Raw genomic sequence first — 57,671 nt, forward strand, 5'->3', positions numbered from 1 at the left:
ATCCGACCGTTACGTGGGAAGTTTCATCAGTTTGAATCTTCTCCCGTCCCAGTACCCAGCTGCATAACCCGGGCAGAAACAACCAGCGCCTGGCGCATGGCAAAATGCCGCAAAGCTACTGATCGAGGTCAAGACAACGGCAACCGCACCAGGCAAACCGCTCAAAACAGGCATACAGTTAAAGCACTCCGTCACTAAAGAACGGAGGTATGCCCTGATGAGCGAGGAACCAAGCGATGCCGTGGAAAAACTCCGATACACGCTACAGCACCCTGTCGATTGCGTTGCACTGGTTGATGGTGGTGCTGCTGGCGGTGGTCTACGCCTGCATTGAGTTACGCGGCCAGTTCCCCAAAGGCAGCGGTGCACGCACGCTGATCGTCGAAATGCACTTCATGTTCGGCCTCACCGTGTTCGTGCTGGTGTGGCTGCGCCTGTTTGCGCGCAGCCTGGGTGTGGCGCCGAAGATCGTGCCGGCACCGCCGCAATGGCAGAGCCTGCTGGCGACCCTGATGCACGTCGCGTTGTATGCGTTGATGATCGGCATGCCGATTGCCGGTTGGCTGATCGTCAGTGCCGAAGGGCATTCGGTGATGTTCTATGGGATGGAGTTGCCGCCGCTGATCGCGGAAAACAAGGCTCTGGCCAAGGAGATTGAGGGTTGGCATGTGTGGTTTGGCAAGGTCGGTTATTGGTTGATCGGGCTGCATGCGCTGGCGGGGCTGCTCCATCACTATGTGCTACGCGACAATACCGCGTTGCGAATGATGCCGGGCGGTAGCGGGCTTGCTCGCAAAGGCGGCGGGTCAGCGAACAACTCTGCTCAATGACACACCGCATTCGCGAGCAAGCCCGCTCCCACAGGGGGGACTGCGCTAAGCGTTAAAACCTCGGCGGCCTTGCAAGCCGCCGGTATGGAGGAAGATCAGGCGAGTGCCGGCGGCAAAGCGTCCGGCCTCGATCTGTTGCTTCAATGCCAGCAGCGCCTTGCCGGTGTAGAGCGGCTCCAGTGGCATACCGCAGGCTTGTTCGGTGCGCTCGATAAAATCGAGCAACACTGGATCGACCTTGGCAAAGCCACTTCGGCTGGCCTCCAGCAGTTCATAACCGCCCTGAACCAGGTCACTCACATTCTGCGCCACCCCATGATCATCCGGCACCGCCATGGCGCCATACACCGGGTGCGCGCCCGCCTCCGCCAACACCAACCCGGCCAAGGTGGTGCCGGTACCCGCCGCCAGCCACCAGGCGTCGTAATCCGCCCAACCGAGGTTGCCCAACTGCGCCCGCGCCTGCTCGACCAACACCCCGCAGCCCAGCGCACCGGCCAGCCCGCCGCCGCCTTCAGGCACCGGATAGAGGTGGGGATATTGCTCGTGCCAAGGCAACCAGAAACCCGGCTCATGCCGTGCGCGATAGCCGCCATAACCAAGCCAGTGCAGTTGCATGCCGAAGGCTTTGAGGTCGAGGACTGTGGGGGTGTCTTGGGCATGGCCGCGCAACAGGCCGACAGTGGGGAAGTCAAAACGCTTGCCCGCCGCCGCCAGTGCGTGCAAATGGTTGGAGTAAGCCCCACCGAGGCTGATAATCCCTGACGCTCCGGCGTCGCGAGCCTGGGCCAGGTGTTCGGTGAGCTTGAACCACTTGTTGCCGCTGATCAGCGGGTCGATACGGTCCAGGCGCAGCACCGCCAGCTCGACTCCGTTCAGCCAGTCAAGCTGCAAGGGTTCAAGGGGCGCGCGGGGCAGCCAGTCGAAAGGACCCATGTGGGCGCATCTGCATGAAAAAAGGGGCGGTAGTCTAACACCGCCCCTGTTGTCGCCTTACAACTCGGCAGCCAGGCGCGAGCCCTGGTTGATCGCGCGCTTGGCATCCAGCTCGGCCGCCACGTCGGCACCGCCGATCAGGTGCACGTTCTGGCCGGCGGCAACCAGGCCGTCGTGCAATTCGCGCAGCGGGTCCTGGCCGGCGCAGATGACGATATTGTCCACCGCCAGCACCTTTGGCTCGCCCTCGGCGCCGATACGGATATGCAAGCCTTCATCATCGATCTTCAAGTACTCGACACTGTTGAGCATCTGCACCTGCTTGTTCTTCAAGCCGGTACGGTGGATCCAACCGGTGGTCTTGCCCAGGCCGTCGCCGACCTTTGAAGTCTTGCGCTGCAGCAGGAACACTTCACGGGCCGGGGCGTGGCGCTCGGGCTTGATCCCGGCCACACCGCCACGAGCTTCCAACTGGGTGTCGATGCCCCATTCTTTCCAGAACGCCTCGCGATCCAGGCTGGTGGACACGCCTTGGTGTACGAGAAATTCCGACACGTCAAAACCAATGCCACCAGCGCCGATCACCGCCACACGCTTGCCCACCGGTTTGCGCTCGAGGATCACGTCCAGGTAACTCAACACCTTGGCGTTCTCGACGCCCGGGATCGCCGGAGTACGTGGCGCGATACCGGTGGCCAGGATCACTTCGTCATAACCGCCCGCCACCAGTTGCTCCACATCAACGCGAGTGTTGAGGCACAACTCGACGTGGGTGGTCTGCAACTTGCGCTTGAAATAACGCAGGGTTTCGAAGAACTCTTCCTTGCCCGGCACGCGCTTGGCGATATTGAACTGGCCACCGATTTCGCTGGCGGAATCGAACAAGGTCACGTGGTGGCCACGCTCGGCCGCCACGGTGGCAGCGGCCAGGCCCGCAGGACCGGCGCCGACTACTGCGATCTGCTTGATCTGCTTGACAGGCAAGTAATTGAGCTCGGTTTCATAGCACGCCCGCGGGTTGACCAGGCAGGTCGTCAGCTTGCCGCTAAAGGTGTGGTCCAGGCACGCCTGGTTGCAGCCGATGCAGGTGTTGATTTCATCGGCCCGCCCGGCCGCCGCCTTGTTGACGAACTCCGGGTCGGCAAGAAACGGTCGCGCCATCGAGACCATGTCGGCGTCGCCTTCGGCCAGGATCTGCTCGGCGATTTCCGGGGTGTTGATGCGGTTGGTGGTAATCAGTGGTATTTGCACCGCACCGCGCAATTTGGCCGTGACCTTGCTGAACGCACCACGGGGCACCTTGGTGGCGATGGTCGGGATACGTGCTTCGTGCCAGCCGATGCCGGTGTTAATGATCGTCGCGCCGGCCTGCTCGATGGCCTTGGCCAACTGCACGACTTCTTCCCAGACGCTGCCGCCTTCCACCAGGTCGAGCATCGACAGGCGAAAGATAATGATGAAGTTCGGGCCTACTGCTTCGCGCACACGGCGCACGATTTCCACCGCCAGGCGCATGCGGTTTTCAAAGCTGCCACCCCAGCGGTCGGTGCGATGGTTGGTGTGGGCAGCGAGGAACTGGTTAATGAAGTAGCCTTCCGAACCCATGATTTCCACGCCGTCGTATTCGGCGACCTGGGCCAGCAACGAGCAGGTGACGAAATCCTGGATCTGCTTCTCGATGCCCTCTTCATCCAGTTCCTTGGGCTTGAACGGGTTGATCGGCGCCTGGATCGCGCTCGGGGCTACCTGCTTGGGGCTGTAGGCGTAACGCCCGGCGTGGAGGATCTGCATGCAGATCTTGCCGCCCGCCTCGTGCACAGCCTGGGTGACGATCTTGTGCTTGCGCGCCTCTTCGTCAGTGGTCAGCTTGGCTGCACCGGCGTACACACCGCCCTCGTCATTCGGGCCAATGCCGCCGGTAACCATCAGGCCCACGCCACCACGGGCGCGCTCGGCAAAGTAGGCGGCCATGCGCTCGAAACCGCCGGGTTTCTCTTCCAGGCCGGTATGCATCGAGCCCATCAGGGTGCGGTTGCGCAAGGTGGTAAAACCCAGGTCCAACGGGGCCAGCAGGTGCGGATAGGCAGCAGCGGTCATGGTACAGCTCCACAACGGATCATCACGGGACGTGGCGCACTCGAACGGCGTGCCATCGGTTTATGTCCCACAGACTAAGAGGCAGTGGACCACGGCTCAATGACTGAAACTGACAAGTTATTGATCCAAATGCACAGCGCCCCTTGGCAAGCCGGGCCATGAGCCCTACCCTAGTCGCGAACCCTGCCCCCGGTCTGTTGTCTGTTGCCCCATGCGTAAACTTCTAGCGTTCACCGTCACCATGGCCCTGGTTGCCGCCCTCGCCGCGTATCTGGTCTGGACCCAGGAGCGCCCCGTGGCGCATTACCTGTCGGACCTGCGCATCACCCTCGCCGTCAATGAAGGCCAACCGGCCGACCGTGGCAACCTGCTGGGCATCCAGCCGGAGCTGTTCCCCGCCGACTACCAGAGCCTGGAACGCCTGCACCTGAAGCTGGCGGCCTACCTGCGAAACGCACAGGACCAAGGCCTGATCAACCCCAAGACCATCGTGGTGCTGCCGGAACATATCGGCACCTGGCTGATGCTCAGTGGCGAAAAAAACGAGCTGTACCAAGCCGCGCATCTCAAGGATGCGATGAACTGGCTGTCGATCAGCAACCCGTTGCTGTTCATGCGCGCCTGGATCAGCGCCACCGGCGACAACCGCATGGACGATGCGTACTTGCGCATGAAAGCGCCTGCGATGGCGCGTGACTACCAAGTGCTGTTTGGTGGCCTGGCCAAGGAATTCGGCGTGACCCTGGTAGCCGGCTCCGTCACCCTGCCCAACCCCACTGTCAGCCAAGGGCTACTGCAGGTCGGGCACGGCGCGCTGTACAACACCAGCGTAGTATTTGCTGCCGATGGCCTGCCACTGGGCCAGCCGCAGCGCCAGCTTTACCCGATCTACGATGAACGCGGGTTTATCGCACCAGGCGATGAAAACACCCTCAACGTGGTCGACACCCCGGCCGGACGCCTGGGCATCCTGGTGGGCAGCGACAGCTGGTACCCGGACAATTACCGCAAGCTCAACGAGCAAGGTGCGCAACTGGTCGCAGTGCCGGCCTTTGTCACCGGTCGCGACACCTGGGAGCGTCCATGGCGCGGCTTCAAGAGCGTGTCGACGCCTTCTGAAGTCAGCCTCAAGCCCGAAGAAACCAGCGAGGGCGCTGCCTGGCGCCGCCTGACCCTGATCAGCCAGCAACCCGTCAGCCAAGCCACGGCAGGCATGAGCGTGTTTTTGCGCGGGCAGTTCTGGGACCTGGGCAGCGCCGGCCAGAGCTTCCTCAGCAGCAACGGGCAAGTGTTCGCCGACAGCGACGCCCGTGGTGCGCGCTTGCTGAATATCTGGCTGTAGCCCTTGAAGCCGGTGCGCCTGGGGGATCTGTCGGTGGGCTTCGTGCACACCCTGGCCGACGCCATCCACAGCCACGGCCTGGACCCGCAACCGCTGCTGCTGCAATACGGCCTCGATCCGGCGCGCCTGGCTGAAGCCGGGGCACGCTTGTCGATCCCGCGCTATATGCGCCTGGGCCACGCGGCCATCCAACTGACCGGCGACCCGAGCCTGGGCCTGCGCATGGGCCAGCTCAGCCGCTTGAGCCAGGCAGGGCTTGCCGGCGTCACCGCCGCCCAGGCGCCCAACGTGCGTGAAGCGGCGCGCACGCTGACACGCTTTGAAGCGCTATACGGCTCCAACTATCGCGGGCAATCGAGCTTTCATGAAGATGCCGAGGGTGCTTGGCTGCGGTTCTATTCCATCAGTCCCTACAACGCCTATAACCGCTTCGTAGTGGATTCGATCATTGCCGGCTGGCTGCAACAACTGTCCGGCCTGGCGCAGCAGCCGGTGCAGGCACAGCGAATTGAAATCGAATTTGAAGCGCCGGACTACCACGAACACTACAGCGTGCTGGGGGAAGGCCTGGTCCACTTCGGCGCCGACGCCAATCAATTGCGCCTCAGCCAACCGACGTTGGCCCTGCGCAACCCACAGCACTGCCCCAGCACCTGGCACCTGTTGCTGCAGTTATGTGAAAGGGAATTGGAGCAGTTAACCCGCACCCGCAGCCTGCGCGAGCGCATTACCCGGTTGCTCGGGCCGATGCTCAATGGTGGCCGGGAACCCGACCTGGAAGAAGTGGCGGCGCGCTTGAAGCTGCCGACCTGGACACTGCGGCGCAAACTGGCCGAAGAAGGCACGCAGTTTCGCGCGATTCTCAACGACACCCGTCGCGACCTGGCCATGACCTACATTCGCGATACGGAGCTGGCCTTCGGCGAGATTGCCTACTTGCTTGGTTTTGCTTCGGCCCAAGCCTTCCAGCGGGCGTTCAGGCGCTGGAACAACCAGACCCCAGGGGAATTTCGCCGCAGTCAGCGGCATTCCGCCTGAAGTCGGTTTTACAGCTCGGTGGCATCGTCGGCGGGATCCAGCGGATCCAGCTCGAATGCCTGGTACTCCAGCAGTTCTTCCTGATATTCGTCCATGGTGGACTCCTTCTTGAGTTCAAAGCGGTTGCAGATAAATGACCTGCGAACCCAGCCTAAAGTGCCGTCATGACGAAAAAATGTCGACGTGATGACATTCCTGTACCTCAAGATCAAACGCGCCAGGATCAGGATGATTTAGCTGCGGCGCTATCCAGGTGCAATTGCAATCATTGCAAATGCAACCACATTTCCATTAGGGTACAAGCATCCGTTGAAAGGAGCTTCGACCCATGCCTGCTTCTACCGCGCACTCTGCGCAGCGCTGCATCGACGCACTCAACACCGCCACCAGCCCGGGCAGCTCGCCGTTGTGTACGGTCATGGCCATGGCCAACACCCTGGAATCCAGCCAACAAGCCTGGGTGATCCGTGGCCAGTCACGCAGCCGCCGCGCGGGCAACTGGCCCACCTGGTTCGCACGCAATCGTGGCGAAAAACCCCTGCTCTACCTGCATAGCGCGACGTCGTCGGCACAGTTACATGCACTGTCGGAACACACCGCCCAGCGCGGCATCTTGTGCAATGACATCGAAAACCGGCCATCCCCATGGCCCAGGGGCGCAGACCCGTCGCTGCCGTTATGGCTGGCGACCCATCCGCGCTGCACGCCCTACGATCCCGCCTCGGGAGACGAAGCCCGGGCAATTGTGCTGGCGGGGCTGCGCACGCTATACGTCGACGGCCAGCCGGGCTTTTATTACCTGGCGCTGCATGATCAAGATGGCAACACCCCACTGGATAGCCGGGACCGCGCAGACGCCCATAAAGGCATGTACCCGATCCAACGTGGGCAAGTAGGAGATGTGCGCCTGCTCGGTGCTGGCCGGGCGCTTGAAGAAGTCATGCACGCCGCTCGGTTGCTGGCGCAGGACTGGAATATCACGACGCAGGTATGGAGTTGCCCCAGCTACACACGGCTGGCTCGTGAGGCGGCGGCGGCTGAGCGCTGGAACCGCTTGCACCCCATGGGCCCCAGGCGCAGCTGCCATTTGCGCGATTGCCTGGCGGGAAATGCAGCGCCGGTGATTGCGGTGACCGGCTATCCGCAGGCGATTGTCGATCAGTTGAGGGCGCACGTGGCTACGCGCTTCATGGCGTTGGGCGCGGGGTCGGTGCAGGCGGCGGCACCAAGTCGGTACTGGGTGGTGATATCGGCACTCAGGGCATTGGCGGAGGAAGGACGGATCGATGCCTTAGACGTGGAGAAAGCAACAGCCCGCTACCCACTTGGATGAGCTGGATTGTGGGAGCGGGCTTGCATTGGCTTCCATTGTTTCTCAGCGCTTGCCTCGGCTGCGGGTCGGCACGCCCGCGTCCATCGCCAGCCCAGCGGTGCGCTCCAGGGCATCGGCAAACGCCCGGCGCTGCCCGGGTTCGATCTGCGACAGGAACAGCTCGTCCACGGTGCTTTCGTAGATCTTCCACATTTTTTTGCGCAACACCCGGCCAGCGTCCGTGATCGAGGCAAACGCCGCACGCCCGTCGCCGTCGGAACGCGAGCGCACCACCAGGCCGTCCTTTTCCAGGCGGTCCACCAGGCGCGTGAGGTTGTAGCGTTCGATGGCCAGCACATCGGCCAATTCGTGCATGCGACGGGTACCGTCGGGCCCGCTTTCCAGGCCCCACAACGCGTCGTACCAGGCATACGGCGGAAGATCCGCAGCGGCCAGCCGCCGCTCGATTTCACGGATGACCGTCCTGTGAGCCCTGACAAAACGGAACCAGACATCCGGTTCTTTCGACGACATGCAACACCATCCGGGGGGATTTCAAGAAGGTTGCAATAGTAGCTCATCCCGCGCTAGATTCCGCCATGTAGTTGCAATTGCAACTACATTTGCGTCACTCTCACAAGGAGCTCGCCGCTTGAATCCGCCTACCCTGGAGCCTCACATGACCCCGAATAACGCAGCAAGACTCGACGACGATCCACAGGAAACCCGCGAATGGCTGGAGTCCATCGAATCGGTGCTGTCCACCGAAGGCCGCCCCCGCGCCCATTACCTGATCGATCAGTTGCTGGATTTCGACGTAGCGCGGCATGGCGACTTCTACGGGCGGGTGACCACTCCCTACGTCAACACCCTCCCGGTCGAGCGCCAACTGCCCTACCCCGGCAACCTGGACATCGAGCGTCGCACCAATGCGTTTATCCGCTGGAACGCCATGGCGATGGTCTTGCGCGCAGGCAAACACTCAGGTGTGGGTGGGCATATCGCCACCTACGCATCAGCTGCGGTGCTGTATGACGTAGGCTTCGATCATTTTTTCCGTGGCCGAACCGACACCTTCGACGGCGACCTGGTGTACATCCAGGGCCACTCCTCCCCGGGCATCTATGGCCGCGCCTACCTGGAAGGCCGTATCAGCGAAGCTCAGCTCGACAACTTCCGCCGCGAGGTCGGTGGCGAAGGGCTGTCTTCCTACCCGCATCCACGATTGATGCCAGACTTCTGGCAATTTCCCACCGTGTCCATGGGCCTTGGGCCGATCACTGCCGCCTACCAGGCACGGTTCATGCGTTACCTGGAGTTTCGCGCCCTCAAGCAACATCAGGGCCGCAAGGTGTGGGCATTCCTCGGCGATGGCGAAATGGACCAGCCGGAGTCCCTGGCCGCCATCTCCCTGGCGGGCCGCGAAAAACTCGACAACCTGATCTTCGTGGTCAACTGCAACCTGCAACGCCTGGATGGCCCAGTGCGCGGCAATGCCAAGGTGATCCAGGAGTTCGAAAGCCTGTATCGCGCCGCCGGCTGGAATGTGATCAAGGTGATCTGGGGCGGCGGCTGGGACGCGCTGCTGGAGAAGGACCAGAGCGGCCTGCTGCGCCAACGCATGATGGAATGCGTGGACGGCGACTACCAGAACTACAAATCCCAGAATGGCGCCTATGTACGCGAACACTTCTTTGGCAAATACCCAGAGTTGCTGGCGCTGGTTGCGGACATGTCCGACGACGATATCTGGAAACTCTCACGGGGTGGGCATGACCCGGACAAGGTCTACAACGCCTACGCTGCCGCCGTGCGCCACAAGGGCCAGCCCACGGTGATCCTGGCCAAGACCGTCAAGGGTTTTGGCATGGGTGAAGCCGGCGAAGGCCAGAACATCAACCACCAATTGAAGAAGATGGGGGCCGACGCGGTAAAAGCCTTTCGCGACCGCTTCGGCCTGGAAGTCGCCGATGACCGGCTCGATGAAATCCCTTACCTCAAACCCGCCGCCGACAGCGAAGAAGCCCGCTACTTCGCCGCAAGGCGCCAAGCCCTGGGCGGCTATGTACCGGCGCGCCACACGGCCGCCGCGCCGTTGCAGATCCCCGAACTGAGCGCGTTCGCCACCCAGCTCAAAGACACCGGCGAGCGCGCCATCTCCACCACCATGGCCTTTGTGCGCATCCTCGGTACCCTGCTCAAAGACCCGCAACTGGGCAAGCTGATCGTCCCCATCGTGCCGGATGAATCGCGCACGTTCGGCATGGAAAGCCTGTTCCGCCAGATCGGCATCCACTCCGCCGTCGGGCAGCTCTACACCCCACAGGACGCCGGGCAATTGAGTTACTACAAGGAGAGCAAGGACGGCCAGATCATGCAGGAAGGGCTGAACGAATCCGGCGCCATTTCTTCGTGGATAGCGGCAAGTACGTCCTACAGCAACCATGGCCTGATGACCGTGCCGTTCTATATTTTCTATTCGATGTTCGGCTTCCAGCGCGTCGGCGACCTGGCGTGGGCGGCGGGTGATGCACGCGCGCGCGGCTTCCTGCTGGGCGCCACGGCCGGGCGCACCACGCTGATGGGCGAAGGTTTGCAGCACGACGACGGGCACAGCCATATCCTGGCGTCGGTGATTCCGTGCTGCATCGCCTATGACCCGACTTTTGCCTACGAGCTGGCGGTGATTATTCGCGAGGGCATGCGGCGCATGTATGTCGAGCAGGAGGACATCTATTACTACATCACCCTGCTCAACGAAAACTACCCGCACCCGGCGATGCCCGAAGGCGTTGAAGAAGGGATTCTCAAGGGCATGTATCCGCTGAGCACTCACCCGCAAGCGCAGGTGCAACTGATGGGCAGCGGCTCGATCTTGCGCGAAGTGATCGCCGCAGCCGAGCTGCTGGCCAGGGATTTCGCCGTGCATAGCGATGTCTGGAGCGTCACCAGCCTGACCGAGCTGCGCCGTGACGGGCACGCCGCCGAACGTTGGAACCTGCTGCACCCGCAAAGCGAGCCGCGCCAGAGCTACGTCGAAGCCTGCCTCGCCGGGAAAACCGGAGCGGTGGTGGTGGCCACGGACTACATGAAGTTATTCGCCGACCAGATTCGCCCCTTCGTGCACGGTCGCCGTTTCGTCGCACTCGGCACCGATGGCTTCGGGCAATCGGATACCCGGGAGTCATTGCGCGAGTTCTTCGAGGTCGATCGTCACTTCATCGTTCTGGCGGCCTTGAAGGCGTTAGCAGATGACGGCGTCATAGGCCGTGACAAAATCGTAGAGGCCATCAGCCGCTACGGGATCAACGTCGACAAGGCAGATCCCGTAGCCGTCTGAGTTACTGCGCAGGCGTTGGCAGGAGCGGAATCGCCTCTGTCGGTGCCGGCAGGCTGGGATTGGTCGGCGCTGGCGCTGGCTCGGTTGCAGGCGCCGGCGTCGGTGCAGGCTCTGGGTTCGGCGCGATCGGCGCGGCCTCAGGTGGCGGTGCAAGCGGTTGCGCAGCGGCAGGCACCACTGGTGCGTCCTGCGGCGCCTCGACCTTCTCGGCTACCGGAGCGGCCTTGGGCTCAGGCACGCCCAGATCAGCCTTGGGCTTCTCGGGAATATGCTCGGCCTGCTTCACTTCCTGGGGCAGGAATACATCCACTAATGCAAAGTAACGTTCGTAGAACTTCGGCGCCGAAACGGTCTCGCTCGCCACTTTCACCATCGAGTCATCGGTGGAGCCAATCGGCATCGACACCGAGCCCAGCACACCCACACCAAGGCTGGCGGAGTTGTTGACCTTCTTCAGCGCATAGCGGTCCTGCAGGGCATTGGCGAACATCGTCGAGTGATTGCTGCCCTTGCCATCAGCGGCACACACCACATTGAAACTGATCTGCAGGTGGGTTTCGCCGGTCTGCTGGAAACTCTTGTTGCCGGCCACCAGCTTCGGATCGCTGCTGGTGATGATGTAACCCTGGCTCAGCAAGGCACGGCGTGCGGCTTCGCACGCCGCCACATCGCTGACCGGGTAATCGCGGGAAAACGTACCGGAGTCGTCGAAATTCTCATGTTCATAGATAGCGGTCTTGGGTGACGAGCAGCCTGCGGCGCTCGCCAGCACCAGCGCCAACCCGAGGCTACGCAAGTGAAATGATGTCGACATTGAAAATCCTGAGGAAAACGGTCCGGACGGTATTGTGCAACAGAACGGGGCCTTGAAGCGCGCATTCCTGTCGGTGAAACGTCACAGGCTTAGGGAGCCACGCCGGTAGGAAAAAGCCCGGCATACATATGGTCGACAAATACCCGCAGTTTGGCCGAGGCATGGCGACTGGCCGGCCAAAGCAACCAGAAACTGCCACGGTGCTCGAGGTGGTCGTCCAGCACCCTGCGCAACCGCCCTTGCTTCACCGCCTCATTGACCATGTAGTCCGGCAGGCACGCAATACCGAGCCCTTCGTGCACCACATGATTAAGGGACTCGATGGTGGTACTGACCAATGGCGCGCGCAAGTTCGGCTCTGCTGCGCCCGGTACGTGGCGCAGGGGCCAGGGCTCCAGCTTGCCGGTGGCGCAGAACTTATGCCGCAGGCAGGCGTGATGATTCAAGTCCTGCGGCTGGCGTGGAGTGCCGTATTGATCGAAATAGCCGGGCGTGCCGACGAGGACCAATTGATAATGCCCCAAATGGCGCGCCATCAAGCGCGAATCTTCCGGCTTGCCTGTGCGAATCACCGCGTCGAAGCCTTCCTCGATCACGTCTACCATACGGTCGGAAAAATCCACATCCAACTCGATATCCGGGTAGGCGCGCATAAAATCGCTGATCACCGGCATCAACAACGCACGTACCTGGGGCACACTGATACGCAACTTGCCGCGAGGGGTGGCACTGGCCTCGGTCAGCTCCTGCTCGGCCGCTTCCACTTCCGCCAGGATGCGCCGCGAGCGCTCCAGGAACAGCGCGCCCTCGCTGGTCAGCGTGATACTGCGGGTGCTGCGATGAAACAGCCTGACACCCAAGCGCGCTTCCATCCGCGCAATGCTTTTGCCTACCGCTGAAGATGAAACGCCCAATACCCGGCCCGCTGCCGTGAAGCTACGGGTTTCCGCGACCTGCACGAATACCGAGAGGCTGCCCAGACTGTCCATGGTGATGCCTCTGCCAATTGCGGACATAAACGTCCGATAAGTTCGGAACCTTAGCCTGTTTTTCCGCGCGTCGCAGCCCCCTACCCTGCCTCCTTGCCCTTCAAGGAGAACCCTTATGAACGACAGCTGCTTATTGGCCGATACAGCCCCTCAGGATGAGCCCTTGCCCCTGGCAGGTTTGCTGGCCCTGGCGTCGGCAGGCTTTATCACCATCCTCACCGAAGCAATGCCCGCCGGGCTGCTACCGCAAATGGGCGTAGGGCTGGGCGTGTCCCAGGCCCTCGTCGGGCAGTTGGTGACGCTCTACGCCCTCGGCTCATTGCTCGCCGCCATCCCGCTGACCTTACTGACCCGTGGCTGGCGTCGACGACCCCTGCTGTTGATCGCCATCGGTGGCTTTGCGTTGGTTAACAGTGTTACTGCGTTTTCCAGCCACTATGGCTTGACCTTGGTTGCACGTTTTTTTGCCGGGGTGTTCGCCGGGCTGCTATGGGCATTGCTGGCAGGTTACGCCAGCCGCATGGTCGCCCCTCACCTGCAGGGCCGGGCAATTGCCGTGGCCATGCTCGGTGCGCCGCTGGCCTTGTCCCTTGGCGTACCCGCCGGCACCCTGCTGGGTACGCTGGTCGGTTGGCGCACCAGTTTCGCCATCATGACCGGCCTGACCCTGGTACTGATGGTGTGGGCGCGCTGGCAACTACCGGACTTCGCTGGTGAACCGGCAAGCAAACGCCTGGGCTTACATCACGTACTGGCCTTGCCGGGAATTCGTCCGGTGCTGTGGGTGACCTTTACCTACGTATTGGCCCACAACATTCTCTATACCTATATCGCCCCCTTGCTGGTGCCCGCCGGTATCGGCAGCGGAATCGACCGAGTGTTGTTGGTATTTGGCCTGGCCGCCTTGCTGAGCCTATGGCTGGTGGGCATCTGGATTGATCGACACCTTCGGCTGATGACCTTCATCAGTTGCACGATGTTCGCCGTGGCCGCCGTACTGCTGGGCCTCTGGCTCAGTTCGGCAATCATCATCTACGTCAGCGTTGCGTTGTGGGGCCTAGCCTTCGGTGGCCTGCCCGCCCTGCTACAAACCGCGCTGGCCAAGTCGGCCGGCAACTCGGCCGATGCCGCGCAATCAATGCTCGTCACGGTGTGGAACCTGGGCATCGCCGGGGGTGGATTGGCGGGTGGCCTGTTGCTGCAACGTGGGGGCGTCGTGGTATTTCCATGGGCAGTTTTCGGGCTGATGCTATTGGCGCTGAGCGCAACGCTGGGCAAGGCATTGCACAGACGATGACAAGTTTGTTTACAACTTATTCATCAGCTTCCTATCATCACCCTGGGTGCGTCGCTGCATAAAGTACGGCGCAGGTTAAAAGCCAAGCATTGGTCGGGCCGCCAATGGAGATTTGTCGTGCCTGATAAACACCCCACCATCCCTCGCCCTCAGCGTTTGACCGAGGGCGCGTTGTCTGCCCTTGAGCGTTTTTCACGTATCGAAGCTGTGAGCGGTATCGTCCTGCTGCTGGCGGCGATCGCGGCGCTGATCTGGGCTAACAGCCCCGCCGCCGCGACCTACGAGCATTTCTGGAACACGCCCATCACCTTGGGGCTGGGCGACTACAGCGTCACACGCTCACTGCACTTTTTGGTCAACGACGGGTTGATGACTATCTTCTTCCTGGTAGTCGGTGCCGAGATCCGTCAGGAAATCAAAGACGGCGCCCTCGCCAACCTGAAGCTGGCCACGCTGCCGCTGGGCGCCGCGTTGGGCGGCGTGCTCATGCCTGCGCTCATCTACACCCTGCTCAACCACGGCACCGCCGCCGCGAGCGGCTGGGCCGTGCCCACCGCAACCGACATCGCCTTTGCCGTGGGCGTGCTGGCGCTGCTGGGCAAGTCGATTCCCAGTGGCGTGCGTATCCTGTTGCTGGCCCTGGCGATCATCGATGACATCGTAGCGATTCTGATCATCGCGATCTTCTTCACCGCCAGCCTCGACTACATGGGTTTGGTGATTGCCGCAGGCGGGTTGGCCCTGGTGCTGATTTTCCAGCGCATGGGCATCGGCAAGGCCGCGATCTACCTGCTGCCAGGTGCGATAGTCTGGTTTGGCCTGCTCAAGACCGGCGTGCACCCGACCCTCGCCGGGGTGATCCTGGGCTTGATGACACCGGTCAATTCCAAGCCCACCACCGAACGCCCACTGAAGACCATCGAACGCACGTTCAACGAACTGATGGAGCGGTTCTCACACTCGGCTGAAAGCCCGCAGCAAGTCGCCAAACCCCTAAAGCAACTGCGCGAAGCCCAACGGGAAATGTTGCCGCCCGTGCAACGGGTGCAATCGGCACTGCACCCGTGGGTAGCGTTCGGCGTGATGCCGCTGTTTGCCCTGGCCAACGCTGGTGTGAGCCTGGACGGTTTCAACGTGGATGATCCGCTGGCCCACGGTGTGTTCATGGGCGTCATCTTCGCCCTGGTGCTCGGCAAGCCGTTGGGCGTGATGCTGGCGAGCCTGGCGCTGGTCAAGCTCAACATCTGCAAACTGCCCGAAGGTGTAACCTGGACGGGCGTCGGCCTGGTCGGCCTGCTGGCGGGGATCGGTTTCACCATGTCGATCTTTATCTCTTCCCTCGCCTTCTCCGACCCAGCCTTACTGTCAGCGGCCAAGCTGAGCGTATTGGCAGCATCGACCCTGGCAGCAGTGATCGGCCTGACCTGGGGCAAGCTCAAGTTTTCAGGCAAGAACAAATAAGGCGAGTTCAGCACCCGCTTTATCGAGAGCAAAAAAAAGACCCCGGCCTTTTCAGGACGGGGTCTTTTTATTCAAGCCGGCATCAGTACTTCTTGATGTCTGCCTGGGTTTCCAGCTGTTTGCGATACGCCGCGAAGTCCTGCTGGCCAACACGGGAAGCGAGGAAGCGGCGGTATTGCGCCTTTTCTTCATCCGTAGGCGCTGCCGCTTCGTTGACACCGTTCAAGCGCACGAGCACCAGGCTGCCATCGCGCAGGGTCACGGTGGTGAAGGTCGGCTTGTCCTTGGCCGCAGGCTTGGGCATGCGGAACAGGGCTTGCAGCACGGCTGGGTCGATGGACTCCTGACCACGGGTAGCCGCTTCAACGACTTTCCAGGCTTGACCGTCAACCGGCTGGTCCAGCGCGGTCTTGCCCTCACGCAGGCCGGCGATCAACTCGTCAGCATGGGCTTTGGCGGCAGCGCTCGCACGCTCCTTGGTCATCTGGGTGCGAATGGCCGCAGCGACGTTCTCAAGCGGCAGTTGGGCCGGCTTGAGGTGCTCTTTGGCACGCAGCACGATGATGGTTTCCGGATCCAGCTCGATGGCGCTGCTGTTGGCACCTTCATCCAGCACTTCCGGGCTGAATGCAGCAGTGACCACGGCACGGTTGGCCGCAACGCCTTCGCCACCTTCACGGCCAAACGGCGCGGAGGTGTGGACGGTCAGCTTCAAGTCAGACGCTGGCTGAGCCAGGTCGGAGGCTTCGAATGCCGCGTCTTCCAATTGCTTGGTCGCTTCGACAAAACGCTGCTCAACCTGCTGGGTCTTGAGCTCGCGGGTCAGCTTGTCTTTCAGGCTGGCGAACGATGGCACCTCAGGCGCTTCAACGCCCAGCAACTTGATCAAGTGCCAACCGAAGGCACTGCGCACCGGAACCGATACCTGGTCTTGCTTCAGGCCGTACAGGGCGGTTTCGAAGTCCGGGTCGTAGACGCCCGGGCCGGCAAAGCCAAGGTCGCCACCGTTGTTGGCCGAACCTGGATCCTGGGAGAACTCCTTGGCCAGGGCTTCGAACTTCTCGCCTTTGGCCAGGCGCGCCTGGATTTCCTCGATCTTGGCCTTGGCTTGAGCCTCGGTGACCTTGTCGTTGACTTCGATCAGGATGTGCGCGGCACGACGCTGTTCAGCGAGGTTGGCGGTTTCCTTCTCGTAGGCAGCCTGCAATTCATCGTCCTTGACGGTGACCTGGTCGAAGAAGGACGACTTCTTCAATTCCAGGTAGTCGATCACCACCTGGTCCGGGGTCATGAACTCTTTGGCGTGCTGGTCGTAGTAAGCCTTGACCTCATCGTCGGTGAGTTTCACCGCCGCGGGGTCAGCCTTGATATTGACGGTGGCGAAATCGCGGGTCTGTTTTTCCAGACGGGCGAATGCCAGCACCTCGGCGTCGGTCACGAAACCACTGCCGGCGATACCTGCGCGAACCTGGCCGATCAGCATTTCCTGGGTCAGCATCTGACGGAATTGCATACGGCTATAGCCCAGTTGACGGACCACCTGGTCAAAGCGTTCGGCGTTGAACTTGCCGTCCACCTGGAATTCCGGCGTCTGCAGGATCACCTGGTCCAATGCCGCTTCCGAGAAGCCGAACTTGGAATCAGCAGCGCCTTGCAGCAGCAGCTTGCGATCGATCAGGCCCTTGAGGGCCGCGTCGCGCAGCAATTTCTCGTCCAGCAGGGAAGCATCGAAATCCTTGCCCAACTGTTGCATCAGCTGGCGACGTTGCATATCGACGGCCTGGCTCAATTCGGTCTGGGTGATTTCCTCACCGTTGACCTTGGCCACGTCCTGCTTGTTATTACCCGAAGCCTGGAAAATAGCCTCGATACCGGTGAACGCCATCAATGCGACGATGATCCCGATAATGGTCTTGGCAATCCAGCCTTGTGAATTGTCCCTGATATTTTGCAGCATGCGTCCCCCAGAAACGGTTGAACTTCAAAATTAGGCAACCGTGGAGCGTGGGTAGAGTCCGGATAGAAGAAAGGCGCATCCGAGGATGCGCCTTCTCGTAACTGGCGGAGCGGACGGGGGTTTGAACCCACACCCCCGGCGTGGCGACCCAATGGATACGTGGGTCAGCTGCCGCTCCGCTGCCAGGCCGGACTGCGTCCGACCCGGGTAGGCAAGGCTTGAACGAAGCTTAGTTAACGGCTTCTTTCAGGGCTTTACCGGCTTTGAAACCTGGTTTCTTGGCAGCAGCGATTTGCAGTGCTTTGCCGGTCTGTGGGTTACGGCCAGTGCGAGCTGGGCGGTCAGTCACAGAGAAAGTACCGAAGCCTACCAGTACCACGGAGTCGCCGGCCTTCAGAGCGCCAGTGACGGATTCGATTACTGCGTCCAGCGCACGGCCAGCAGCAGCTTTCGGGATATCAGCGGATGCGGCGATAGCATCAATCAGTTCCGACTTGTTCACTCTAAGTCCCCTTATATATCTATTGAGTATGATTCTAAGTTTTTTGGTGAAAGCAAAAACCAGTGCTGAATGGCCTACAGACACTTAAGAGCCGCTTTATAACAAGGGCTCTAAAAAGCTGTCAAGGAAGCCCCCAGGCTTTAACACATTAATGCGTGCTAATTCTTTCCTTGGAATCGGACTCGCGTTTTTCGTCCTTCGCGACTATCTCCGGAGCCACATCCGGCAAGGGCTCCGGCGCGTATTGCAGCGCAATTTGCAGGACCTCGTCAATCCATTTAACCGGTTTAATCTGAAGATCCTGCTTAATATTGTCAGGAATTTCCTTCAAGTCGCGAACATTCTCTTCAGGAATGATCACCGTCTTGATTCCACCCCGGTGGGCGGCGAGCAATTTCTCTTTCAATCCACCGATGGCCAATACCTGACCACGCAGGGTAATTTCGCCCGTCATTGCCACATCGGCGCGCACAGGAATGCCAGTCAATGCCGACACCAGGGCCGTGCACATGCCTACACCCGCGCTAGGGCCATCCTTCGGGGTCGCCCCTTCCGGCATATGGATATGGGTGTCGTGCTTCTCGTGGAAGTCCAGGGGGATGCCCAGGCTCCGGGCGCGGCTGCGCACCACGGTCTGCGCGGCCGTGATGGATTCGACCATCACGTCACCGAGGGAACCGGTCTTGATCAACTGGCCTTTGCCCGGAATAACCGCCGCTTCAATGGTCAGCAACTCGCCGCCCACCTGGGTCCACGCCAAGCCAGTTACCTGCCCGACCTGGTCCTGTTGCTCGGCCAGACCGTAGCGGAATTTCTTCACGCCCAGGAAGTGTTCCAGCGAGTCGGCAACTACCTTCACCGAGAAGCGCTTTTCCAGCGCGTGTTCCTTGACCGCCTTGCGGCAAATCTTCGCGATCTGGCGCTCAAGGCCCCGTACACCGGCCTCGCGGGTGTAGTAACGCACGATGTCGCGGATCGCCTCGACCTCAAATTCGATCTCGCCCTTCTTCAGGCCGTTGGCCGAAATCTGCTTGGGCGCGAGGTATTTGACCGCGATATTGATCTTCTCGTCTTCGGTATAGCCCGGCAGACGAATCACCTCCATCCGGTCCAGCAACGCTGGCGGGATGTTCATGGAGTTGGAGGTGCACAGGAACATTACGTCGGACAGGTCGTAGTCGACTTCCAGGTAATGGTCGTTGAAATTGTGGTTCTGCTCGGGATCGAGTACTTCGAGCAAGGCCGACGCCGGATCGCCACGCATGTCACTGCCCATTTTGTCGATTTCATCGAGCAGGAACAGCGGGTTGCGAACGCCCACCTTTGTCATTTTTTGAATCAATCTTCCTGGCATCGAACCGATGTAGGTGCGGCGATGACCACGAATTTCCGCTTCGTCGCGCACGCCACCCAGGGCCATACGCACGAACTTGCGGTTGGTCGCACTGGCAATCGACTCCGCCAGGGAGGTTTTACCCACACCCGGAGGGCCGACTAGGCACAACACCGGGCCACGGATTTTTTTCACACGCTTTTGCACAGCGAGGTATTCGAGGATGCGCTCCTTGACCTCTTCGAGACCGTAGTGATCCGCGTCGAGGATCTCTTCAGCGCGGGCCAGGTCAAGGCGCACCTTGGTCTGAGCCTTCCACGGCACCTGCACCAGCCAATCGATGTAGGAGCGCACCACGGTGGCTTCGGCCGACATCGGCGACATCTGCTTGAGCTTGTTCAGCTCCGCGGTGGCCTTGGTCAAGGCGTCTTTCGGCAGGCCAGCGGCGTCGATACGCTTTTTCAGCTCTTCGATTTCGTTGTGGCCTTCTTCGCCGTCGCCGAGCTCTTTCTGAATGGCCTTCATCTGCTCATTCAGGTAGTACTCGCGCTGGCTGCGCTCCATTTGTTTCTTCACGCGGCCACGGATGCGCTTCTCAACCTGCAGCAGGTCGATTTCGCCATCCAGCAGTGCCAGCACATGCTCGACACGCGCCGGCAAGTCGATGATTTCGAGGATGTCTTGCTTCTGCTCGATTTTCAGTGCCATGTGCGCAGCCATGGTGTCGACCAGGCGGCTTGGCTCATCAATGCTATTGAGGGAAGACAGGACTTCAGCCGGGACTTTCTTGCCCAACTGCACATACTGCTCGAACTGCGAAAGCAGGCTGCGAACGAATACCTCGGACTCTCGCTCCGGGGCTTCAACTTCTTCGATCAGCGCCACTTCAGCGCGAAGGTGACCGTCCACCTCCATGAAACGCTCTACGGCACCGCGCTGCTCACCTTCCACCAGCACCTTGACGGTGCCATCAGGCAGCTTGAGCAATTGCAGCACAGTGGCAATGGTGCCGACGCGATACAGGGCCTCTTCGCCGGGATCATCATCAGCTGGATTCTTCTGGGCCAACAGCAGGATTTGCTTGTCGCCCGTCATCGCGGCCTCGAGGGCTTCGATAGACTTCTCGCGCCCCACGAACAGCGGGATAACCATGTGCGGATAGACGACGACATCACGCAACGGCAGGAGAGGCAATTCGATGGTTGTCTTCATGATTTCGCCTCTATGACAGTTGAAAAGTAAGCTTGAAACCAAGATGGGGGTTACATGCAAAAAAAACAAGCTCATTGCCAGCAGTTAAACGCATGAATAAACGCGATTTTAACCGCCGCACCGAGAAATCACCCAAAAAAACAAGGGGCCCCTAGAGGCCCCTTGCTTGTACCGCAACTGCTGGACGCTTAGGCGTCTGGCGCAGCCTTGGCAGCCGGCTCACTGTTTTCGTAGATATACAGTGGCTTGGACTTGCCTTCTATAACGCTTTCGTCGATCACCACTTTACTCACCTCGGACTGCGAGGGGATTTCATACATGGTGTCGAGCAAGACGCCTTCAAGAATCGAACGCAGGCCACGTGCACCGGTCTTGCGCTCCAGTGCCCGTTTGGCCACTGATTTGAGTGCGTCGGTACGGAACTCGAGGTCTACACCTTCCATCTCGAACAACTTGGCGTATTGCTTGGTCAGGGCGTTTTTCGGCTCGGTGAGGATCTGAATCAAAGCAGCCTCATCCAGCTCGTCCAGCGTGGCCAGGACCGGCAGGCGGCCAACGAACTCGGGGATCAGACCGAACTTGACCAGATCGTCAGGCTCGACTTCACGCAGGGACTCGCCCACCTTCTTGCCTTCTTCCTTGCTGCGCACTTCCGCACTGAAACCAATGCCGCCACGGGTGGAACGCTGCTGGATAACCTTCTCCAGACCCGAGAACGCACCACCACAAATGAACAGGATGTTGCGCGTATCAACCTGAAGAAATTCCTGCTGCGGGTGCTTGCGGCCGCCTTGTGGCGGTACGGAAGCGACCGTGCCTTCGATCAGTTTCAACAGGGCTTGCTGCACGCCTTCACCGGATACGTCCCGGGTAATCGACGGGTTATCCGACTTGCGCGAGATCTTGTCGATCTCGTCGATGTAGACAATACCCATCTGGGCTTTCTCTACGTCGTAGTCACACTTTTGCAGCAGTTTCTGAATGATGTTCTCGACATCTTCACCCACGTAGCCAGCCTCGGTGAGGGTGGTGGCGTCGGCGATGGTGAACGGAACGTTCAGCAGGCGAGCGAGGGTTTCTGCAAGCAGGGTTTTACCCGAGCCTGTAGGACCGATCAGCAAGATGTTGCTCTTGCCGAGTTCAACTTCGTCGCCTTTCTTGTCACGCTGGTTCAAGCGCTTGTAGTGGTTGTACACCGCTACGGCCAGAACCTTCTTTGCACGCTCTTGACCAATGACATATTGATCAAGGATGCCGCTGATTTCTTTAGGCGAAGGTAATTTATGCGCACTGCTCTCGGCCTGGGCTTCCTGCACCTCCTCGCGGATGATGTCATTGCACAGGTCGACGCATTCGTCGCAGATAAACACCGAGGGGCCGGCAATCAATTTGCGCACTTCATGCTGGCTTTTGCCACAGAAGGAGCAATAGAGCAGCTTGCCGTTGTCCTCGCCGTTGCGGGTGTCAGTCATTCGTTCGATCCAAATCCGATAGGCTTGCAACACAAGATGAAGGCTTATGCGGGCTTTTTCAAGCCCGCCAGTGGTCGGACATGCCGACCAGCCCTATTTTGAGCGGCTTATATTAAGCGGGGCGCTTGTCGATCACTGCGTCGATCAACCCGTATTCCTTCGCGGCTTCAGCGCTCATGAAATTGTCACGGTTGGTATCGCGCTCGATTTCTTCCAGGGTGTGCCCGCTATGCTTGGCCATCAGCGTGTTGAGACGCTCACGAATGAAGAGGATTTCCTTGGCGTGGATTTCGATATCCGACGCCTGGCCCTGGAAACCGCCCAGTGGCTGGTGAATCATCACGCGCGAGTTCGGCAGGCAGAAACGCTTGCCTTCGGCACCCGCGGTGAGCAGGAACGCGCCCATGCTGCAGGCCTGGCCGATACAGGTGGTCGACACGTTTGGCTTGATGAACTGCATGGTGTCGTAGATCGACATGCCCGCCGTCACCGAACCGCCCGGCGAGTTAATGTAGAGATGGATGTCCTTGTCCGGGTTTTCCGCTTCAAGGAACAGCAGTTGCGCACAGATCAGGTTGGCCATGTAGTCCTCTACCGGGCCCACCAGAAAGATCACTCGCTCCTTGAGCAGGCGCGAGTAGATGTCGTAGGCGCGTTCGCCACGAGCGGACTGCTCGACAACCATCGGGACCAGGCCGCCTGCGGCCTGGATATCAGAGTTCTGCTGAATATAGGAATTACGGAACATGCTCTGCAGTTACTCCCAAATAGTCATGTCTTGAAAACGCATAAGCCAGCGCGAGGCTGGCTTATGGTTGAATTTCCAACGAGTTGGACAATCAGTCGGCTTGTGCTGCTTCCGCCGGTTTGACTGCTTCTTCGTAAGAGACCGCTTTATCGGTCACCTTAGCCTTCTGCAGAACAGTATCCACAACTTGTTCTTCCAGCACAACCGAACGTACTTCGTTCAGCTGCTGGTCATTCTTGTAGTACCAAGCCACGACCTGCTCAGGCTCCTGGTAGGCCGAAGCCATTTCCTGGATCATTTCGCGAACGCGGTCTTCGTCTGGCTTGAGGTCGAACTGCTTGACCACTTCAGCCACGATCAGGCCCAGCACAACGCGGCGCTTGGCTTGCTCTTCGAACAGCTCGGCTGGCAGTTGGTCAGGCTTGATGTTGCCACCGAACTGCTGGACAGCTTGTACGCGCAGGCGATCCACTTCGTTGGACAGCAAGGCCTTAGGCACTTCGATCGGGTTGGCGGCCAGCAGACCGTCCATGACCTGGTTCTTGACCTTGGACTTGATAGCCTGGCGCAGCTCGCGCTCCATGTTCTTGCGAACTTCGGTGCGGAAGCCTTCGATACCGGTTTCCTTGATACCGAACTGGGCGAAGAACTCTTCGTTCAGCTCAGGCAGCTTAGGCTCGGAAACGCTGTTGACAGTAACAGTGAACTCGGCGGCTTTGCCGGCCAGGTCCAGGTTCTGGTAGTCAGCAGGGAAAGTCAGGTTCAGCACGCGCTCTTCGCCGGCTTTAGCGCCAACCAGGCCGTCTTCGAAACCAGGGATCATGCGGTTGGAACCCAGCACCAGCTGGGTGCCCTTGGCGGAGCCGCCAGCGAAGACTTCGCCGTCAACCTTGCCAACGAAATCGATGTTCAGCTGGTCTTCGTTCTGGGCAGCACGTTCGGCCACTTCAAAACGGGTGTTCTGCTTGCGCAGGATTTCCAGCATGTTGTCCAGGTCCGAATCAGCCACTTCGGCGCTCAGGCGCTCGATAGCGATACCGTCGAAACCGGCCACTTCGAACTCTGGGAACACTTCGAATACGGCAACGTATTCCAGGTCCTTGCCCGCTTCCAGGGACTTAGGCTCGATCGAAGGCGAGCCAGCCGGGTTCAGCTTCTGCTCGACAACGGCTTCGTAGAAGGAAGCCTGGATCACGTCACCCACAGCTTCCTGGCGCGCATCGGCACCAAAACGACGCTTGATTTCGCTCATCGGCACTTTGCCTGGACGGAAACCAGCGATCTTGGCCTTTTGGGCAGTCTGCTGCAGACGCTTGTTGACCGCAGTCTCGATACGCTCTGCCGGCACGGTGATGCTCAGGCGGCGCTCGAGAGCAGTAGTATTTTCAACAGAAACTTGCATGGATATTCCTCGTTGCACAGACGTTAGCCGGCCATTTCCGACCCCAATCAAGGGCATGCATTCTAGTGGGTCAAACTCAAGAAGTCACCCTACAGGAAATACGCCCGTAAACAGCCGGCAATTTATCGGTACGAAAGCACTGTTGCGCCCCGCCCCGGTGACAAATAAAGCCAATCACGCCAGGGCTCTACGCCGCTTCTTCTATATATAGAAGGAGTCGTCATTCATCTCCCTGACGCCCCGCCCTGCAATAGGGCGGATAGACAATGCAGCATCATCGAGACACATAAATACGATGAAACGCCCTGCCATTGCGACCCAGTACTCGCTGCCGCAAAACACCAACCGCCAAAACCAAAAAAGGCGCCAGACTGTTAAATCTGGCGCCTTTCGAATATGGGGTGGACGAAGGGGATCGAACCCTCGACAACGGGAGTCACAATCCCGTGCTCTACCAACTGAGCTACGCCCACCATATTGCGTTAACAAAGAAACCAACCTACTTCTTTGTCGAGCCCTCCCCTGCCTGACGACCGGGAAAAGCTTTAATTGGTGCGGATGAAGAGACTCGAACTCTTACGCCTCGCGGCGCTGGAACCTAAATCCAGTGTGTCTACCAATTCCACCACATCCGCGCTTGAAGCTCTTAAAGCAAAGGCGCCAGATGATTAATCTGGCGCCTTTCAAAATATGGGGTGGACGAAGGGGATCGAACCCTCGACAACGGGAGTCACAATCCCGTGCTCTACCAACTGAGCTACGCCCACCATATAGCGCTACTTGTGCCAAAGCTGCCTAATGGCGCACCCGGCAGGACTCGAACCTGCGACCATCCGCTTAGAAGGCGGATGCTCTATCCAGCTGAGCTACGGGCGCCTGATTAATCTGTACTCTTTGAGGATTACAAACTAAGTGCTTCCAGCCTTGCAGTACAACTATTCTGCTCGACCTTCTTAACCAGTGCTAGGCTGTGCCCGACAAGTGCGACGAATAGTATAGATGCCCCGGAAACCCGTCAAATCTTTTTTGAAAAAAATTCATTTTATTTAAGGGGTTAGGGCAATTTGCAGACCAAGCGCCTTTGCCCTTGCGCCCTGGCATGCGAGAATGCGCGCACTTTTCTTCCCCCTCTCGATGGTTAATCACGCGTAATGACTGCACAACTTATCGACGGCAAATCAATCGCCGCCAGCCTGCGCCAGCAGATCGCCAAACGAGTCACCGAGCGCAGCCAGCAAGGCCTGCGCACGCCGGGCCTCGCGGTGATCCTGGTCGGCAGCGATCCTGCCTCTCAGGTTTATGTCTCGCACAAGCGTAAAGACTGTGAAGAGGTCGGCTTTATTTCCAAGGCCTATGACTTACCTTCCGAGACCACCCAGCAGGCTCTCACCGATCTGATCGACAGCCTCAACGACGACCCGGCAATCGATGGCATCCTGCTTCAACTGCCATTGCCCGAGCATCTGGACGCCTCCAAGCTGCTGGAGCGCATCCGCCCGGATAAAGACGTCGACGGTTTCCACCCTTATAACGTCGGCCGCCTGGCCCAGCGCATCCCGCTGCTGCGCCCCTGCACGCCAAAAGGCATCATGACACTGCTGGAAAGCACCGGTGTCGACCTGTACGGCCTCGACGCGGTGGTCGTCGGTGCGTCCAACATCGTGGGTCGCCCGATGGCCATGGAGCTGCTGCTGGCCGGTTGCACCGTGACTGTCACCCACCGCTTCACCAAGGACCTCGCCGGCCACGTCGGCCGTGCTGACCTGGTCGTGGTCGCCGCCGGCAAGCCAGGTTTGGTGAAAGGTGAGTGGATCAAGGAAGGCGCCATCGTCATCGATGTAGGCATCAACCGCCAGGACGACGGCAAGTTGGTTGGCGACGTGGTGTACGAGACTGCCCTGCCCCGCGCCGGTTGGATTACTCCAGTGCCAGGCGGCGTCGGCCCGATGACCCGCGCCTGCCTGCTGGAAAATACCTTGTATGCAGCGGAAACCCTGCACGGTTAATAACCAGGCGTAATGAAAAAGCCCTGCCTTATCGCAGGGCTTTTTATTGCCCGAAAAAAAGCTGTTTTTTCTTAGTTTTTAAGCACTTTCGTCTGGTTCCAGAAGAACATTCGACAGTTCTTCATCCATACTCATAAAATGTAACGTCATTTGTCATAAAACCCGTTCCCAAACGGTATTTCTTACTTTTTAGCGAGTTCATCCGCGTGAAAATTCGTCTCTCTATCGTCAGCCTGTTTTTTGCTTTGACAGGCACCTTCGCCCACGCCGCCGAATCCACCCTGGCCCCGCGTGATGCCTCCAAGCTGCAAATCGCCTCCGGCAGCGCCATGCTGGTCGACCTGCAAACCAACAAGGTCATTTATTCCAGCAACCCCGATGTGGTGGTGCCTATCGCCTCGGTGAGCAAGCTGATGACTGGCCTTATCGTCCTTGAAGCCAAACAGAATATGGACGAGTACATCGACATCAACATCACCGACACGCCAGAGATGAAAGGCGTGTTCTCGCGGGTGAAGATCGGCAGCCAGATGCCGCGCAAGGAAATGCTGCTGATCGCGCTGATGTCCTCGGAGAACCGCGCCGCTGCGAGCCTGGCCCACCACTATCCGGGTGGCTACGCGGCCTTCATCGCCGCGATGAACGCCAAGGCCAAGTCCCTGGGCATGACCAGCACTCACTATGTGGAGCCCACCGGCCTGTCGATCCATAACGTGTCGACCGCCCGTGACCTGAGCAAGCTGCTGGCCTACGCGCGCAAATTCCCGATGCTGAGCCAGTTGAGCACCACCAAGGAAAAGACCGTGGCGTTCCGCAAGCCTAACTACACCTTGGGTTTCTCCAACACCGACCACCTGATCAACCGCGCCAACTGGGATATCAAACTGACCAAGACCGGCTTTACCAACCAGGCCGGTCATTGCCTGGTACTGGTGACAAGCATGGGTAACCGCCCGGTTTCGTTGGTGATCCTGGATGCCTTTGGCAAGTTCACCCACTTTGCCGATGCCAGCCGTATTCGCAGCTGGGTCGAGACCGGCAAGGGCGGCGCGGTACCGGATGTGGCGTTGCGCTACAAGGCTGACAAAAACCTGAAAAATCGGGGGAATGCGGTAGAAGTGCGCCGCTAACAGAACCAGCATTACCGAAACACCGCAAACCAATGTGGGAGGGGGTTTGCCCCCTCTCACATTTTTATTTGCGCTCTGCCAGCACTTTGAGCGCCTGGGCTGCCGCTTGCTCCTGCCCAGCCTGGGCCGTAGCATTCGCCGCCTCTCGCCAGCGCTGCACATCCACATTTGCCGGCAACTGGCTCGGCCGCTGGGTGAGGATTGCCCAATGCCCCGCGCTCTTCCACGCCGACTCGAAGTCGCTGAACCCCATCATCAATCGGCGATCGTTCCCAGAGCGCAACAACACCGTACTCTTCTGCTGGTTGAACCCCACCACTACGACATAACGAGCGCCTGACCAGAAGCTGGCGTTGATCCGTGCCATCACCGGATACCCCGCCGCCACCTGCGCCAACACCGCAGGCAACCTGGCGTCCAGCGGGTACACCATCAGCCCGTATTCACGCGCCAGTACCTGCATATTGCGCTCCAGGTCCGCCTCGGCACCCGGCAAATGCAGTGGCTTATCGAGCAGCCCCGGTGTCATGACAATGCCTTGTTGCGACAGCATGCTGGCAAGTGCCGTAGGACCGCTCTGATAAGCCTCGCTGCGGAAGGTCGGCACGCCGTTGAGCTCAACGCGTTCCGGCAGGCCAGGCAGTTTCGATGGATGGCTGGAACAGGCCGCAAGCCCTAGGGCAACGGCCAGCAGCAAGGAGGTTTTAACGTTCGACCGTGTGCGCAATGTTTGACTCTCTTGATCAACCGCCGGTAAAGGCTCCGATCATAGGGTGCTCTGCCACGTCGGTATAGCCCACTGACCCAGTAAAGCTTTGCTGATAGAGCAAAGAAGTTGGACGGACTCGACCATTGGTCAATAGCAGGCAACCGCCAGGTAGCTAGACTGTCCATTGAGAAGACTGTGTGTGCCCCAAGTGGGCGAAAGGAGGCCCGAATGAGCCTTGCTACAACGATTTTTCTGTTGATCTGTGGCTGGCTGGCAGTAGCCGCCGCTATGTTATGGGGGGTAATGCGCGTAACTCGCCGGCATCATCACCCCCACGTCAAACCCGCTGCACCCGCCAAGCCCACTGAGGCAACGGCGCATCACGCCTAGCCAGGCATGCAATTGAAATCCTGCGTCGTCGCGATTTCCTTGCCGTGACCGTCCGTGAGGGACGCACGCACCGTAGTGCCCAGGCTCGACTCCACCAGGGTGTAGTGTTCACCCGCCTTGAAATGCTTGTACTCGATGCGGCCCTGGCAATCCTGCTGGTTGTCGTCGCCTGGCTCTTCTTCAAACAACGTCACGTCCAGGCGATGGTCTCCCGGGGTCACTTCAAAATAGCGCCCATCATCCACGCGCTTGCCGTCGACACGCTCGGCCATCAGGTCATTCGGCGCTTCTTCCTTCAAGCCGATCCAGGCTTGGCTGGGGTCGGCTTTCGGGATGGGCCCCGCGCAGGCGGACAGCAGCAACACAACACCCAGGGCAGGGACTGACAACAAAAGTTTTAGTGACATGGCAGGGCTCCAAAGGACATCAAAAAAAGGTTGTATCCGATGGCTGACAAGCTTGATCAGCCCGCCGTTGTAGAACAAATGAATACATATGAAACGATCTTCAGCCGTTAACTAAATCTTCCTTCACCTGGCTGAAAGGTGCGTGTTAGGTGGGTCGGGCAAGACTGCCGGGGTTTGCAATCCTGCTCTTCTCGGAGACTCACGCATGCTCGGGCTGGTAAAGACCGCACTGCAAAAGCCGTACACGTTCATCGTGTTGGCCATATTCATCTGCATCATCGGGCCCATGGCAGCCCTGCGCACCCCTACGGATGTGTTCCCCGATATCGGCATCCCGGTCGTCGCCGTGGTCTGGCAGTACAACGGCCTGTCGCCGGACGCCATGGCCGGGCGGGTGATCTACACCTACGAACGCTCCTTGAGCACCACCGTCAACGACATCGAACATATCGAATCGCAATCGTTGCCCGGCATGGGCATCGTCAAGATCTTCTTCCAACCCGGCGTCGATATCCGCACCGCCAACGCCCAGGTCACGGCGGTGTCACAAACCGTGCTCAAGCAGATGCCACCGGGCATCACGCCGCCGCTGATCCTCAACTACAGCGCCTCCACGGTGCCGATCCTGCAAATGGCGTTCTCCAGCCCCAGCCTCTCGGAAGCCAAGATCCGCGACCTGGTGCAGAACAATATCCGCCTGCCCTTGAGCGCCCTGCCTGGCCTGGCCATGCCCACGCCAATGGGTGGCAAGCAGCGGCAGATCACCCTCGACCTCGACCCGCAGGCTCTGGCGGCGAAGGGCTTGTCGGCCCAGGACGTGGGCAATGCCTTGGCCTTGCAGAACCAGATCATCCCAGTGGGCACCGCCAAGCTCGGCCCTGACGAATACACGATCCTGCTCAACAACAGCCCCAAAGCAATCGATGAGCTCAACGACCTGCCGATCAAGACCGTCGATGGCGCGCTGATCACCATTGGCCAGGTAGCCCACGTGCGTGATGGCTCGCCGCCGCAGACCAACATCGTGCGCGTCGACGGCCACCGCGCCGTGCTGATGCCGGCGCTGAAAAACGGCAGCATCTCCACCCTGTCGATCATCGACGGCATCCGCCAGATGCTGCCGCGCATCAACGAAACCCTACCGCCATCGCTGAAGACTTCACTGCTGGGTGACGCCTCGGTGTTCGTCAAGCAATCGGTGGGCAGCGTGGCCCAGGAAGGCATCATTGCCGCGTTGCTGACCAGTGCAATGATCCTGCTGTTCCTCGGCAGTTGGCGCTCGACCCTGATCATCGCCGCGTCGATCCCCCTGGCGGTACTGTCAGCCATCGCGCTGCTGGCGGTCAGCGGGCAGACCCTCAACGTGATGACCCTCGGCGGTTTGGCGTTGGCGGTGGGGATCCTGGTGGACGACGCCACGGTGACCATCGAAAACATCAACTGGCACCTGGAACAAGGCAAGGCGGTGAAGACCGCGATCCTCGACGGCGCCGCGCAAATCGTCGGCCCGGCGTTCGTCTCGCTGCTGTGTATCTGCATCGTGTTCGTGCCGATGTTTTTGCTGCAAGGCATCGCCGGTTATCTGTTCCGGCCGATGGCGCTGGCCGTGATCTTTGCCATGGCCAGTTCGTTCATTCTTTCGCGCACCCTGGTGCCTACCCTGGCGATGTTTCTGCTCAAGCCGCATACACCAGAGCAGGGCGCTGGGCATCACCCGGAAGATCAATTCATCAACCACCACGAAGGTGAGCAACACCCGAGGCCGCGCAATGCGCTGCTGCAATCGGTGCTGAATTTCCAGCAGGGCTTTGAGCGTCACTTCTCGAATATCCGTGACACCTACCATGGCCTGCTGACGTTGGCGCTGGGCGCACGCAAGCGCTTTATTGTCGGGTTCCTGGCCTGCGTACTCGCGTCATTCCTGTTGTTGCCAAGCCTGGGCCAGGATTTTTTTCCGGCTACTGATGCCGGTGCGCTGGCACTGCATGTGCGCTTGCCACTGGGCACGCGAATCGAGGAAAGCGCCGCGGCATTCGATCGCATTGAAGCGCGGATACGTGAGGTCATCCCTGCCGAAGAGCTGGACACCATCGTCGATAACATCGGCATCCCGCTCAGCGGCATCGACATGGCCTACAGCAGCAGCGGCACCATCGGCCCGCAGGATGGCGACATTCAGGTCAGCTTGAAAAGGCACCACGCACCCACCGCCGACTACGTGAAAAAACTGCGTGAAGCCCTGCCGCAAAGTTTCCCCGGCAGCCACTTTGCGTTCCTGCCAGCCGACATCAGCAGCCAGATCCTCAACTTCGGTGCGCCGGCGCCACTGGATGTGAAAATCTCTGGGCGCAGCGATGAAGAAAACCGCGCCTACGCCGTGGAACTTGAGCGTCGCTTACAACACGTACCGGGCATTGCTGACCTGCGTATCCAGCAGTCCACCGGCTACCCGTCGCTGCAGGTGAATGTCGACCGCATGCGCGCCAATGGCCTGGGCATCACCGAACGCGACGTCACTAACAGCATGGTCGCCTCCCTCGCCGGCAGCTCGCAAACCGCGCCGACCTTCTGGCTCAACCCGGCCAATGGCGTGTCGTATTCCATCGTCGCCGCCACCCCGCAGTACCGCCTCGACAGCCTGCCGTCACTGGAAGCGCTGCCGGTGACCGGAGCCGATGGGCAATCGCAGATCCTCGGCGGCGTGGCAACTATCTCCCGCGTGCAAAGCCCGGCCGTGGTCACCCACTACAACATCGAACCGACTCTGGACCTGTATGCCAACGTACAAGGTCGCGACCTCGGCGGCGTGGCCCGCGATGTGCAAAAAGTCCTCGACGACACGGCTGCCATGCGCCCCAAAGGCGCGGTGATCAGCCTGCACGGGCAGATCGATGCGCTGCATGAGGCATTCAGCGGCTTGAGCTTCGGCTTGCTCGGCGCGGTGGTGCTGATCTATCTGCTGATCGTGGTCAATTTCCAGTCGTGGGCCGATCCTTTCGTGATTATCACGGCGTTGCCGGCGGCACTGGCGGGCATCGTGTGGATGCTGTTCCTCAGCGGCACCTCGTTGTCGGTGCCGGCACTGACCGGCGCCATCCTGTGCATGGGTGTGGCCACCGCCAACTCGATCCTGGTGGTGAGCTTCTGCCGTGAGCGCCTGGCCGAACATGGCGATGCGTTGAAAGCGGCGCTGGAGGCTGGCTACACACGCTTTCGGCCGGTGTGCATGACTGCCCTGGCGATGATCATCGGCATGCTGCCCCTGGCGATTTCCGAGGAGCAAAACGCCCCGCTCGGCCGTGCGGTCATCGGTGGCTTGATCTTCGCCACTATTGCCACCCTGTTGTTTGTTCCCGTGGTCTTCAGCCTGGTCCACGGTCGTCACCCTACTCGCGCTGCAGCCGGAGAAACCGCACATGTCGTCTGATCAAAAACCCTCGCGCAAGCGTCTGATGCTCATGGGTGTCGGCGGCCTGACGTTGGCCGCCCTGTTGGTCGCCAGCGGCCTGCACGCCCGCACGCTGCACGAACAATCGGTCACCGCCTGGACCGAGGCCGCCGCTGTCCCGCAAGTGATGGTATTTCAACCCAGGCAAAATGCCGCGGGTGACACCTTGCGCCTGCCCGCGCACCTCGACGCCTGGAGCAAGGCGCCGATCCATGCACGGGTCAGCGGCTACTTGAAGGACTGGAAAGTCGATATCGGCAGCCAGGTCAAGGCCGGGCAAATCCTGGCCGAAATCGACAGCCCCGACCTCGATCAACAACTGGCCCAGGCCCATGCGCGGCTGATCCAGCAGCAGGCGAATGCACGCCTGGCAGCCACCAGCGCAACCCGTTGGCAAAACTTGCTGGCCAGCCATTCGGTATCGCGCCAGGAGGCCGATGAAAAAACCTCCAACGCCGCCGCCGCCAAGGCCAACGCCCAGGCCGCCGCGGCGGACTATGCGCGGCTGTCGGCGCTGGAAAGCTACAAGACCATTCGTGCGCCGTTCGCCGGCACCATCACCGCCCGCAACACCGATATCGGCCAGTTGATCAAGGCCGATACCGACAGCGACCCGGAGCTGTTCAACATTGCCGACACCCACCAGTTGCGCCTCTACGTACCGGTGCCGCAGAACTACGCGGCGGTCATCCATCCTGGCCTCGAAGCCGAACTGACGGTGCCCGAACACCCCGGCGAGCATTTCAAGGCACGCCTGATCGGCGACTCCACCGCCATCGACCGCCGCTCCGGCACCTTGCTTGCCCAATTCGTTGCCGACAACCCCAACGGCGAACTGCTGCCCGGTGATTACGCCGAAGCCACCCTGCCGATTCCGGCCGACACCCATGGCGTGAGTATCCCGGCCAGCGCCTTGATCTTCCGCGCCCAAGGCACCCAGGTTGCGGTGCTGGACGGCCACGACCATGTGCACCTGCAAGCCATTCATATCGGCCTCGACCTCGGCGAACGCCTGGTGATCGACCAAGGCCTGAAGCCAGCCGACCGCATCATCGACAACCCGCCTGACGCCCTGCGCGAAGGCGACCCGGTGCAACTGGCCGACGCCGGAGGTGCACATGCGCACAAGGCTTAAGGTGCGCATGCGCACAGGGCTTAAACCCCTCGCAGCGATGATGCTGCTGGCGTTGCAGGGTTGCTCGATGGCGCCGACGTACACCGTGCCGTCCATTGACCTGCCCGCACACTACCGCGAACAGACCAGCGATGGCCCCTGGCACAGCGCGCAACCCTCAGACCAACTGGCGCCCGAATGGTGGAAGCTCTACAACGACCCAACGCTGGATAACCTGCAACAGCAATTGCTCAAGGCCAACCCCGACCTGGCAGCCGCCCTGGCACACTTCGACGCATCTCAGGCATATGCCAGCCAACTGCACGCTGGCCTGTTCCCGCAAATCAGCGCGAGCGCGCAACCGTTGCGCCAGCGCCAATCGGATTCGCGACCGTTGCGGGGAGATACGCAGCCGTCGGTGTACAACAGCAATACCGCCGGTTTTTCCTTGAGCTACGACCTCGACCTGTGGGGCAAAATTCGCAACCAGGTGGCAGCCGGTGACGCCCAGGCGCAAGCGTCCGCGGATGACTTGGCGGTGGCACGCCTGAGCCTGCAACACCAACTGGCGAGCCTGTATGTGCAGCTCAATGGGCTGGACGCACAAAGCCGGATACTCGACGGCACACTGGAGGACTTCAGCCAGGCGCTGCAACTGACCCGCAGTCGCTACGAAGGCCAGATTGCTTCAGAACTGGACCTGACTCGCGCGCAAAATCAATTGGCCGAAGCCAGGGCACAACTGGATGAAGTGCGTGGGCAACGCAACCTGACCGAGCATGCCATCGGTGAGCTGATCGGCGCGGCAGCCACTGATTTTTCATTGCCGCCCAGCCCGCAGTTAATTGCCTTGCCAGGGGTTCCGTCGCAGTTACCGAGCCACCTGCTGCAACGTCGCCCGGATATTGCCGCGGCTGAACGGCGCGTGTTTGCGGCCAACGCGAATATCGGTGTGGCCAAGGCGGCGTGGTATCCGGATTTCAGCTTGACCGGGCTGATTGGCGGGCAGACGCAAGGGGTCGGCAATCTATTGTCAGCAGGAAACCGATATTGGGCGCTGGGGCCGTTGATGAACGTGCCGATCTTCAATGGCGGGCGCCTGAGCGCCAACGAGCGTCAGGCCAAGGCCGAGTTTGAAGAGGCTTCGGCGCAGTACCGGAGCCAGGTGCTGAAAGCTGTGCGCGAGGTGGAAGATAACCTGGGGCAGCTAAGGGATTTGCAGCAGCAAGCTCAGGACGAACAGGCCGCGGCGGACGCCGCACAACACACCCAGTCTTTGGCGATGAATAGCTATCAGGCCGGGGCGGTAAGTTATCTGGATGTGGTCACTGCACAGACGGCAGCGTTGCAGGCGCAGCGGACATTGCAGGCGGTGCAGACCAGGCAGTTGCAGGCGAGTGTAGGGCTGGTGACGGCCCTGGGCGGCGGTTGGCAACCTGGAGCCTGACGCTCTCGATGGCGGTGGAACAGCCAACTTATCCGTAGCTGACCCACCGCGATCGGGAGCAAGCCCCCTCCCACACTGACTCTGTGTCAGACACATAATGTGTGAACACCGCAGCCCCCATGTGGGAGGGGGCTTGCTCCCGATTGCGCCCTTCCAGACACATCCTGCCAAAAGCCTATCCGCCAGCTTCTTGCTCTGCGACCTAGCCTCTCTAGACACATTTGAGAGGGCCAGGGAATGGCAGATTTACCGGCGTCACACCGCCTGCGCATCGGTCGATTCAGCGAGCCGAATCGCATCTACCTCATCTCCACCAACACCCATGAACGCCTACCCATCTTCAGCGACTTTTATCTCGGTCGCCTGGTTGTCTGGCAGTTTCGAGTCGCTCAGTATCAAGGGCTGGCTAATTCTCTGGCGTGGGTGATCATGCCCGACCACTTTCATTGGATTGTCGAGCTGCGACGAGGCTCGCTGGCGGATTTGATGTGTCAGGTGAAATCGAAAAGCACGCGTACCGTGAATGGTGCAAGCGGCCGTAAGGGGCGGTTGTGGCAAGAGAGCTTCCATGACCGTGCCCTGCGCAAGGAAGATGACTTGGTGAAAATGGCACGGTATGTGGTGGCCAATCCATTACGAGCGGGTTTGGTCGAGCGGATTGGAGATTATCCGTTGTGGGATGCCATCTGGTTGTAGCGCCGCAATTCAAATGTGGGAGGGGGCTTGCTCCCGATAGCGGTAGCTCAGTCAGCTCATCTGTAACTGATACACCGCCATCGGGAGCAAGCCCCCTCCCACATTTTTTTACCGCATCTCAAGCGGCTAACTTGCCACTGGCGATGGCTGCCGAAGCGGCGAGCATTGCCCGCATTAACACCGCACACCCCGCCGCCAGATCATCCGGTGCAGCATTCTCGATTTCGTTATGGCTGATACCGCCTTCACACGGCACGAAGATCATCCCCGCCGGGCCAAGTTCGGCGACGAAGATCGCGTCGTGCCCTGCCCCGCTGACAATGTCCATGTTCGACAACCCCAAGCCGTTGGCCGCATCGCGCACGGCGTCAACGCAGCCTTTGTCGAAGTACAACGGCGGGAAATCGGCGGTGGGCTCCATTTCGTAAGTCAGGCCATGTTTGGCGCAGGTGTCTTCGATCACCTTGCGCACCTGGGCAATCATCGAATCCAACCGCGCTGGCTCCAGGTGACGGAAGTCCAAGGTCATGCGCACTTCACCGGGAATCACATTGCGAGAGCCCGGATACGCCTGCAGGCAGCCTACGGTCCCACACGCATGGGGCTGATGCCCCAACGCCGCCGCATTGACTGCTGCCACCACTGCCGCTGCGCCCACCAAGGCGTCCTTGCGCAAATGCATCGGCGTTGGCCCCGCATGCGCCTCAACACCGCGCAGTTTCAGGTCGAACCACTTTTGCCCCAGCGCGCCGAGCACCACGCCGATGGTTTTCTTTTCATCTTCCAGAATCGGCCCCTGTTCGATATGGGCTTCGAAATAGGCGCCGACCTTGTGCCCACTCTCACGACGGGTTCCCGCGTAGCCAATTGCGCTCAACGCCTCACCCACGCTGACGCCATCCACATCGACCTTGGCCAAGGTATCAGCCAGGGTGAATTTCTCGGCGAACACCCCGGAGCCCATCATGCACGGCGGGAAGCGCGAACCTTCTTCATTGGTCCACACCACCACTTCCAGCGGCGCCTCGGTTTCGATTTTGAGATCGTTGAGGGTGCGCAGTACTTCCACACCGGCCAGTACACCGAAGCAACCGTCGAACTTACCGCCGGTGGGCTGGGTGTCGATATGGCTGCCGGTCATCACCGGTGGCAGGTCGGGATTGCGGCCGGGTCGACGGGCGAAGATATTGCCGATGCCGTCGATGGTCACTGTGCAGCCAGCCGCCTCGCACCACTGTACAAAGAGGTCGCGGGCCTTGCGGTCGAGGTCGGTAAGGGCCAGGCGGCACACCCCGCCCTTGGGGGTGGCGCCGAGTTTGGCCAGGTCCATCAGCGACTGCCACAGGCGGTCGCGGTTGATGTGCTGATGGGTCGATTGCAGAACGTCGAGGGCAGCGTTCATGGGGATCTCCTCAGGGTAACTTTCTTATGAATTGGCGGTGACTGGGCTGACGCCACGTTTGGCATTCAGCCCGTAGTACAGCAACCCACCCAACGCCGAACCGGTAAACCAGCCATAGCTGTAGAACCAGCTGAAGGCATCGCTGCCCAACGACAGCAGCGTCAGCACCACTGGCACGCCAAAGGCAACAAAACCGCTCCAGTTCCAGGCCGGGTACACGTCATCGCGGTACAACCCGGCCAGGTCCAACTGCTGTTTGCGGGTGATGAAGTAGTCCACCACCATGATCCCGGCAATCGGTCCCAGCAGGCTCGAATAGCCCAGCAACCAATTGGAATACACGGTTTCCAGGCTGACGTCCGAGACGATCAGCCCAAGCTTTTTCAGCAGTTCATGGGCCATCAGCGCCAGCCCTACCAGGCCGGTCAGGATCACCGCCGTGGTGCGGTTGATCAGCTTGGGCGCGATGTTCTGGAAGTCGTTGGTAGGCGAGACGATGTTCGCCGCGGTGTTGGTGGACAAGGTCGCGACGATGATCAGCGCCATGGCCACGGCCACCCACACCGGGCTCTGGATATGGCCGATCAGGGTCACCGGGTCGGAGACGCTGACGCCCACCAGCTTCACCGAGGCGGCGGTCATGATCACACCGAGGGCGGCGAACAGGAACATGGTCAGCGGCAGGCCGAATATCTGCCCGAGGATCTGGTCTTTCTGGCTCTTGGCATAGCGGCTGAAATCGGGAATGTTCAGCGACAAGGTGGCCCAGAACCCCACCATCGCCGTCAGCCCCGCCATGAAGTACCCGGTGAGGCTCGCGCCTTCGGGGCGCTTGGGCGGGATCGCCATCAATTCGCTGAGGGACACATTCGGCATCGCCCACACCAGCAGGCCAATCCCCACGGCCACCAGCAGCGGCGCCGACAGGGTTTCCAGGCGCTTGATCGACTCGGCGCCCCGCAGCACCACCCATAGATTCAGGCACCAGATGATCATGAAGCCGATCACTTCGCCGGTACCACCGAGGGATTTCCAACCGTCGAAAATCGAGCCCAGGAACAGGTGAATCGCCAGCCCGCCGAACATCGTCTGGATACCAAACCAGCCACAGGCCACCAGCGCACGGATCAAACACGGCACGTTGGAACCGAGGATGCCGAAGGATGAGCGCAGCAACACGGGGAACGGGATGCCGTACTGGGTACCGGGGAATGCGTTGAGGGTCAGCGGAATCAACACCACGATATTGGCCAACAAAATCGCCACCAGCGCCTCGCCAACCGAGAGCCCGAAATACGCGGTGAGCACCCCGCCCAAGGTGTAGGTCGGCACGCAGATCGACATGCCGACCCACAGCGCGGTGATGTGCCACTTGTTCCAGGTGCGCTCGTGCACCTTGGTGGGTGCCATGTCGTGGTTGTAGCGAGGGCTGTCGAGGACGTCGGGGCCGGCGTCGAGTTCGTACAGGCCGTTGCGCTCGATGACTTGCGATCTGTTCTGTTGCATGGCCGCTCCACGGTTTTTTTTAAAATTATTTTTGCTCACCTGCACGCTGTGTTCAGGTGGCCGGAGTACCGCGTAAACAACATGACATCACGGGCCCGGCCAGCTGCCATTGCACTCAATAACCGTGCCGACAACCGCCATTCAACCCGCACCGCTTATATAACCTGCTGATGTTTATCAGCTTTCCGATTAAGCCTTGGATACTTGCCGCGTTACTCAGGCTAAATAAGGCGCAAGTTGCCAGAACCCTCAGGTCTCAATCTGGTGCACCACAATTATTTTTATTTCCCGGCGCCGTCAAGAGGCATATCTCAAGCGCCTGATTTGCAATAAGAAATATTGTTCAAATCAATAACCTGTCAAGCGCGTCAAAATAGTCATGGCGTGCTTCATTTTGGTGATTTTAGTAATTTATCTATCTAAATCAGCAAGTTAAATCCTATAAACAGTTAAGAAAAATCTTCTTGCTCATTCTAAAAACTCGGGCTAGTTTCTATTCCTGTCACCGATGACAGGAATTAACCGACTATCGGTAGGCCGCTTTACAACACTTAGAACTGGCACGAGCCGGTCAAGCCTGTGAGGAACTCGACATGTCGCTGTTGATCCGTGGCGCCACCGTTATTACCCATGATGAAAGTTACCGCGCCGATGTTTTATGCGCAGGCGGTCTAATTCGCGCCATTGGCACGGATCTGGATATTCCCGCCGGTACTGAAACACTCGATGGCAGCGGCCAATACTTGATGCCCGGCGGCATCGACCCCCATACCCATATGCAACTGCCCTTCATGGGCACCGTGGCCAGTGAAGACTTTTTCAGTGGTACGGCGGCGGGTCTGGCCGGTGGCACCACGTCGATCATCGACTTCGTGATTCCCAACCCGCAGCAGTCGCTGATGGAGGCCTTCCACCAGTGGCGCGGCTGGGCAGAAAAGTCCGCCTCCGACTACGGTTTTCATGTGGCGATCACCTGGTGGAGCGAGCAGGTGCGCGAGGAAATGGCCGAACTGGTCAGCCAGCACGGCATCAACAGCTTCAAGCATTTCATGGCCTACAAGAACGCGATCATGGCCGCCGACGACACCTTGGTGGCCAGCTTCGAGCGCTGCCTGGAACTGGGCGCGGTGCCCACCGTGCATGCCGAAAACGGCGAGTTGGTGTACCACCTGCAACGCAAGCTGATGGCCCAGGGCATCACCGGGCCGGAAGCGCATCCGCTGTCGCGCCCGTCCCAGGTGGAAGGCGAAGCGGCCAGCCGTGCGATTCGTATTGCCGAGACCATCGGCACGCCGCTGTACCTGGTGCACGTGTCGACCAAGGAAGCGCTGGACGAAATCACCTATGCCCGAGGCAAGGGCCAGGCGGTATACGGTGAAGTCCTCGCCGGCCATTTGTTGCTGGATGACAGTGTCTACCAGCATCCCGACTGGCAGACCGCCGCCGGCTACGTGATGAGCCCGCCGTTCCGCCCGCGTGGGCACCAGGAGGCTCTATGGCATGGCCTGCAATCGGGCAACCTGCACACCACCGCTACCGACCACTGTTGCTTCTGCGCCGAGCAAAAAGCCGCCGGGCGTGACGATTTCAGCAAGATCCCCAACGGCACCGCCGGTATCGAAGACCGCATGGCTTTGCTGTGGCACGAGGGCGTCAACACTGGGCGCCTGTCGATGCAGGCGTTCGTTGCGCTGACCTCCACCAACACCGCGAAGATTTTCAACCTTTACCCACGCAAAGGCGCGGTGCGCGTGGGCGCCGATGCCGACCTGGTGTTGTGGGATCCCGAGGGTACACGGACGATTTCCGCCAAGACCCACCATCAGCAGGTCGACTTCAACATCTTCGAAGGCAAGACCGTGCGTGGTGTGCCGAGCCACACCATCAGCCAGGGCAAACTGGTGTGGGCCGATGGCGACCTGCGCGCCGAACGCGGTGCCGGACGCTATGTGGAGCGGCCGGCGTATCCGTCGGTGTTCGAGCAGTTGAGCAAGCGGGCGGAGCATTCCAGGCCGGTTGCTGTGAAACGCTGAGACCGCTATCGGGAGCAAGCCCCCTCCCACACTTGGCCCCATTCCAACAGGATCAACGCGATCAAGTGTGGGAGGGGGCTTGCTCCCGATGAGGCCAGTACAGGCAACAAAAAAACCAATGCCCATCAGAGGCAGCACCTCAATCACCGTGAGGCCAAAACCGTGATCCAGACCCTGACCCACCTCCCCCACCCCCACGAAGACGGGGCCACCCTCGCCAGCCAGTTCACCGACCTGGCTCCGCCCCTCAACGCCCGCCAAGCCCAACTGGAAGCCTCGCGCTGCCTGTACTGCTACGACGCGCCGTGCGTGAATGCGTGCCCCAGTGAGATCGACATCCCGTCATTCATCCGCAATATCCACACCGACAACGTCCAGGGCGCAGCGCAGAAAATCCTTTCGGCCAACATCCTCGGCGGCAGCTGCGCCCGGGTCTGCCCGACGGAAATCTTGTGCCAGCAAGCCTGCGTGCGTAACAACGCCGAGGAATGCGCGCCGGTGCTGATCGGCCTGTTGCAACGCTACGCCATCGACAATGCGCACTTCAGCGAACACCCGTTCCAGCGCGCCGCGCCTACCGGTAAACGCATCGCCGTGGTCGGCGCCGGGCCGGCGGGCTTGGCCTGCGCCCACCGCGCTGCGCTGCACGGCCATGACGTGGTGATTTTCGAAGCCCGAGAAAAAGCCGGGGGCCTGAACGAATACGGAATCGCCAAGTACAAGCTGGTGGACGATTTTGCCCAGAAGGAGCTGGATTTCCTCCTGCAGATCGGCGGCATCGACATTCGCCACGGCCAACGCCTGGGCGACAACCTGAGCCTGAGCGAACTGCACCAGCACTTCGACTCAGTGTTCCTGGGCCTCGGCCTGGCAGCCAGCAAACAGCTCGGCCTGCCCCACGAAGACGCCCCCGGCCTGCTCGCCGCCACCGACTACATCCGCGAACTGCGCCAGGCCGATGACCTCACCCAACTGCCCCTGGCCGACCGCTGCATCGTGCTCGGCGCCGGCAATACCGCCATCGACATGGCCGTGCAAATGGCCCGCCTCGGTGCGCGTGATGTGAACCTCGTGTACCGCCGCGGCCTGGCGGACATGGGCGCGACTCACCACGAGCAGGACATCGCCAAGGCCAACCAAGTGCGGCTGTTGACCTGGGCCCAACCCGACGAAGTACTCCTCGACGATCAGGGTCGCGTCCGTGGCATGCGCTTCGCCCGCACCCGCCTGGACAACGGCCGCCTGCTGCCCACTGGCGAAACCTTCGAGCTGGCCGCCGATGCGATCTTCAAGGCCATCGGCCAAGGTTTTGACGGCGACGCGCTGCACGACCCGCTGGCCCAGCAACTGCACCGCGTGGGCGAGCGCATTTTTGTCGACGAACAGCTACGCACCAGCATCCCCGGGGTGTATGCCGGCGGTGATTGCGTCAGCCTCGGCCAGGACCTCACCGTCCAGGCCGTGCAACATGGCAAGCTGGCCGCCGAAGCCATGCACGCCCAACTCATGCTGAATGTGGAGGCTGCGTAATGGCCGATCTCTCGATTGTATTCGCCGGTATCAAGGCCCCTAACCCGTTCTGGCTGGCCTCCGCGCCGCCCACCGACAAAGCCTACAACGTGGTCCGCGCCTTCGAAGCCGGCTGGGGCGGCGTGGTATGGAAAACCCTGGGGGAAGACCCGGCGGCGGTGAACGTGTCGTCGCGCTACTCGGCGCACTACGGGGCGAATCGCGAAGTACTGGGCATCAACAATATCGAACTGATCACCGACCGTTCCCTGCAGATCAACCTGCGGGAAATCACCCAGGTGAAAAAGGATTGGCCCGACCGTGCGCTGATCGTGTCGCTGATGGTGCCGTGCGTTGAAGAGTCCTGGAAAAATATCCTGCCGCTGGTGGAAGCCACTGGCTGCGACGGCATCGAACTGAACTTCGGCTGCCCCCACGGCATGCCCGAACGTGGCATGGGCGCGGCCGTCGGCCAGGTGCCGGAGTATGTCGAGCAAGTGACGCGCTGGTGCAAGACGTACTGCTCGCTGCCGGTGATCGTCAAGCTCACGCCGAATATCACCGACATCCGCGTGGCAGCGCGGGCGGCCTATCGCGGTGGTGCGGATGCGGTATCGCTGATCAACACCATCAACTCCATCACCAGCGTGGACCTGGAACGCATGGTCGCCCTGCCGATGGTCGGCACCCAGAGCACCCATGGCGGGTACTGCGGTTCGGCGGTCAAGCCGATTGCCCTGAACATGGTCGCCGAAATTGCCCGCGACCCACAGACCCAGGGCCTGCCGATCTGCGGCATCGGTGGCATCGGCAACTGGCGCGACGCGGCAGAATTCGTCGCCCTGGGCTGCGGCGCGGTGCAGGTATGCACGGCGGCGATGCTGCATGGGTTTCGCATCGTTGAAGAGATGAAGGATGGACTGTCGCGATGGATGGACAGCCAGGGCTACACCAGCCTGCAGGAATTTTCCGGGCGGGCGGTGGGCAATACCACGGACTGGAAGTACCTGGATATCAACTACCAGGTCATCGCCAAGATTGACCAAGCGGCCTGCATTGGCTGTGGGCGTTGCCATATTGCCTGTGAGGATACGTCGCACCAGGCCATTGCCAGCTTGAAGCAGGCGGACGGCACGCATAAGTATGAGGTGATCGATGATGAGTGCGTGGGCTGCAACCTGTGCCAGATCACCTGCCCGGTGGCGGACTGCATCGAGATGGTGCCGATGGACACCGGCAAGCCGTTTTTGAATTGGACGCAGGATCCGCGCAATCCGTATCGGGAAGCTGTGTAGCCCTTCAGGCCGCCTTCGCGAGCAAGCCCGCTCCCACAGTTGACCGCATTTTGCCTGGAGGAATGCAGTCGAATGTGGGAGCGGGCTTGCTCGCGAAGAGGCCCTCTGCCTCACCACAGGGCTCAAGGCTCCAACCCAATCCCCCGCAAAATCACACTGGTCACCGTTTGAATCGCCTTCTCAAACTGCATATCCGACAACGGCTGGTGATCATTGAGGATCTTCACCTGGTGATCAAAGTCGGCATAGTGCTGGGTCGAGGCCCAGATCATGTACAGCAGGCTCGATGGCTCCACCGGCAGGATGCGTTTATCTTCCACCCATTGGCGAATCTTCGCTTCCTTCATCTTGGCCCAGTCGTACAGGCTTTCATCGAGGGCCTCGCCGAGTGTGGGCGCGCCGTGGATGATTTCATTGGCCCAGACCTTGGAGCCATACGGCCGCGTACGCGAGCGTTGCATCTTGGCGCGGATGTAGCTGCTGAGCACCACCCGCGGATCATCGAAGGTCTCGAAGCTCAGGGCGTCCTGCTTCCACAGCTCCAGCAGGTCGAACAGCACCGCGCTGTACAACTCGCTCTTGGTGGTGAAGTAGTAATGCAGGTTGGAGCGCGGCAGTTGCACCTCTTCGGCGATGTCGGCCATGGCGGTGCTGCCATAGCCTTTTTCGGCGAAGACTTTTTCCGCCGCCAGCAGGATTTTCTCGACGTTGACCCGACGAATACCGATCTTGTGATTGCCCATAAGGGCTCCCTGACAACAACACGGCCTAAAGACTACCATCGGCTCTAGATCGCGGCGACAGACCATAGTGAAACTTCTGACGCTAACCTTTCCCCGGGAAATCGGATTGGTTAGCATCGCGGTCCACCTGAAGGATCATTGCCATGACTATCCGACCTCGCGTGGCCGCCGACGACCCAGTGCTGGGAGCGCTGTGGGAACGTTCGGTGCGGGCCACCCATGACTTCCTCCCCGAGGATGACATCCAGCGCCTGCTGCCCTTGGTACGCGACACTTACCTGCCCATGCCTGCCCTTGAGGTATGGGTGCATGAAGACAACGCAGGCATCGCCGGCTTTATCGGCACCGGCGCGCACAATGTGGAGATGCTGTTTATCGACCCTGACCGCCGTGGCCAGGGCATCGGCCGTCAATTGCTGGACCACGTCCGCTCCCGCCATGACACCCTCACGGTCGACGTCAACGAACAAAACCCCCAGGCCGTGGGTTTCTACCGGCACTATGGCTTTATCCAGGTCGCGCGCTCGCCGCTGGACGGCGAAGGCAAACCCTTCCCCTTGCTGCACATGGCCTTACCGACTCCCCACACTGAAGGTACTGAACAATGTTGATCAAGAAAGCCCTGACCACCGTCACCCTCCTGGCCTCCCTGCTGGGTGCTTCGGCGGCATTCGCCCACGCCCACCTCAAGAGCGCGGAACCTGCGGCTGACAGCAGCGTTGCCGCGCCAAAAGACTTGCGCCTGACCTTCAGCGAAGGCGTCGAGGCGACATTCACCAAGGTCTCCCTGAGCAAGGACGGCACTGAAATCGCCATCAAGGGCCTGGAAACCCCGGACGCCGACAAGAAAGTCCTGGTAGTGACGCCAGCCGCACCGCTCGCAGCCGGTCACTACAAAGTGGTGTGGAACGCTGTGTCGGTCGACACCCACAAGAGCAACGGAGAATACAGCTTCAAGGTCGGCCAATAACCCATGGCAACCCTGCTGGTGCTGTGCCGCTTCCTGCACTTCATCGTCGTGCTGCTGATGTTCGGGGCCTGCGTGTTCAGGCCCTGGCTGCTCGGCAATCAAGTGCAACCGGCACTCGACCGGCAATTGCTGCGCATCACCCGTGGCCTGGCCTGGTTGGGGCTCGGTTCCGGCGTGATGTGGTTGCTGTTGATCACCGCCAGCATGGCCGGCAGTTGGGACGCCGCGCTGCAACCGGCCACCGTGCAGTTGGTGCTGGGCAAGACCTTCTTTGGTCAGGTATGGACCTGGCATCTGCTGCTGAACCTGCTGCTGGTGATCGCGCTGATCAAGCCCTGGCCGGCCTTGCGCTTGCCGTTGATCGCGCTGTTGCTGGCGACCCTGGCACCCGTGGGCCATGGCGCCATGCTCAGTGGGCTGAGCGGGCAGTTGCTGATCCTTAACCAGGTGGTGCATCTGCTGTGCGTGGGGGCCTGGCTCGGCGGGTTGCTGATGCTGGTGTTGATCCTCGGGCACGCGCAAGACCACCGGTTGGAGCCGATTCTGCGGCGTTTCAGCGGCGTGGGTTACGGCCTGGTCGGCGGCTTGCTGGTGACCGGCTTGATCAATGTGCGTGTGCTCACCGGGCAACTGTGGCCCACCCCGCTGTTCAATGGGTTTGCCTTGATTCTGTTGATCAAGGTGCTGTTGGTGTTGGGTATGTTGGGGTTGGCGCTGCTCAACCGGTTACGTATCGAACGCTGCGAACAACGCGTGGGCAGTTTGAAAGCCAGTGTGATGGTGGAGTGGCTGCTGGGGGTTTGTGCGGTGGCCGCGGTTTCCCTGCTGGGTACCCTGCCACCGATGGTCATGGCTGGCTGAAACCGCTGCGTTTTCAGGTCGTACACCCATCCAATGCAAGAACATTGACAACCTGGGGAATCCCTAACACTATTTCCACATAGTCGTACGACAACCTACAACAATAATTGGAATGCCCATGACCACCCTAACGCCCGTTCCCTTCAACCGCCTGCTGCTCACCGGTGCCGCCGGCGGCCTCGGCAAAGTCTTGCGCGAACGCATGCGCCCTTACGCCAAGGTCCTGCGCCTGTCGGATATTGCCGAAATGGCCCCCGCCACCGATGCCCGCGAAGAAGTGCAAACCTGCGACCTTGCCGATAAGCACGCCGTGCACCACCTGGTGGAAGGCGTCGACGCCATCCTGCATTTTGGCGGTGTGTCGGTGGAGCGCTCGTTCGAAGAAGTGCTTGGCGCGAATATCAGTGGCATTTTCCATATCTATGAGGCTGCGCGCCGTCACGGGGTCAAGCGCGTTATCTTCGCCAGTTCCAACCATGTGATTGGCTTCCACAAGCAGGGCCAGCAACTCGACGCCCACTCTGCGCGCCGCCCCGACAGCTATTACGGCCTGTCCAAGTCCTACGGCGAAGACATGGCAAGTTTCTACTTCGACCGCTATGGCATCCAGACCGTGAGCATCCGTATCGGCTCCTCGTTCCCGCAACCGCAGAACCGCCGGATGATGCACACCTGGCTGAGTTTCGATGACCTGACCCAACTGCTCGAGCGCGCGCTGTACACGCCCGATGTCGGCCATACCGTGGTCTACGGCATGTCGGCCAACCTCGAGACCTGGTGGGATAACCGCTACGCCGCACATTTGGGCTTTATTCCAAAGGACAGCTCGGAAGTGTTCCGCGCCGAGGTTGAAACCCAGCCGCCAGTGGCTGCCGATGACCCGGCTGCGGTCTACCAGGGCGGTGCCTTTTGCGCAGCAGGGCCGTTCGGTGACTGAGTGCACAGCAACCCCAAGGGAATGAGTAGCCATGAGTGCAGAACTGATTGTCGCCGCCCGCAATGCCGTGGGCGAATGCCCGGTGTGGGTCCCTGAGGAAAACGCCCTGTACTGGGTGGATATCCCCAACGGCAGCCTGCAACGCTGGAACGCCGCTACCGGCCATATGGCCGTGTGGAAAGCCCCGCAGATGCTAGCCTGCATTGCGCGCACCCTGGCGGGCAACTGGGTGGCCGGCATGCAAAGCGGCTTCTTCCAATTGACGCCCCACCAAGACGGCAGCCTCGACACTACGCCCCTTGCCGGTATCGAGCACCCGCGTGCGGACATGCGTCTGAACGATGGCCGCTGTGATCGCCAGGGCCGTTTCTGGGCGGGGAGCATGGTGCTGGACATGGGCCTGAACGCGGCCGAGGGCATCCTCTATCGCTACACCTCAGGGGTTGCGCCCTACGCGCAGTTGGGTGGCTTCATCACGCTCAATGGCCTGGCCTTCAGCCCCGATGGCCGCACGATGTACGCCTCGGATTCGCACCCGCTGGTGCAGCAGGTCTGGGCCTTCGACTACGACATCGAGACCGGCACGCCGTCCAATCGCCGCGTATTCATTGATATGAATCAGTTCCCCGGCCGCCCCGACGGCGCCGCCGTGGATGCCGAGGGCGGCTACTGGATCTGTGCCAACGACGCCGGTCTGATCCACCGCTTCACCCCCGACGGACGCCTGGACCGCTCCCTGAGCGTGCCGGTGAAAAAACCCACCATGTGTGCATTTGGCGGCAGTCGCCTGGACACCCTGTACGTCACGTCGATACGTGACGATGTGAGTGAACAGTCGCTGTCCGGCGGCGTATTCGCCCTCAACCCCAGCGTCCAGGGGCTGCCCGAACCGCGCTTCACCCTCTAGCTGCATCGCTGTGCCTTGAATACAGTAATGACACAATTGGCGAGCAAGCCCGCGCTCACATGTTGCTCTCCCCTGTCTGGGTGTCAGGGTGGTGAATTCTTGAGGCGCCCTGCGGTATCAATACTCACCACCACCGACAACCCCGGTCGCAGTCGCTCACTCTCGGCCTGATCCGGGTCCACCGTAATCCTCACCGGCACCCGCTGGGCGATCTTCACGAAGTTGCCGGTGGCATTGTCCGCCTGCAACAGGCTGAACTCGGACCCGGTCGCCGGGGAGATGTGCTGCACCGTGCCATGGAATTTGCGGTGGTTCAGCGCATCCACGGTGAAGGTCACTGGCTGGCCCACCTGCACATTGTCCATCTGGGTTTCTTTCATGTTGGCAATCACCCACAGCTGCTTGGGCACCAAGGCCATCAACTGCGCGCCAGAGTTGACGTAGGCGCCCAGGCGCACGCCGATCTGCCCCAGTTGGCCATCCCGGGGCGCGGTGATGCGGGTGTTGGACAAATCGATCCGCGCCAGTTCCACCGCCGCCTCGGCACTCGCCACTGCCGCTTCCAGGGAGCCGCGGTTGACGATCACCGTCTGCAGGTCCTGGCGGGCAATTTCCAGGCTGGCCTGGGCCTGGGCCACGGCGGCGATGGTCTGGGCATTGGCGGCACGGGTCACGTCCAGTTCGCGCCTGGACACCGAACCATCGCTGATCAGCTCTTCATTGCGGCGTAGATCCGCCGTGCTCTTGCGCGCCTGGGCCTGGCTGTCCACCAACGCGGCCTGGCGCAACTTGATGGTCGCTTCGGCGCTGTTGCGTTGCTGTACTACATTGGCCAACGACGCTTTCTGCACCGCCAGTTGCGCCAGGGCCTGGTCCATGCGCTGCTTGTAGATGCGGTCATCCAGGCGTACCAGCAGGTCGCCGGCCTTGACGTACTGGAAGTCCTGCACCGGCACTTCGAACACATAGCCGCTGAGCTGCGGGCCGATAATCGTCACCTGCCCCCGCACCAAGGCGTTTTCGGTGGTCTCCACCGCGCTGCTGAACGGTGGCAGCTGCCAGGCGTACAGCACGATCAGCACACCGATGATGGCAATCGCGGCAAAGCCCAGGGACGAGAGGATGCGCACCCGCAATGGCCGCAACTCGGTAGGTACGGCGCCCGGCGGCGTGCTGCCTTCCGGTGTGGCGGCGATGGCAGTCGTGGTGGTGGTTGAAGGTTCAGTCATGAAGTCGCGCCGCTGGGTTGAACAGGAGGGGTTGCCTTGGTGGTGCTCATCAGCCACAGGCTGCGGGTAAAGATCCAGAGCATGGTCAGGATCGCGATAATCGCGATCAGCATGAAGACATCGTTGTACGCCATTACGTTCGCCTCACGGGTGGCCGCCGTGGCCAGGCTGCGGATGCCCATCAGGTTGCGCAACTCCGGGTCGGCGACGATCCCGCCATAGGCCGAACCACCGCTCTGCACCCGCGCCGCCACACGCGGGTCGATCAAGGTCAGGTGCTCGACGATCATGCTCGAGTGGTACTTCTCGCGCACGATCTGGAAGGTGCCGAGCAACGCCGCGCCGATCAGGCCGCCGAGGTTCTGGCAAATCCCGAACATCACCGAAAAGCTCACCAAGTTGCGCGGGTTGGTCAGCACGTTTTTCGTACCCAGCACCATGGTCGGCCCGAGGAAGAACGTGCCGCCAAAGCCTAGCAGGAACTGGCTGATGTACAGGTTTTGCGGGCGAGTGAGATTGCTGGAAAAACTGTCCATCACCGAGCCTGTCGCCATCAACGCCAGGGAAATGATCAAGGGCATCAGCAGGTGCGCCGGGTTGATCGTCAAGGCGCTGACCACCAGCCCGGCAATCGCCCCGGCCAACATCACCACGTACAGCGTATGCATCTGCTGGTAGCTCATGTTCAGCATCTGCATGAACCCCACCGCACCGGTGGATTGCTCGGACAACACCATACGTATCAGCACCACCGCCAGGGCCAGGCGAATCATCACGCCGCTGCCCAGCCAACGCGTCATCAGCATCGGGTTGCTGCGGTTATGCTCGATGGCCAGCCCCGCCATGATCAACACCAGGGAGCAGGCCGAGGCCACGCCGATCCACGGCGCCTCCAGCCACCAGTCGATGCGCCCCAGGGACAACACCGCGCAGAGCAAGGCCACGCCACTGGCGAGGATGGCGAAGGTGAGGAAGTCGAGTTTTTCAAAGGTCTTGAAGCGGTCACCGGGCGGCAGTTTGAGCAGAAACACACAACCCAGGCAGATCAGCGCCAGGCCCAGTTCAAACAGATACAACCCGCGCCATTCGGCGATTTGCAGCAAGTCCTCGGAGAACAATCGCGCCAGGGGCAGGGCCAACTGCGCGGTGCCCAACCCCAACACCAGGGCTTTCAAGCGCCATTTGGCCGGGAAGGCCTGGATCATGTAGTACAAGCCCAACGAACTCAGCGCCGCACCCACCATGCCGTGGGCGGCCCTGACCGCGATGGCCGAACTGAGGTCGTTGACGAACAAGTGGCCGAACGTCACCAGCGCATACAGCACCAGGAACACCTCGGTGAACGCCCGCAGGCCGAACTGCTGGCGAAACTTGACCAACAGCAGGTTCATGCACACGTTGGTCATGACATAGGCGGCGGGCAGCCAGGCCATTTCGGCGGTGGTCGCGCCGAGGGCGCCTTGCAGATATTGCAGGTTGGCGATGACCAGGGCATTGCCCAGGCCACCGGTGATTGCCACCAGCACGCCCACCAGCGCAAACAGCCAGCGCTTGTGGGTGGGGTGCAACGGCGTCGACGGCGAGCCGGGCAGGCTCGGTCGCTCATGGGGCTGCCAGGTGTGGGGGGTGTATTTATCCATTCGGTGACCTTGGTGATCCGACGTGCAAGGCCGGTGAATCCGCTGCTCAGGGCGTAGTAAACCTGAGCAGCGTTTATCTTGCCATGCCAAGGGCGCAATTGCTCCTCAGACGGGCACCGAGCGCTTGAACTCAGCTATCGGGATCCGGCTTGATCGCGATATCAGGCACCGGCTCATAGAACGGCCCATAGTCCAGCAGCAATTCATCACCTTTCTTGATGTCCTTCAGCGCCACATAGAACGTCAGGTTTTTTCCGACCGCGACGGAAACGACATTGTTCGACTGCCACGCCGGCCCATTACGCAGTTGCGAGGTATTGATCAGGCTCAGGGTGTTGCCCGTGTGCAGTCCACTGACCGTGCGCGTGCCCGAACGTGTACCGAACAGGTAAGTCAGCACAGCCCGTGAGCCTTGCTTGCGTTGCTCCTGGAACAGCGACGCCTCGTCTGCATGGTATTTGCCTGCATACGGGCCAAGCACCTCGAACTGGGGAATATCGCGCCGCGCCCACACCGATGCGCCGCGAGCCGGCCCACCGTCGTCCAGCGCCGTGACCACTTCCATAGCCTCATCAAACCGAGACGGGTGTTGGCCTTCGGTGCGCAGCCAGTCTTTGATCGACGCCTTGATCTGGGCTGAAACGCGCGCCTTCGTTGGGCTATCCAGCCCGTCAAGCACGCCATTCCAGTGGGCGATACGAATGTCATCGATAGAGCCCTCAAGTGCTTGGGTCAAGCTGAGCCTGGGGTTCAGCGGGTCCTGCAGAATCGGCAGTGTGTTATCGATCTGATGGCGAGGCAGTGACGGAGAAACATTGGGTTCAACCTTGACAACGACGACGTCCGAAGATGGACCAGGGACCTGTTCGCTCTGTGATGTGTCAGTGGGTTTGTTCAGACCCGTAGATTTCGGCGGCGGCGGATCCGAAGGGGCTGGCGCAGGTCGTTTTCGTGCCGTACCCGCAGCAGGTGGCTCGGACGCAGGGGGCTGCGCGGGATTTTGCCCTGCCCGATTGAGGCGCTGCACGGTCGCCTCCTTTAAAGAGCCATCGGCGTTAACGTGCTGACGCCAAGTATTTGGGTTGAGCCCATGTTGGCTCAAGAACTGCGACGGCGTGACTGAATTGTTCGGTTGAACGAAGAGCGCGCTCCACTGGCGTAAATAGTCATCGGTAAGCGCGGTGTAGGTGTGACCGGCCGCCCTGTTCAACAACGCTTCACCGGACGGCCCCAGGCCACCATCTCGCCGCACACAGTTTGTGAACGTACTCGGTTTAAGGTGATGTTGACCGGCAAATCCATGCATGGTCATGGCGTCACGCGCCTGCTGTGTCTTGCTTTGCCAATCACGGATATGCGTTTCAGTCACCGCATTGAAGGGTATGTTGACGGCGCGGTCGCGCACAATCTTGCCGGTATCGCTCAACTGGCCGTCAGGCTGCACGTAGTAGGTAAAGGTTTTCGGGGAGAGGTTGCGCTGTTGAGCAAAGCCCTCACGGGTCATGCTTTGCCGTTGCGCGGGCGACAACGCCTCCCACTCGCGTAGATGTTCGGCAGTGATTAGCTGTTTGCGTGCCGAAGCCTGGAACGTGGGGGCAAGCGCGGTGTTTTGCTGTGCCTGATTGAGACGTTGCACGGCCGCCTCTTTCAAGGAGCCGTCCTTTTTCACGAAGCGACTCCAACTGCCTGGGCTGAGCCTGTGCTGGCTTAAGAACTGCGCTTGTGTCACTGAGTTGTTCGGTTGCGCCAAGAGCGTGCGCCACTGGTGTAAATGCTCATCGGTAATCACCTCATAGGCAGCACCGGCAGCCCTGCCCAGCAGCTCTTCACCCTCAGGGCCCAGGCTACCATCTACCCGTACATGATTTCTGAGCGTATGCATATTAACGTGATGATGGCAGGCAAACCCGTCTATGGTTATCGCGCCACGTTCCTGCTGAGTCATGCCTTGCCAAATACGGATATGCGCTTCGGACACCTTATTGAAGGGCGTGTTGGCGGGGCGGCTACGCACGATCAAGCCGGTTTCGCTCAGGCCACCGTCAGCTTTCACACAGTACTCAAACGCTTTCCAAGGCAGTTGATGCTGCCGGGCAAAGCCCTTAGGGCTAAGCCTGACTTGCTCCAGGCGCGGCAACGCTTCCCAAGCCCGCAAATGTTCAGCCGTGATCTGCTTTGGCGCCCCGCCACCGGCTGCCCCCACGCGTTGCCATTGGTCACCCTGTATGTGCATGACCAGCAATTCGGTTTTCTTGCCGTTGTGATAAATATGCGCCTGCACGCCGCCATCCTGCGTGCGAGAGACCTGTCGGACCTCGTACACCGCCGTCTTACCGCTGCTTTCGGTATGGCGTATATGCGACAGGTGCCCATCGGCTGCCACATACACGCCCTGACTGTTGCGTGAGAGCCCGGCGATGCGCGACTCGGGCACTTTGAAGTGCCCGTACAGCTCATGGCTCAATGCGTACAGTGCATCGGTGTGGCCGGTGCTGACGCTACCTGCGACAGCCTGGGTCGCGACTGCAAATTCGTCGAGCGGGCTTGCGTAAGGTCGCATCGTGTCGGCATCAAAAGCATACCAATGGCCGCTCTTGAGCACTGCGGCGCCTTCGATGGTCTCGCCAGCCACCTTTACGGTGCCGATTGCAGCAGCGTCATACTGTTTGCTGAGCGCTTTTAATTGATCGTAACTACCGGTGGCGCCCCTGAGGCGGTTGATGGCTTTGCCGCCAAGATAAAGGACGCCGTTGCCCATCAGCCTGGCCAAATCGCGCAAACCACTCACAGGGTTGAGCAGGTCTATACTCGCCACGCCGATGACTTTCACCGTCCGCAACGCCTTGGCTGCGCTGGAGAGTGCAGTACTGCCAATCTTGAGCAGTTTTCCCGCGGTTGCGGCGCCGGCGGTAAGAAACCCGAATACATCCAGTAAGAGATCGAATGCGCCGGCGCCATACTGGCCGTTCTGGAAGTTGACAATGGCGGATCTGAACGGGATCAGGTTTAACAAAAACTCGCTCAACGGCTTGAAACTGGCCTTTGCTTTGTCAAAGGCGGTTTGCCCACGGGCTTGTTCTTTGATAGCAGGATCGTCAAGCCCCAAGTGCTCGACGAACGCCGTGGCAATCGCATGGGATCGAGAGCTGGTAAAGCTATCCAAGAGTGGGTTATTCAACGGGCGCTCACGACCGAGATCATCTGCCTGATGACTGGGCATGAACGCTTTGGTGGTAAACACCTTGTTGGCGTCCCTTAACTCCCTGTTTTTCGCCTTGTACAGGTCCGTCCGTTCAATCGTGCCGTCATTGAAGTTGATGACATAGGCCTGGGACTGGCTGCCCAGATCCGTCTTGACGAGCAGATCCGGTTCATTCTGAGCATAGGTATTGTTAAAAAAACCATCTGACACGTATGAGCCTTTTTGAAAAAAACTGATTTTTCTACACTCAAAATTTTTCCGATCTTGCAAAGGCAGTTGCGAGATCATGTGCCTGACGGTGGTATTGACGGCGGCCTTTTTTTCCTCGATGGCGCGGTTGAACTGCCTCTCGAATTCAGCCGGTACGCCAAACTGCGGGTTAACGTTTAACGTCGTTAACACCCTGCGCAGGTCATTGGGCTTAAGTGAACTGCTGGGTTCATGCGCCTTGAAGGGTCTGGGTTCCAGCCAGTCGATCATGGCGATATCCAATAGCGAATGCCTGCCTCCTTCACCTTCCACGTAATGCTGATCAACACTGAATATTTTCTCTTCGAAAAACGCGCCCAGGTCTCCAAACCGCTCCTTCAGCGTGGCCAGTGCGATCTCTTTTCGCGTCGGTAGTGCTTTGTCCAGAGCCCTGGAAGCAATGAGTCGAGCGTCAAGCTGTGCGTTGAATGCGGTTCTTGCCAATTCGAGGTGTGCGGGGAGGTAGTTGTCGTTGCTTCTTTTTGTGAGCACTCCATTGGCGATTGCCCAATCCAGCAAAGCAGCCGTTTGTGCTGTCTGGGTGACCGCAGGGTCAAGCCGCCGCGCCTCTTCGGCCTCGCTCATGACCAGGGCAAACGTCATACCGAGGACTTTGCCCGGTGCCTGCGCTTCGATCGTCATGGCCGCAATCGTCAGGTTGGCCCATGCCTGGCTGCCAACTTTCACAGACTTTGGAATGTCTTGAATCAGAAACTGCGGGGCCGACCTGGCCAGCAACAGGTGGGCACCGACCTTTGCCAGCCCAGCGCTGGTTCTACCTGTGCCACTCAAGTACTCGGCCAGGCCATCCACCACTGCGGATGCGGTTTGCCCCCAATATTTGTCACTGGCCAGATCGAAGCCGGCTATTTTGTTGCGTGCGGGGGCAGTGATCGACTCAGGGTCCATCTGCAGCGCAATCCCCGCCAACAGGTAATCCGTCACGCTGCTATCGCTGTCAATGCCTTGCATTTTCTGTTGCAGCGCCTTGCCCATCCGTTGCCCCTGGGGGGAACTGACCAGCGCCTCGAGCATCTTGGCCGGGTCGTTCTGCGCCGCCGCTGGCAAGGGTTGGCGGTAGCGCAAGAACTCCAGCACACCGCCTTTGGTTTGTATCACCAGCGGCTCGTCGCCCAAATGGTGTGCGTGATTCATCGTGATAAGACGCAAGCGACGTTGTTCGTCGGCGCTCAACGGTATCGGCCACGACAGCGCCCCTCCCAGATTGCCCAGCGGGGAGCCGGACCTGACGGCTGACGCTGAACCTGGGCTTGAGCGCTCAGGCGTAACCGACGTGTCGACTTCTTCGGTAACAGGAGGTGATTGATGGTCAAGCGTCAACAGTGGCGATGAGGAACAGGTCTGTGCAGGGGGAATAGCTGTCATGAGCGATGCCTGTCCATAGTCAAAAAATCATCCTGGCGTTTGCAGTGCTCACTGGGTGTTAAAGCCCAATCAGGAGGTTCCTGCCCAACTACTAGATTTTGTGACTAACGCAATGGACGGCGACCTTACGGGTCGCCGGCACAGAGTCAGACCAACGCGTTAAACAACATTCCAATCGCCACTACCACGCACAGGCTGGCAAACCCCACCTGCAAGGTGCGTGCGCGAATCACCGAACACAGGCGCCGTCCCGCTAACATCCCGACGATACTCGCGCCAATAAACACCCAGCCCACCGGCTCGATGCTCACCCCCGCATGAAACGCCCCCACCACGCCGATCAGCGAAAGCAGGCTGACCACCATCAAGGAAGTCGCGACGATCCCGCGCATCTGCACATCGGTCAGTTGCTTGAACGCCGGCACGATCAGGAAGCCGCCACCGACACCAAGCAGCCCCGACACCGCGCCGGTCACCGCGCCCAATGCAGCCAGGGTGGCAGTGCATTTGGCCGTCCAGGCCAGGCGCCCGGTCTGCTGGTTAAGCATGCAGTTTTTCTGCGCCCAAGACGCAGAACCATGGTCGCTTGGCCCGGCCTCGACCTTTTCGCGCTGCAACATGCGCCAGGCCACCAGCACCATCAAGGCACTGAACAGGCCCATCAACAGCTTCTCCGACAATTGATGGGCAACGAACACCCCCAAGGGCGAAAACAGCCCGCCGAGCACGGCGATCAACAACGCGGCGCGATAACGCACCAGGCCATGGCGCAGGCCATCAATCGCGCCGACTGCCGCCGCCGCGCCCACCGCAAGCAGCGACACCGGGGCGGCCTGGGTCATGCTCAAGCCCAGCCCCAGCACCAACGCCGGCACCCCGAGGATGCCGCCGCCGGCGCCGGTCAGGCCCATGACCAGGCCCATCAATACTCCCAACACACTGGCCAGCAGCATTCAGTCCACCTTGGCCAGGCGAGTCAGCCACTCGCGGCCCTTGAGCATGCCGTTCCAGTAGAACCACGGCAGCAACGTGGCCTTGAGGAACCACATCGAGCGGCGCGCGCGGGTAGGGTCGAGGGGAAAGGTCGGCAGCAGCTTGCCGCCGTAACCGAACTCGGCCAGCACTACCTTGCCCTTCTCTACCGTCAGCGGGCAGGAGCCATAGCCGTCGTACTTGAGTGGCAGCGGCGCCTGTTTGCGCAGGGCCAACAGGTTCTCGGCCACCACCACGATTTGCTTGCGCACCGCCGCCGCGGTCTTGGCGTTGGTGGCACCGCACACATCGCCCAGGCCGAAGATATGCGGGTAGCGCAGGTGTTGCAGGCTGTGGGGGTTCACTTCGCACCAGCCGGCGGCGTCGGCCAGCGGGCTCTGGCGGATAAAGTCCGGGGCCAGTTGCGGCGGTACAACGTGCAACATATCGAAGGTTTTCTCTTCGACGCTCACGTTGCCTTCGGTGTCTTTCACTTCGAACCAGGCTTTGCGCGCCGGGCCGTCGACTTTCACCAGGTTGGAATTGAACGCCAGGCGCGCATTGTATTTCTCGACGTACTTCATCAACGGCGGCACAAAAGTCGCCACGCCGAACAGTGCGGCACCGGCCAGGTTGAACTCGACGTCGATATTTTTGAGAGTGCCCTGCTTGAGCCAGTGATCGCACGACAGGTACATGGCTTTCTGCGGCGCGCCAGCGCATTTGATCGGCATAGCCGGCTGAGTAAACAGCGCCTTGCCGCCCTTGAGCTGCTGCACCAGTTGCCAGGTATAGGCGGCGTGCTCGTAGCTGTAGTTGGACGTCACACCGTGCTGACCGAGGGTATCTTGCAGGCCCTCGATTTTCTCCCACGCCAGGCGCAGGCCCGGGCAGACGATGAGGTTGTCCCACGTGACGCGTTGGCCATTGTCGAGCACCAGGGTCTGCTCGTCCGGCAGCACTTCGCTGACGGCGGCCTGCACCCAGCTGACACCATTGGGCAGCACATTAGCCAGGGGCCGGCGGGTCTTTTGCAGGTCGTAGGCGCCGCCGCCCACCAGGGTCCAGGCCGGCTGGTAGCAGTGGTAGTCGTTGGGTTCGATCAGGATGATGTTCAGGTGCGGGTCACGCTTGAGCAGGCTGGCCAGCAGGCCGATACCTGCCGAGCCGCCGCCGATGACTACGATATCGCCACTGATGGTTGGGCCCCAGTGTTGTTCGGTCATGGTCTACTGCCTTTTATAGTCAATGCACACAAGGGTCGTTGCCAGTTGGCATCACGCCCAGCTTTTTATGACCGCGCCGCAGTACAGGCCGGACAGGGTCTTCATCACTTGAATCACTTCGTGGCTGGCCAACCCGTAGAAAATGTATTTGCCTTCCCGGCGAGTAGCGACCAGC

General features: G+C 60.4%; 44 protein-coding genes and 4 tRNA genes (1 of these 48 only partly in view). 21 read left to right on the forward strand and 27 right to left on the reverse strand.

What is annotated here, in order from left to right; genetic code table 11:
* Positions 1–236 precede the first annotated feature (236 nt).
* Positions 237–830, forward strand: a complete 594-nt coding sequence (locus JFT66_RS20465; RefSeq protein WP_052224603.1) for a cytochrome b — start codon at positions 237–239, stop codon at positions 828–830.
* A gap of 45 nt (positions 831–875) precedes the next feature.
* On the opposite strand, the gene JFT66_RS20470 is transcribed toward JFT66_RS20465, so the two are convergent.
* On the reverse strand, positions 876–1,766 hold the full coding sequence (locus JFT66_RS20470) for a 1-aminocyclopropane-1-carboxylate deaminase/D-cysteine desulfhydrase (RefSeq protein WP_153870807.1): 891 nt from the start codon (positions 1,764–1,766) through the stop codon (positions 876–878).
* 57 nt (positions 1,767–1,823) lie between these two features.
* Positions 1,824–3,863, reverse strand: coding sequence for an NADPH-dependent 2,4-dienoyl-CoA reductase (locus JFT66_RS20475; RefSeq protein ID WP_198859980.1), 2,040 nt, complete (start codon positions 3,861–3,863; stop codon positions 1,824–1,826).
* A 211-nt stretch (positions 3,864–4,074) separates the two neighbouring features.
* Here JFT66_RS20475 and JFT66_RS20480 point away from each other — a divergent pair, with 211 nt between their 5' ends.
* Together JFT66_RS20480 and JFT66_RS20485 are read left to right on the forward strand one after the other, a co-directional pair.
* The gene (locus tag JFT66_RS20480) at positions 4,075–5,205 is read left to right on the forward strand and encodes a carbon-nitrogen hydrolase family protein (protein ID WP_198859981.1); all 1,131 of its coding nucleotides are present in this window, start codon (positions 4,075–4,077) and stop codon (positions 5,203–5,205) included.
* A gap of 3 nt (positions 5,206–5,208) precedes the next feature.
* Complete coding sequence (locus tag JFT66_RS20485) at positions 5,209–6,243, forward strand: AraC family transcriptional regulator (protein ID WP_198859982.1); 1,035 nt, start codon at positions 5,209–5,211, stop codon at positions 6,241–6,243.
* An 8-nt stretch (positions 6,244–6,251) separates the two neighbouring features.
* On the opposite strand, the gene JFT66_RS20490 is transcribed toward JFT66_RS20485, so the two are convergent.
* Complete coding sequence (locus JFT66_RS20490) at positions 6,252–6,449, reverse strand: hypothetical protein (RefSeq protein WP_152612363.1); 198 nt, start codon at positions 6,447–6,449, stop codon at positions 6,252–6,254.
* Between the two features lie 122 nt (positions 6,450–6,571).
* On the opposite strand from JFT66_RS20490, the gene JFT66_RS20495 reads away from it, so the two are divergent.
* On the forward strand, positions 6,572–7,576 hold the full coding sequence (locus JFT66_RS20495; RefSeq protein ID WP_198859983.1) for a transketolase-like TK C-terminal-containing protein: 1,005 nt from the start codon (positions 6,572–6,574) through the stop codon (positions 7,574–7,576).
* A 42-nt stretch (positions 7,577–7,618) separates the two neighbouring features.
* Here the strand turns inward: JFT66_RS20495 and JFT66_RS20500 are convergent, their stop codons facing one another.
* A complete protein-coding gene (locus tag JFT66_RS20500) occupies positions 7,619–8,089 on the reverse strand; it encodes a MarR family winged helix-turn-helix transcriptional regulator (protein WP_034120371.1) in 471 nt (156 codons plus the stop codon).
* Between the two features lie 145 nt (positions 8,090–8,234).
* Here JFT66_RS20500 and aceE point away from each other — a divergent pair, with 145 nt between their 5' ends.
* A complete protein-coding gene (gene aceE / locus JFT66_RS20505) occupies positions 8,235–10,895 on the forward strand; it encodes a pyruvate dehydrogenase (acetyl-transferring), homodimeric type (RefSeq protein WP_198859984.1) in 2,661 nt (886 codons plus the stop codon).
* A gap of 1 nt (position 10,896) precedes the next feature.
* Here the strand turns inward: aceE and JFT66_RS20510 are convergent, their stop codons facing one another.
* Together JFT66_RS20510 and JFT66_RS20515 are read right to left on the reverse strand one after the other, a co-directional pair.
* Positions 10,897–11,709: a DUF2242 domain-containing protein gene (locus JFT66_RS20510; RefSeq protein WP_153839244.1), complete on the reverse strand. Its 813-nt coding sequence runs from the start codon at positions 11,707–11,709 to the stop codon at positions 10,897–10,899.
* An 89-nt stretch (positions 11,710–11,798) separates the two neighbouring features.
* A complete protein-coding gene (locus JFT66_RS20515) occupies positions 11,799–12,698 on the reverse strand; it encodes a LysR family transcriptional regulator (protein ID WP_198809607.1) in 900 nt (299 codons plus the stop codon).
* A gap of 115 nt (positions 12,699–12,813) precedes the next feature.
* Here JFT66_RS20515 and JFT66_RS20520 point away from each other — a divergent pair, with 115 nt between their 5' ends.
* Both JFT66_RS20520 and nhaA read left to right on the forward strand, forming a co-directional pair.
* Positions 12,814–13,995, forward strand: coding sequence for an MFS transporter (locus JFT66_RS20520; protein ID WP_198859985.1), 1,182 nt, complete (start codon positions 12,814–12,816; stop codon positions 13,993–13,995).
* Positions 13,996–14,112: 117 nt separating this feature from the next.
* The gene (gene nhaA / locus JFT66_RS20525) at positions 14,113–15,456 is read left to right on the forward strand and encodes a Na+/H+ antiporter NhaA (protein WP_198859986.1); all 1,344 of its coding nucleotides are present in this window, start codon (positions 14,113–14,115) and stop codon (positions 15,454–15,456) included.
* 82 nt (positions 15,457–15,538) lie between these two features.
* On the opposite strand, the gene JFT66_RS20530 is transcribed toward nhaA, so the two are convergent.
* The 10 genes from JFT66_RS20530 to JFT66_RS20575 form a co-directional block, all read right to left on the reverse strand.
* Complete coding sequence (locus tag JFT66_RS20530; protein ID WP_153870815.1) at positions 15,539–17,413, reverse strand: SurA N-terminal domain-containing protein; 1,875 nt, start codon at positions 17,411–17,413, stop codon at positions 15,539–15,541.
* Between the two features lie 229 nt (positions 17,414–17,642).
* Complete coding sequence (locus JFT66_RS20535; RefSeq protein ID WP_003174819.1) at positions 17,643–17,915, reverse strand: HU family DNA-binding protein; 273 nt, start codon at positions 17,913–17,915, stop codon at positions 17,643–17,645.
* A gap of 148 nt (positions 17,916–18,063) precedes the next feature.
* Positions 18,064–20,460, reverse strand: coding sequence for an endopeptidase La (lon, locus tag JFT66_RS20540; protein WP_034120378.1), 2,397 nt, complete (start codon positions 20,458–20,460; stop codon positions 18,064–18,066).
* 188 nt (positions 20,461–20,648) lie between these two features.
* Positions 20,649–21,932, reverse strand: a complete 1,284-nt coding sequence (gene clpX, locus JFT66_RS20545) for an ATP-dependent Clp protease ATP-binding subunit ClpX (RefSeq protein ID WP_010209414.1) — start codon at positions 21,930–21,932, stop codon at positions 20,649–20,651.
* A 112-nt stretch (positions 21,933–22,044) separates the two neighbouring features.
* Positions 22,045–22,680 carry an ATP-dependent Clp endopeptidase proteolytic subunit ClpP gene (gene clpP, locus JFT66_RS20550; protein WP_034120379.1) on the reverse strand — a complete coding sequence of 212 codons (636 nt, stop codon included), beginning with the start codon at positions 22,678–22,680 and terminating at the stop codon, positions 22,045–22,047.
* A 91-nt stretch (positions 22,681–22,771) separates the two neighbouring features.
* The gene (gene tig / locus JFT66_RS20555) at positions 22,772–24,082 is read right to left on the reverse strand and encodes a trigger factor (RefSeq protein ID WP_153839241.1); all 1,311 of its coding nucleotides are present in this window, start codon (positions 24,080–24,082) and stop codon (positions 22,772–22,774) included.
* A 397-nt stretch (positions 24,083–24,479) separates the two neighbouring features.
* A tRNA-His gene (locus tag JFT66_RS20560) sits at positions 24,480–24,555 on the reverse strand.
* Positions 24,556–24,632: 77 nt separating this feature from the next.
* Positions 24,633–24,717 (reverse strand) — tRNA-Leu (locus tag JFT66_RS20565).
* Between the two features lie 56 nt (positions 24,718–24,773).
* Positions 24,774–24,849, reverse strand: a tRNA-His gene (locus JFT66_RS20570).
* Positions 24,850–24,881: 32 nt separating this feature from the next.
* Positions 24,882–24,958 (reverse strand) — tRNA-Arg (locus JFT66_RS20575).
* A 275-nt stretch (positions 24,959–25,233) separates the two neighbouring features.
* Between JFT66_RS20575 and folD the strand changes: the two genes are divergently transcribed.
* Together folD and pbpG are read left to right on the forward strand one after the other, a co-directional pair.
* Positions 25,234–26,088, forward strand: a complete 855-nt coding sequence (folD, locus tag JFT66_RS20580) for a bifunctional methylenetetrahydrofolate dehydrogenase/methenyltetrahydrofolate cyclohydrolase FolD (protein ID WP_034120381.1) — start codon at positions 25,234–25,236, stop codon at positions 26,086–26,088.
* Positions 26,089–26,294: 206 nt separating this feature from the next.
* Positions 26,295–27,218: a D-alanyl-D-alanine endopeptidase gene (gene pbpG, locus JFT66_RS20585; RefSeq protein ID WP_162524947.1), complete on the forward strand. Its 924-nt coding sequence runs from the start codon at positions 26,295–26,297 to the stop codon at positions 27,216–27,218.
* A 64-nt stretch (positions 27,219–27,282) separates the two neighbouring features.
* Here pbpG and JFT66_RS20590 read toward each other — a convergent pair whose 3' ends face one another.
* Both JFT66_RS20590 and JFT66_RS20595 read right to left on the reverse strand, forming a co-directional pair.
* A complete protein-coding gene (locus tag JFT66_RS20590) occupies positions 27,283–27,945 on the reverse strand; it encodes a peptidase C39 family protein (RefSeq protein WP_034120383.1) in 663 nt (220 codons plus the stop codon).
* Between the two features lie 368 nt (positions 27,946–28,313).
* Entirely contained in the window at positions 28,314–28,724 is a 411-nt protein-coding gene (locus JFT66_RS20595; RefSeq protein WP_034120384.1) for a PA0061/PA0062 family lipoprotein, read from the reverse strand.
* A gap of 205 nt (positions 28,725–28,929) precedes the next feature.
* On the opposite strand from JFT66_RS20595, the gene JFT66_RS20600 reads away from it, so the two are divergent.
* The 4 genes from JFT66_RS20600 (at position 28,930) to JFT66_RS20615 (ending at position 35,429) form a co-directional block, all read left to right on the forward strand.
* Positions 28,930–32,151 carry an efflux RND transporter permease subunit gene (locus JFT66_RS20600; protein ID WP_153839240.1) on the forward strand — a complete coding sequence of 1,074 codons (3,222 nt, stop codon included), beginning with the start codon at positions 28,930–28,932 and terminating at the stop codon, positions 32,149–32,151.
* Positions 32,141–33,307 (forward strand): efflux RND transporter periplasmic adaptor subunit, encoded by a 1,167-nt coding sequence (locus JFT66_RS20605; RefSeq protein ID WP_153839239.1) that lies wholly within the window; start codon positions 32,141–32,143, stop codon positions 33,305–33,307. The genes JFT66_RS20600 and JFT66_RS20605 overlap by 11 nt, the downstream gene beginning before the upstream one ends.
* 7 nt (positions 33,308–33,314) lie before the next feature.
* On the forward strand, positions 33,315–34,733 hold the full coding sequence (locus JFT66_RS20610; protein WP_153839381.1) for an efflux transporter outer membrane subunit: 1,419 nt from the start codon (positions 33,315–33,317) through the stop codon (positions 34,731–34,733).
* 237 nt (positions 34,734–34,970) lie between these two features.
* Positions 34,971–35,429 (forward strand): REP-associated tyrosine transposase, encoded by a 459-nt coding sequence (locus tag JFT66_RS20615; protein ID WP_034120389.1) that lies wholly within the window; start codon positions 34,971–34,973, stop codon positions 35,427–35,429.
* Positions 35,430–35,547: 118 nt separating this feature from the next.
* Here JFT66_RS20615 and JFT66_RS20620 read toward each other — a convergent pair whose 3' ends face one another.
* Both JFT66_RS20620 and JFT66_RS20625 read right to left on the reverse strand, forming a co-directional pair.
* Positions 35,548–36,831 (reverse strand): Zn-dependent hydrolase, encoded by a 1,284-nt coding sequence (locus JFT66_RS20620; RefSeq protein WP_034120391.1) that lies wholly within the window; start codon positions 36,829–36,831, stop codon positions 35,548–35,550.
* Positions 36,832–36,855: 24 nt separating this feature from the next.
* On the reverse strand, positions 36,856–38,337 hold the full coding sequence (locus tag JFT66_RS20625; protein ID WP_198859987.1) for an NCS1 family nucleobase:cation symporter-1: 1,482 nt from the start codon (positions 38,335–38,337) through the stop codon (positions 36,856–36,858).
* 593 nt (positions 38,338–38,930) lie between these two features.
* On the opposite strand from JFT66_RS20625, the gene hydA reads away from it, so the two are divergent.
* The 3 genes from hydA to preA all read left to right on the forward strand — a co-directional run bounded on the left by hydA (position 38,931) and on the right by preA (position 43,174).
* Positions 38,931–40,370, forward strand: coding sequence for a dihydropyrimidinase (hydA, locus tag JFT66_RS20630; protein ID WP_034120393.1), 1,440 nt, complete (start codon positions 38,931–38,933; stop codon positions 40,368–40,370).
* Positions 40,371–40,532: 162 nt separating this feature from the next.
* On the forward strand, positions 40,533–41,900 hold the full coding sequence (locus tag JFT66_RS20635; RefSeq protein WP_034120394.1) for an NAD(P)-dependent oxidoreductase: 1,368 nt from the start codon (positions 40,533–40,535) through the stop codon (positions 41,898–41,900).
* Complete coding sequence (gene preA / locus JFT66_RS20640) at positions 41,900–43,174, forward strand: NAD-dependent dihydropyrimidine dehydrogenase subunit PreA (RefSeq protein ID WP_198859988.1); 1,275 nt, start codon at positions 41,900–41,902, stop codon at positions 43,172–43,174. The genes JFT66_RS20635 and preA overlap by 1 nt, the downstream gene beginning before the upstream one ends.
* A 122-nt stretch (positions 43,175–43,296) precedes the next feature.
* Here the strand turns inward: preA and JFT66_RS20645 are convergent, their stop codons facing one another.
* Positions 43,297–43,917 (reverse strand): TetR/AcrR family transcriptional regulator, encoded by a 621-nt coding sequence (locus tag JFT66_RS20645; RefSeq protein WP_034120396.1) that lies wholly within the window; start codon positions 43,915–43,917, stop codon positions 43,297–43,299.
* 143 nt (positions 43,918–44,060) lie between these two features.
* Here JFT66_RS20645 and JFT66_RS20650 point away from each other — a divergent pair, with 143 nt between their 5' ends.
* From JFT66_RS20650 to JFT66_RS20670, 5 genes are all read left to right on the forward strand, one after another.
* Positions 44,061–44,528, forward strand: a complete 468-nt coding sequence (locus tag JFT66_RS20650) for a GNAT family N-acetyltransferase (protein WP_198859989.1) — start codon at positions 44,061–44,063, stop codon at positions 44,526–44,528.
* A complete protein-coding gene (gene copC / locus JFT66_RS20655) occupies positions 44,522–44,887 on the forward strand; it encodes a copper homeostasis periplasmic binding protein CopC (RefSeq protein WP_034120398.1) in 366 nt (121 codons plus the stop codon). The genes JFT66_RS20650 and copC overlap by 7 nt, the downstream gene beginning before the upstream one ends.
* A gap of 3 nt (positions 44,888–44,890) precedes the next feature.
* On the forward strand, positions 44,891–45,748 hold the full coding sequence (gene copD, locus JFT66_RS20660) for a copper homeostasis membrane protein CopD (RefSeq protein ID WP_198859990.1): 858 nt from the start codon (positions 44,891–44,893) through the stop codon (positions 45,746–45,748).
* A gap of 118 nt (positions 45,749–45,866) precedes the next feature.
* Positions 45,867–46,685 (forward strand): NAD-dependent epimerase/dehydratase family protein, encoded by an 819-nt coding sequence (locus JFT66_RS20665; RefSeq protein ID WP_153839236.1) that lies wholly within the window; start codon positions 45,867–45,869, stop codon positions 46,683–46,685.
* 31 nt (positions 46,686–46,716) lie between these two features.
* Positions 46,717–47,592, forward strand: coding sequence for an SMP-30/gluconolactonase/LRE family protein (locus tag JFT66_RS20670; protein ID WP_198859991.1), 876 nt, complete (start codon positions 46,717–46,719; stop codon positions 47,590–47,592).
* Positions 47,593–47,675: 83 nt separating this feature from the next.
* On the opposite strand, the gene JFT66_RS20675 is transcribed toward JFT66_RS20670, so the two are convergent.
* From JFT66_RS20675 to JFT66_RS20700, 6 genes are all read right to left on the reverse strand, one after another.
* Positions 47,676–48,821, reverse strand: coding sequence for an HlyD family secretion protein (locus JFT66_RS20675; RefSeq protein ID WP_034120402.1), 1,146 nt, complete (start codon positions 48,819–48,821; stop codon positions 47,676–47,678).
* Positions 48,818–50,461: an MFS transporter gene (locus tag JFT66_RS20680; protein ID WP_153870826.1), complete on the reverse strand. Its 1,644-nt coding sequence runs from the start codon at positions 50,459–50,461 to the stop codon at positions 48,818–48,820. Before JFT66_RS20680 ends, JFT66_RS20675 begins: the two co-directional genes overlap by 4 nt.
* A 130-nt stretch (positions 50,462–50,591) precedes the next feature.
* Entirely contained in the window at positions 50,592–55,298 is a 4,707-nt protein-coding gene (locus JFT66_RS20685) for an SET domain-containing protein-lysine N-methyltransferase (protein WP_198859992.1), read from the reverse strand.
* 146 nt (positions 55,299–55,444) lie between these two features.
* Positions 55,445–56,251 carry a sulfite exporter TauE/SafE family protein gene (locus JFT66_RS20690; protein ID WP_198859993.1) on the reverse strand — a complete coding sequence of 269 codons (807 nt, stop codon included), beginning with the start codon at positions 56,249–56,251 and terminating at the stop codon, positions 55,445–55,447.
* On the reverse strand, positions 56,252–57,496 hold the full coding sequence (locus JFT66_RS20695; protein WP_198859994.1) for an NAD(P)/FAD-dependent oxidoreductase: 1,245 nt from the start codon (positions 57,494–57,496) through the stop codon (positions 56,252–56,254).
* 51 nt (positions 57,497–57,547) lie between these two features.
* Positions 57,548–57,671, reverse strand: partial view of an ArsR/SmtB family transcription factor gene (locus JFT66_RS20700; protein ID WP_005789341.1) — the 3' end only. Its footprint extends 212 nt past the window's final position; only the last 124 of its 336 coding nucleotides appear in the window; its start codon lies off the right edge, out of view; the stop codon is at positions 57,548–57,550.

The sequence above is a fragment of the Pseudomonas sp. MF6755 genome, from assembly GCF_016405635.1.
GTDB lineage: Bacteria > Pseudomonadota > Gammaproteobacteria > Pseudomonadales > Pseudomonadaceae > Aquipseudomonas > Aquipseudomonas haemolytica.

Bases quoted from the DNA above. Each gene is read 5' to 3' on its own strand.
- JFT66_RS20465 (WP_052224603.1), top strand. From the start codon at position 237: ATGCCGTGGAAAAACTCCGATACACGCTACAGCACCCTGTCGATTGCG.
- JFT66_RS20470 (WP_153870807.1), bottom strand. From the start codon at position 1,766: ATGGGTCCTTTCGACTGGCTGCCCCGCGCGCCCCTTGAACCCTTGCAG.
- JFT66_RS20475 (WP_198859980.1), bottom strand. From the start codon at position 3,863: ATGACCGCTGCTGCCTATCCGCACCTGCTGGCCCCGTTGGACCTGGGT.
- JFT66_RS20480 (WP_198859981.1), top strand. From the start codon at position 4,075: ATGCGTAAACTTCTAGCGTTCACCGTCACCATGGCCCTGGTTGCCGCC.
- JFT66_RS20495 (WP_198859983.1), top strand. From the start codon at position 6,572: ATGCCTGCTTCTACCGCGCACTCTGCGCAGCGCTGCATCGACGCACTC.
- JFT66_RS20500 (WP_034120371.1), bottom strand. From the start codon at position 8,089: ATGTCGTCGAAAGAACCGGATGTCTGGTTCCGTTTTGTCAGGGCTCAC.
- aceE (WP_198859984.1), top strand. From the start codon at position 8,235: ATGACCCCGAATAACGCAGCAAGACTCGACGACGATCCACAGGAAACC.
- JFT66_RS20510 (WP_153839244.1), bottom strand. From the start codon at position 11,709: ATGTCGACATCATTTCACTTGCGTAGCCTCGGGTTGGCGCTGGTGCTG.
- JFT66_RS20515 (WP_198809607.1), bottom strand. From the start codon at position 12,698: ATGGACAGTCTGGGCAGCCTCTCGGTATTCGTGCAGGTCGCGGAAACC.
- JFT66_RS20520 (WP_198859985.1), top strand. From the start codon at position 12,814: ATGAACGACAGCTGCTTATTGGCCGATACAGCCCCTCAGGATGAGCCC.
- JFT66_RS20530 (WP_153870815.1), bottom strand. From the start codon at position 17,413: ATGCTGCAAAATATCAGGGACAATTCACAAGGCTGGATTGCCAAGACC.
- lon (WP_034120378.1), bottom strand. From the start codon at position 20,460: ATGAAGACAACCATCGAATTGCCTCTCCTGCCGTTGCGTGATGTCGTC.
- clpX (WP_010209414.1), bottom strand. From the start codon at position 21,932: ATGACTGACACCCGCAACGGCGAGGACAACGGCAAGCTGCTCTATTGC.
- clpP (WP_034120379.1), bottom strand. From the start codon at position 22,680: ATGTTCCGTAATTCCTATATTCAGCAGAACTCTGATATCCAGGCCGCA.
- tig (WP_153839241.1), bottom strand. From the start codon at position 24,082: ATGCAAGTTTCTGTTGAAAATACTACTGCTCTCGAGCGCCGCCTGAGC.
- folD (WP_034120381.1), top strand. From the start codon at position 25,234: ATGACTGCACAACTTATCGACGGCAAATCAATCGCCGCCAGCCTGCGC.
- JFT66_RS20595 (WP_034120384.1), bottom strand. From the start codon at position 28,724: ATGTCACTAAAACTTTTGTTGTCAGTCCCTGCCCTGGGTGTTGTGTTG.
- JFT66_RS20600 (WP_153839240.1), top strand. From the start codon at position 28,930: ATGCTCGGGCTGGTAAAGACCGCACTGCAAAAGCCGTACACGTTCATC.
- JFT66_RS20605 (WP_153839239.1), top strand. From the start codon at position 32,141: ATGTCGTCTGATCAAAAACCCTCGCGCAAGCGTCTGATGCTCATGGGT.
- JFT66_RS20610 (WP_153839381.1), top strand. From the start codon at position 33,315: ATGCGCACAGGGCTTAAACCCCTCGCAGCGATGATGCTGCTGGCGTTG.
- JFT66_RS20615 (WP_034120389.1), top strand. From the start codon at position 34,971: ATGGCAGATTTACCGGCGTCACACCGCCTGCGCATCGGTCGATTCAGC.
- JFT66_RS20620 (WP_034120391.1), bottom strand. From the start codon at position 36,831: ATGAACGCTGCCCTCGACGTTCTGCAATCGACCCATCAGCACATCAAC.
- JFT66_RS20625 (WP_198859987.1), bottom strand. From the start codon at position 38,337: ATGCAACAGAACAGATCGCAAGTCATCGAGCGCAACGGCCTGTACGAA.
- hydA (WP_034120393.1), top strand. From the start codon at position 38,931: ATGTCGCTGTTGATCCGTGGCGCCACCGTTATTACCCATGATGAAAGT.
- preA (WP_198859988.1), top strand. From the start codon at position 41,900: ATGGCCGATCTCTCGATTGTATTCGCCGGTATCAAGGCCCCTAACCCG.
- JFT66_RS20645 (WP_034120396.1), bottom strand. From the start codon at position 43,917: ATGGGCAATCACAAGATCGGTATTCGTCGGGTCAACGTCGAGAAAATC.
- JFT66_RS20650 (WP_198859989.1), top strand. From the start codon at position 44,061: ATGACTATCCGACCTCGCGTGGCCGCCGACGACCCAGTGCTGGGAGCG.
- copC (WP_034120398.1), top strand. From the start codon at position 44,522: ATGTTGATCAAGAAAGCCCTGACCACCGTCACCCTCCTGGCCTCCCTG.
- copD (WP_198859990.1), top strand. From the start codon at position 44,891: ATGGCAACCCTGCTGGTGCTGTGCCGCTTCCTGCACTTCATCGTCGTG.
- JFT66_RS20665 (WP_153839236.1), top strand. From the start codon at position 45,867: ATGACCACCCTAACGCCCGTTCCCTTCAACCGCCTGCTGCTCACCGGT.
- JFT66_RS20670 (WP_198859991.1), top strand. From the start codon at position 46,717: ATGAGTGCAGAACTGATTGTCGCCGCCCGCAATGCCGTGGGCGAATGC.
- JFT66_RS20675 (WP_034120402.1), bottom strand. From the start codon at position 48,821: ATGACTGAACCTTCAACCACCACCACGACTGCCATCGCCGCCACACCG.
- JFT66_RS20680 (WP_153870826.1), bottom strand. From the start codon at position 50,461: ATGGATAAATACACCCCCCACACCTGGCAGCCCCATGAGCGACCGAGC.
- JFT66_RS20685 (WP_198859992.1), bottom strand. From the start codon at position 55,298: ATGACAGCTATTCCCCCTGCACAGACCTGTTCCTCATCGCCACTGTTG.
- JFT66_RS20690 (WP_198859993.1), bottom strand. From the start codon at position 56,251: ATGCTGCTGGCCAGTGTGTTGGGAGTATTGATGGGCCTGGTCATGGGC.
- JFT66_RS20695 (WP_198859994.1), bottom strand. From the start codon at position 57,496: ATGACCGAACAACACTGGGGCCCAACCATCAGTGGCGATATCGTAGTC.